The organism is Brevundimonas sp. FV2ps16 (assembly GCF_058681075.1).
Map to the genome: position 1 here is coordinate 792,655 of NZ_CM178728.1, position 55,752 is coordinate 848,406.

General features: G+C 67.6%; 54 protein-coding genes and 1 tRNA gene (2 of these 55 cut by a window edge). 24 read left to right on the forward strand and 31 right to left on the reverse strand.

Going from position 1 to position 55,752, the window contains the following annotated elements; genetic code table 11:
- The 10 genes from ACW170_RS03725 to ACW170_RS03770 form a co-directional block, all read right to left on the reverse strand.
- On the reverse strand, positions 1-75 hold the beginning of the coding sequence (locus ACW170_RS03725) for a helix-turn-helix domain-containing protein (protein WP_492088346.1). It extends 735 nt beyond the left edge of the window; 75 of the gene's 810 nt are visible here — the first part of the coding sequence; the start codon lies at positions 73-75; the stop codon falls past the left edge of the window.
- Between the two features lie 119 nt (positions 76-194).
- Positions 195-3,254: a translation initiation factor IF-2 gene (gene infB / locus ACW170_RS03730; RefSeq protein ID WP_492088347.1), complete on the reverse strand. Its 3,060-nt coding sequence runs from the start codon at positions 3,252-3,254 to the stop codon at positions 195-197.
- Between the two features lie 105 nt (positions 3,255-3,359).
- Positions 3,360-4,034, reverse strand: a complete 675-nt coding sequence (locus tag ACW170_RS03735; RefSeq protein WP_492088348.1) for an RNA-binding protein — start codon at positions 4,032-4,034, stop codon at positions 3,360-3,362.
- Between the two features lie 18 nt (positions 4,035-4,052).
- A complete protein-coding gene (nusA, locus tag ACW170_RS03740; protein WP_492088349.1) occupies positions 4,053-5,816 on the reverse strand; it encodes a transcription termination factor NusA in 1,764 nt (587 codons plus the stop codon).
- Entirely contained in the window at positions 5,816-6,415 is a 600-nt protein-coding gene (rimP, locus tag ACW170_RS03745) for a ribosome maturation factor RimP (RefSeq protein WP_492088350.1), read from the reverse strand. Before rimP ends, nusA begins: the two co-directional genes overlap by 1 nt.
- A gap of 151 nt (positions 6,416-6,566) precedes the next feature.
- On the reverse strand, positions 6,567-7,070 hold the full coding sequence (locus tag ACW170_RS03750) for a DUF1993 domain-containing protein (protein ID WP_492088351.1): 504 nt from the start codon (positions 7,068-7,070) through the stop codon (positions 6,567-6,569).
- Positions 7,071-7,152: 82 nt separating this feature from the next.
- A complete protein-coding gene (locus ACW170_RS03755; RefSeq protein WP_492088352.1) occupies positions 7,153-9,156 on the reverse strand; it encodes a methyl-accepting chemotaxis protein in 2,004 nt (667 codons plus the stop codon).
- A gap of 227 nt (positions 9,157-9,383) precedes the next feature.
- Positions 9,384-11,348 (reverse strand): methyl-accepting chemotaxis protein, encoded by a 1,965-nt coding sequence (locus tag ACW170_RS03760; protein ID WP_492088353.1) that lies wholly within the window; start codon positions 11,346-11,348, stop codon positions 9,384-9,386.
- 96 nt (positions 11,349-11,444) lie between these two features.
- On the reverse strand, positions 11,445-12,146 hold the full coding sequence (trmB, locus tag ACW170_RS03765) for a tRNA (guanosine(46)-N7)-methyltransferase TrmB (RefSeq protein WP_492088354.1): 702 nt from the start codon (positions 12,144-12,146) through the stop codon (positions 11,445-11,447).
- Positions 12,147-12,260: 114 nt separating this feature from the next.
- Positions 12,261-12,623 (reverse strand): endonuclease domain-containing protein, encoded by a 363-nt coding sequence (locus tag ACW170_RS03770; RefSeq protein ID WP_492088355.1) that lies wholly within the window; start codon positions 12,621-12,623, stop codon positions 12,261-12,263.
- 183 nt (positions 12,624-12,806) lie between these two features.
- Between ACW170_RS03770 and ACW170_RS03775 the strand changes: the two genes are divergently transcribed.
- Together ACW170_RS03775 and ACW170_RS03780 are read left to right on the forward strand one after the other, a co-directional pair.
- The gene (locus ACW170_RS03775) at positions 12,807-14,294 is read left to right on the forward strand and encodes an amidohydrolase (RefSeq protein WP_492088356.1); all 1,488 of its coding nucleotides are present in this window, start codon (positions 12,807-12,809) and stop codon (positions 14,292-14,294) included.
- Positions 14,294-15,649, forward strand: a complete 1,356-nt coding sequence (locus ACW170_RS03780) for an amidohydrolase family protein (RefSeq protein ID WP_492088357.1) — start codon at positions 14,294-14,296, stop codon at positions 15,647-15,649. The genes ACW170_RS03775 and ACW170_RS03780 overlap by 1 nt, the downstream gene beginning before the upstream one ends.
- A gap of 62 nt (positions 15,650-15,711) precedes the next feature.
- On the opposite strand, the gene ACW170_RS03785 is transcribed toward ACW170_RS03780, so the two are convergent.
- Entirely contained in the window at positions 15,712-17,121 is a 1,410-nt protein-coding gene (locus ACW170_RS03785; RefSeq protein WP_492088358.1) for a coniferyl aldehyde dehydrogenase, read from the reverse strand.
- A gap of 224 nt (positions 17,122-17,345) precedes the next feature.
- On the opposite strand from ACW170_RS03785, the gene ACW170_RS03790 reads away from it, so the two are divergent.
- From ACW170_RS03790 to arfB, 5 genes are all read left to right on the forward strand, one after another.
- Complete coding sequence (locus tag ACW170_RS03790) at positions 17,346-17,531, forward strand: hypothetical protein (protein WP_492088359.1); 186 nt, start codon at positions 17,346-17,348, stop codon at positions 17,529-17,531.
- A gap of 31 nt (positions 17,532-17,562) precedes the next feature.
- Positions 17,563-18,051, forward strand: a complete 489-nt coding sequence (locus tag ACW170_RS03795) for a hypothetical protein (RefSeq protein ID WP_492088360.1) — start codon at positions 17,563-17,565, stop codon at positions 18,049-18,051.
- A 289-nt stretch (positions 18,052-18,340) separates the two neighbouring features.
- Complete coding sequence (locus ACW170_RS03800) at positions 18,341-18,838, forward strand: hypothetical protein (protein ID WP_492088361.1); 498 nt, start codon at positions 18,341-18,343, stop codon at positions 18,836-18,838.
- A gap of 80 nt (positions 18,839-18,918) precedes the next feature.
- Entirely contained in the window at positions 18,919-19,377 is a 459-nt protein-coding gene (locus tag ACW170_RS03805) for a YaiI/YqxD family protein (protein ID WP_492088362.1), read from the forward strand.
- Entirely contained in the window at positions 19,374-19,775 is a 402-nt protein-coding gene (gene arfB, locus ACW170_RS03810) for an alternative ribosome rescue aminoacyl-tRNA hydrolase ArfB (protein WP_492088363.1), read from the forward strand. Before ACW170_RS03805 ends, arfB begins: the two co-directional genes overlap by 4 nt.
- 13 nt (positions 19,776-19,788) lie before the next feature.
- Here arfB and ACW170_RS03815 read toward each other — a convergent pair whose 3' ends face one another.
- The 4 genes from ACW170_RS03815 to ACW170_RS03830 are packed head-to-tail and all read right to left on the reverse strand — an operon-like array spanning position 19,789 to position 23,386.
- On the reverse strand, positions 19,789-20,238 hold the full coding sequence (locus ACW170_RS03815; protein ID WP_492088364.1) for a hypothetical protein: 450 nt from the start codon (positions 20,236-20,238) through the stop codon (positions 19,789-19,791).
- Positions 20,239-20,251: 13 nt separating this feature from the next.
- The gene (gene ubiB / locus ACW170_RS03820; RefSeq protein WP_492088365.1) at positions 20,252-21,829 is read right to left on the reverse strand and encodes a 2-polyprenylphenol 6-hydroxylase; all 1,578 of its coding nucleotides are present in this window, start codon (positions 21,827-21,829) and stop codon (positions 20,252-20,254) included.
- A complete protein-coding gene (locus ACW170_RS03825) occupies positions 21,817-22,605 on the reverse strand; it encodes a class I SAM-dependent methyltransferase (protein ID WP_492088366.1) in 789 nt (262 codons plus the stop codon). Before ACW170_RS03825 ends, ubiB begins: the two co-directional genes overlap by 13 nt.
- Positions 22,606-22,645: 40 nt before the next feature.
- Complete coding sequence (locus ACW170_RS03830; RefSeq protein ID WP_492088367.1) at positions 22,646-23,386, reverse strand: Crp/Fnr family transcriptional regulator; 741 nt, start codon at positions 23,384-23,386, stop codon at positions 22,646-22,648.
- A gap of 165 nt (positions 23,387-23,551) precedes the next feature.
- Between ACW170_RS03830 and ACW170_RS03835 the strand changes: the two genes are divergently transcribed.
- From ACW170_RS03835 to ACW170_RS03845, 3 genes are all read left to right on the forward strand, one after another.
- Positions 23,552-23,857: a 4a-hydroxytetrahydrobiopterin dehydratase gene (locus ACW170_RS03835; RefSeq protein ID WP_492088368.1), complete on the forward strand. Its 306-nt coding sequence runs from the start codon at positions 23,552-23,554 to the stop codon at positions 23,855-23,857.
- Positions 23,854-24,654: an SDR family oxidoreductase gene (locus ACW170_RS03840; protein WP_492088369.1), complete on the forward strand. Its 801-nt coding sequence runs from the start codon at positions 23,854-23,856 to the stop codon at positions 24,652-24,654. Before ACW170_RS03835 ends, ACW170_RS03840 begins: the two co-directional genes overlap by 4 nt.
- A 171-nt stretch (positions 24,655-24,825) precedes the next feature.
- Positions 24,826-24,902, forward strand: a tRNA-Arg gene (locus tag ACW170_RS03845).
- A gap of 17 nt (positions 24,903-24,919) precedes the next feature.
- On the opposite strand, the gene ACW170_RS03850 is transcribed toward ACW170_RS03845, so the two are convergent.
- The 4 genes from ACW170_RS03850 to ACW170_RS03865 form a co-directional block, all read right to left on the reverse strand.
- Positions 24,920-26,107, reverse strand: coding sequence for an alkaline phosphatase (locus tag ACW170_RS03850; RefSeq protein ID WP_492088370.1), 1,188 nt, complete (start codon positions 26,105-26,107; stop codon positions 24,920-24,922).
- 110 nt (positions 26,108-26,217) lie between these two features.
- Positions 26,218-26,511 (reverse strand): DUF167 domain-containing protein, encoded by a 294-nt coding sequence (locus ACW170_RS03855; protein ID WP_492088371.1) that lies wholly within the window; start codon positions 26,509-26,511, stop codon positions 26,218-26,220.
- A gap of 88 nt (positions 26,512-26,599) precedes the next feature.
- Entirely contained in the window at positions 26,600-27,529 is a 930-nt protein-coding gene (locus ACW170_RS03860) for an electron transfer flavoprotein subunit alpha/FixB family protein (protein ID WP_492088372.1), read from the reverse strand.
- 1 nt (position 27,530) lies between these two features.
- Positions 27,531-28,295, reverse strand: coding sequence for an electron transfer flavoprotein subunit beta/FixA family protein (locus ACW170_RS03865; protein ID WP_492088373.1), 765 nt, complete (start codon positions 28,293-28,295; stop codon positions 27,531-27,533).
- 115 nt (positions 28,296-28,410) lie between these two features.
- On the opposite strand from ACW170_RS03865, the gene ACW170_RS03870 reads away from it, so the two are divergent.
- Positions 28,411-28,755: a hypothetical protein gene (locus ACW170_RS03870; RefSeq protein WP_492088374.1), complete on the forward strand. Its 345-nt coding sequence runs from the start codon at positions 28,411-28,413 to the stop codon at positions 28,753-28,755.
- A 1,046-nt stretch (positions 28,756-29,801) separates the two neighbouring features.
- Here the strand turns inward: ACW170_RS03870 and ACW170_RS03875 are convergent.
- Both ACW170_RS03875 and ACW170_RS03880 read right to left on the reverse strand, forming a co-directional pair.
- Positions 29,802-30,374, reverse strand: a complete 573-nt coding sequence (locus ACW170_RS03875; protein ID WP_426025678.1) for a cob(I)yrinic acid a,c-diamide adenosyltransferase — start codon at positions 30,372-30,374, stop codon at positions 29,802-29,804.
- Between the two features lie 2 nt (positions 30,375-30,376).
- Positions 30,377-30,580, reverse strand: coding sequence for a twin transmembrane helix small protein (locus ACW170_RS03880; RefSeq protein WP_492088375.1), 204 nt, complete (start codon positions 30,578-30,580; stop codon positions 30,377-30,379).
- A gap of 145 nt (positions 30,581-30,725) precedes the next feature.
- Between ACW170_RS03880 and ACW170_RS03885 the strand changes: the two genes are divergently transcribed.
- The 3 genes from ACW170_RS03885 to ACW170_RS03895 all read left to right on the forward strand — a co-directional run bounded on the left by ACW170_RS03885 (position 30,726) and on the right by ACW170_RS03895 (position 34,140).
- Positions 30,726-31,973, forward strand: a complete 1,248-nt coding sequence (locus ACW170_RS03885; protein WP_492088376.1) for a TonB-dependent receptor plug domain-containing protein — start codon at positions 30,726-30,728, stop codon at positions 31,971-31,973.
- Positions 31,945-32,895 carry a TonB-dependent receptor domain-containing protein gene (locus ACW170_RS03890; protein WP_492089133.1) on the forward strand — a complete coding sequence of 317 codons (951 nt, stop codon included), beginning with the start codon at positions 31,945-31,947 and terminating at the stop codon, positions 32,893-32,895. Before ACW170_RS03885 ends, ACW170_RS03890 begins: the two co-directional genes overlap by 29 nt.
- Before the next feature lie 90 nt (positions 32,896-32,985).
- Complete coding sequence (locus tag ACW170_RS03895; protein WP_492088377.1) at positions 32,986-34,140, forward strand: hypothetical protein; 1,155 nt, start codon at positions 32,986-32,988, stop codon at positions 34,138-34,140.
- A 1-nt stretch (position 34,141) separates the two neighbouring features.
- On the opposite strand, the gene ACW170_RS03900 is transcribed toward ACW170_RS03895, so the two are convergent.
- From ACW170_RS03900 to ACW170_RS03925, 6 genes are all read right to left on the reverse strand, one after another.
- Positions 34,142-36,280, reverse strand: coding sequence for a phage terminase large subunit family protein (locus ACW170_RS03900; protein ID WP_492088378.1), 2,139 nt, complete (start codon positions 36,278-36,280; stop codon positions 34,142-34,144).
- Positions 36,281-36,746: 466 nt separating this feature from the next.
- Positions 36,747-38,207: a P-loop ATPase, Sll1717 family gene (locus ACW170_RS03905; protein ID WP_492088379.1), complete on the reverse strand. Its 1,461-nt coding sequence runs from the start codon at positions 38,205-38,207 to the stop codon at positions 36,747-36,749.
- A 276-nt stretch (positions 38,208-38,483) separates the two neighbouring features.
- Entirely contained in the window at positions 38,484-41,399 is a 2,916-nt protein-coding gene (gene polA, locus ACW170_RS03910; protein ID WP_492088380.1) for a DNA polymerase I, read from the reverse strand.
- A gap of 38 nt (positions 41,400-41,437) precedes the next feature.
- The gene (locus ACW170_RS03915; RefSeq protein ID WP_492088381.1) at positions 41,438-42,073 is read right to left on the reverse strand and encodes a DUF6655 family protein; all 636 of its coding nucleotides are present in this window, start codon (positions 42,071-42,073) and stop codon (positions 41,438-41,440) included.
- Positions 42,073-42,513, reverse strand: a complete 441-nt coding sequence (locus tag ACW170_RS03920) for a VOC family protein (RefSeq protein WP_492088382.1) — start codon at positions 42,511-42,513, stop codon at positions 42,073-42,075. The genes ACW170_RS03915 and ACW170_RS03920 overlap by 1 nt, the downstream gene beginning before the upstream one ends.
- A gap of 87 nt (positions 42,514-42,600) precedes the next feature.
- Complete coding sequence (locus ACW170_RS03925; RefSeq protein ID WP_271164909.1) at positions 42,601-42,840, reverse strand: zinc-finger domain-containing protein; 240 nt, start codon at positions 42,838-42,840, stop codon at positions 42,601-42,603.
- A 107-nt stretch (positions 42,841-42,947) separates the two neighbouring features.
- On the opposite strand from ACW170_RS03925, the gene ACW170_RS03930 reads away from it, so the two are divergent.
- Entirely contained in the window at positions 42,948-43,922 is a 975-nt protein-coding gene (locus ACW170_RS03930) for an ABC transporter ATP-binding protein (RefSeq protein WP_492088383.1), read from the forward strand.
- Here the strand turns inward: ACW170_RS03930 and ACW170_RS03935 are convergent.
- The 3 genes from ACW170_RS03935 to ACW170_RS03945 form a co-directional block, all read right to left on the reverse strand.
- Positions 43,919-44,800, reverse strand: coding sequence for an alpha/beta fold hydrolase (locus ACW170_RS03935; protein ID WP_492088384.1), 882 nt, complete (start codon positions 44,798-44,800; stop codon positions 43,919-43,921). The two genes, ACW170_RS03930 and ACW170_RS03935, sit on opposite strands and share 4 nt — an antisense overlap.
- A gap of 62 nt (positions 44,801-44,862) precedes the next feature.
- The gene (locus ACW170_RS03940; protein ID WP_492088385.1) at positions 44,863-45,372 is read right to left on the reverse strand and encodes a D-glycero-alpha-D-manno-heptose-1,7-bisphosphate 7-phosphatase; all 510 of its coding nucleotides are present in this window, start codon (positions 45,370-45,372) and stop codon (positions 44,863-44,865) included.
- Positions 45,369-46,457 carry an AGE family epimerase/isomerase gene (locus ACW170_RS03945; RefSeq protein ID WP_492088386.1) on the reverse strand — a complete coding sequence of 363 codons (1,089 nt, stop codon included), beginning with the start codon at positions 46,455-46,457 and terminating at the stop codon, positions 45,369-45,371. Before ACW170_RS03945 ends, ACW170_RS03940 begins: the two co-directional genes overlap by 4 nt.
- 200 nt (positions 46,458-46,657) lie before the next feature.
- Between ACW170_RS03945 and ACW170_RS03950 the strand changes: the two genes are divergently transcribed.
- The 8 genes from ACW170_RS03950 to pnp all read left to right on the forward strand — a co-directional run bounded on the left by ACW170_RS03950 (position 46,658) and on the right by pnp (position 54,395).
- Positions 46,658-47,821, forward strand: a complete 1,164-nt coding sequence (locus tag ACW170_RS03950; protein WP_492088387.1) for a DegT/DnrJ/EryC1/StrS family aminotransferase — start codon at positions 46,658-46,660, stop codon at positions 47,819-47,821.
- 4 nt (positions 47,822-47,825) lie between these two features.
- Positions 47,826-48,758, forward strand: a complete 933-nt coding sequence (locus ACW170_RS03955) for a Gfo/Idh/MocA family protein (RefSeq protein WP_492088388.1) — start codon at positions 47,826-47,828, stop codon at positions 48,756-48,758.
- 47 nt (positions 48,759-48,805) lie between these two features.
- Entirely contained in the window at positions 48,806-49,330 is a 525-nt protein-coding gene (locus tag ACW170_RS03960) for a hypothetical protein (protein WP_492088389.1), read from the forward strand.
- 58 nt (positions 49,331-49,388) lie between these two features.
- On the forward strand, positions 49,389-50,066 hold the full coding sequence (locus ACW170_RS03965; RefSeq protein WP_492088390.1) for a DUF2459 domain-containing protein: 678 nt from the start codon (positions 49,389-49,391) through the stop codon (positions 50,064-50,066).
- A gap of 65 nt (positions 50,067-50,131) precedes the next feature.
- The gene (rbfA, locus tag ACW170_RS03970; RefSeq protein ID WP_492088391.1) at positions 50,132-50,590 is read left to right on the forward strand and encodes a 30S ribosome-binding factor RbfA; all 459 of its coding nucleotides are present in this window, start codon (positions 50,132-50,134) and stop codon (positions 50,588-50,590) included.
- A gap of 43 nt (positions 50,591-50,633) precedes the next feature.
- On the forward strand, positions 50,634-51,566 hold the full coding sequence (gene truB, locus ACW170_RS03975) for a tRNA pseudouridine(55) synthase TruB (protein ID WP_492088392.1): 933 nt from the start codon (positions 50,634-50,636) through the stop codon (positions 51,564-51,566).
- A gap of 73 nt (positions 51,567-51,639) precedes the next feature.
- Entirely contained in the window at positions 51,640-51,909 is a 270-nt protein-coding gene (rpsO, locus tag ACW170_RS03980) for a 30S ribosomal protein S15 (protein ID WP_492088393.1), read from the forward strand.
- Positions 51,910-52,157: 248 nt separating this feature from the next.
- On the forward strand, positions 52,158-54,395 hold the full coding sequence (pnp, locus tag ACW170_RS03985; RefSeq protein ID WP_492088394.1) for a polyribonucleotide nucleotidyltransferase: 2,238 nt from the start codon (positions 52,158-52,160) through the stop codon (positions 54,393-54,395).
- A gap of 94 nt (positions 54,396-54,489) precedes the next feature.
- On the opposite strand, the gene ACW170_RS03990 is transcribed toward pnp, so the two are convergent.
- Positions 54,490-54,891 carry a Tat pathway signal protein gene (locus ACW170_RS03990; protein ID WP_492088395.1) on the reverse strand — a complete coding sequence of 134 codons (402 nt, stop codon included), beginning with the start codon at positions 54,889-54,891 and terminating at the stop codon, positions 54,490-54,492.
- 146 nt (positions 54,892-55,037) lie between these two features.
- Between ACW170_RS03990 and ahcY the strand changes: the two genes are divergently transcribed.
- Positions 55,038-55,752, forward strand: the 5' portion of a protein-coding gene (gene ahcY, locus ACW170_RS03995; RefSeq protein ID WP_492088396.1) for an adenosylhomocysteinase. It continues 677 nt past the right edge of the window; only the first 715 of its 1,392 coding nucleotides appear in the window; its start codon is at positions 55,038-55,040; its stop codon lies off the right edge, out of view.

A 55,752-nucleotide genomic window follows, 5' to 3' on the forward strand; every position in this document is an offset into this window, starting at 1 on the left:
GCGAAACCCGCCGGCCTCGACCGTCCGCGAGGCGGCGCCGAAGAAGTCGCCGGACGACAGATGCGGTCTGGCCATGAAGCGATCCCCGCGCGGCGTCTCCCGCCACGCTTGGCATCATGCGCGGGACGAACGCAAAGAAAAAGGCCCGGAACCTGGGTTCCGGGCCTGTCTCTGTCGGTGCTGACGACCCCGGACTAGTCCAGGGTGCGCTTGATCTCTTCGACCGTGAAGCACTCGATGTAGTCGCCTTCCTTGATGTCCTGGAAGCCCTGGAACTGCATGCCGCATTCCTGGCCGGCCGTGACTTCGTTGACCTCGTCCTTGAAGCGTTTGAGCGTGTTGAGCGTGCCCAGTTCGAGCACGACCACGTCGTCGCGGACGATACGGACGCGGGCGCCCTTGCGGACCACGCCTTCCGACACCCGGCAACCGGCGATCTTGCCGATCTTGGAGATGTCGAACACCTGCAGCACGGCGGCGTTGCCCAGGAAGGTTTCCCGTTGCAGCGGCGCCAGCATGCCGGACAGCACGCCCTTAATATCATCGAGCAGGTCGTAGATGATCGAATAGTAGCGGATCTCGACGCCCTCGCGCTCGGCCAGGTCGCGCGCCTGTTTCGAGGCGCGGACGTTGAAGCCGAGGATCGGGGCCCCGGCCGACTTGGCCAGGTTGACGTCGCTCTCGGTGATGCCGCCGGCGCCGGAATAGACCGTGCGGGCGCGCACCTCGTCGGTGCTCATCTTGTCCAGCGAACCCATGATGGCTTCGGCGGAGCCCTGGACGTCGGCCTTGATGATGACCGGCAGTTCCGAGGCCTTCTTGGAGCCGAGCTTGGCCATCATGTCGACCAGCGAGACCGAGCCGCCCGAGACCTGGGCCTTTTCGCGCTTCACCCGCTGACGATATTCGGTCAGCTCGCGGGCGCGGGCTTCGGATTCCACCACGGCGAAGACGTCGCCCGGAGACGGGGCCTCGTCCAGACCCAGGATCTCGACCGGGACGGACGGACCGGCTTCGGTCAGCTGCTCGTTGCGTTCGTTCAGCAGGGCGCGAACCTTGCCCCACGATCCGCCGGCCACGACGATGTCGCCGCGCTTCAGCGTGCCGCGCTTGACCAGGACGGTGCCGACCGGGCCGCGACCCTTGTCCAGCTTGGCCTCGATGACCACGCCCTCGGCCGAGCGATCGGCGTTGGCGCGCAGGTCCATGACCTCGGCCTGGACCAGGATGGCTTCCAGCAGGCCGTCGAGGTTCATCCGCTCCTTGGCCGAGACCTCGATGATCTGGGTCTCGCCGCCCAGGTTTTCGGCGATGACTTCGTGCTGCAGCAGCTCGTTGACGACCTTCTGAGACGTCGCCCCCGGCTTGTCCATCTTGTTGACCGCGACGATCAGGGGCGCCCCGGCCGCCTTGGCGTGCTGGATGGCCTCGATGGTCTGGGGCATGACGCCGTCATCGGCGGCCACGACCAGAACCACGATGTCGGTCACATTGGCGCCGCGCGCCCGCATGGCCGAGAAGGCGGCGTGGCCCGGGGTGTCCAGGAAGGTGACCTTCTGGTCGTTGTCCAGGCGCACCTGATAGGCGCCGATATGCTGGGTGATGCCGCCGGCTTCGCCGCCGGCGACGTCGGTGGTGCGCAGGGCGTCCAGCAGCGAGGTCTTGCCGTGGTCGACGTGGCCCATGATGGCCACGACGGGGGCGCGGACTTCGGCCGCTTCGGCGTCGTCGGCGTCGCCCAGGAAGCCGAACTCGATGTCGGATTCAGAGACGCGCTTCACCGCCATGCCGAACTCCTCGGCCACCAGTTCGGCGGTGTCGGAATCGATCACGTCGTTGATCTTCATCATCAGGCCCTGTTTCATCAGGAACTTGATGATGTCGACGCCGCGCACGGCCATCCGGTTGGACAGCTCCTGCACGGTGATGACGTCAGGGATGACCACTTCGCGCGGACGGTTGGGCGCGTCGGTCGAGCCGCCCTTGCGCTTTTCCTTCTCGCGTTCGCGGGCGCGGCGGACCGAGGCCAGCGAGCGCATGCGCTCGGCGGCGTCGCCGTCGCCGACCACGGACTGGATGGTCATCCGGCCTTCGCGGCGCTTCGGCTCGCCGCGCGTGCGGCTGACCGCCTTGCCGGCGTCGGAGAAACGCTTCTCGCGATCGTCGTCGCGACCGACCGGACGGCCGAAGCCGGCGCCGGGCGCACGGGCCGGACGCAGAACATTGGCCTCGGCCGGCGGTGCGTTCGGGGTCGGACGGCCGCCAGGGCCGTTGCGCGGACCGCCGGGACGAGCGGCGCCGGGGGCCGGACGCGGGTTCAGGGCCGAGTAACGGACGGGTTCAGCAGGCTTGGCGCCTTGCGGACGGCCGGCGCCGCCGGGGCCCGGACGGGCGCCCTGCGGACGGTCGGCTTGCGGACGATCCGTCTGCGGACGATCCGTATAGGACCGTTCGCCGCCGCCCATGGCCTGTTCACGGGCCGAACGGCCGCCGAAGGCGGGACGCTCGGGCGCCGCGCGTTGCGGATTGCCGGGCTTGGGCACGCGCTGGCCGAAGTTGACGACCGGACGGGCCGGAGCCGCCGGACGGGCCGGAGCGGCGGGCGCCGCGGGCGTCGGGGCCGGCGTGGGGGCGACCGGAGCCGGAGCCGGCGTCGGCGCGGCGGCGACGGGCGCGGCCGGCTTGGGCGCGGGCTTGGCCGGAGCGGCGGGCGCGGCGGCGGTCAGCTTGGCGGCCTCGGCGCGGGCGGCCTCGGCGGCGGCCTTGGCGGCGGCGGCCTCGTCGCGCGCAGCCTGGGCGGCGCGTTCGGTGGCGGCGGCCTGTTCGCGCGCAGCGGCTTCAGCCGCAGCCTTGGCGGCGGCGGCGGCGTCAGCCTTGGCGGCGTTGGCCTGGGTGGCCATGGCGATGGCGCGGCGACGCGCTTCCTGCTCTTCGGCCGACAGGGCCCCGCCGGCCGGTTGCGACGACCGCTGTCCCTGCGGACGGTTCTGCGACGACGACTGCTGCGGACGCGCGACGTCGAAGCCCTGCGGCCGCTGGGGTCCGCCGGCGCCGGGTCGGCGCTTGGTCTCGACCACCACCGTCTTGGACCGCCCGTGGCTGAAGCTCTGCTTCACGGTTCCGGTCGGGACCGATCCCACAACGCGCGGCTTCAGGCTCAGCGGCGCGCGCGGCCCCGTCTGGGACGGCGTGCCGCCCGGAGTGCCCTGGCCCGAACCCTGGCCTTGGTTGGTCTTGTCGTTTTCGTCGCTCATACGGTCGCTTTAATAGGGCGGAAAATCCCGCCGTCGTCTCAATGCACATGAACGACCGTGAGCCCGTCTCCGCCCTTGGAGACAGGCCCTCGGCCGCCAAAATCCTTAGCTCGCCCCACCTTTATCAAGGTCAGTCGGGGTTGCTCCCGCCGATCCGCCTTCGACACCGGAAATCTCCCAGTGAGGAGGGCGAAGCGGCCGAAATCCAGCCAATCGTTCGACCTCCATGGTCCACCGATCGGCCCGTCCGCCCGCAAGCAGGACGGCGTGTATCGCATTTTCCAGCCCAAGGGCCAAACTCAAATCGTCCACAGTGAACGCGCCGCAGATTTTCGCGGTCTGATGGCGGGCCAGGGCGAGGATTTTGCCACGCCCGTCGGCCGAGCCGTCGGCGGCCTCGATCACCCAGGCGACCTTGCCGGCACGCAGATTGGCGGCGGATTTTTCGAAGCCAGAGATAAGCACGCCTTCGCGCCGGGCAAGACCCAGCTGGTCGAGACAGCGCCGGAACAGCAGCCGTTCGACGACATCGGCCAGGTCGGCCGGGGCGGTCAGCTTCATCTTGGCGGCGCGGGTGAAGCCGTTCTTCTTGACCGCCGTCTCGATCGACGTGCGGCTGGCTTCGACCCACAGGCCGCGTCCGGGCAGTTTCCTGCCCAGGTCGGGAACCACCTGGCCATCGGGCCCGGCGACGAAACGGATCAGGCGAGATTCGTCCATGACCTCGTGAGAGACGAGGTCCCGGCGTTCCCGATCAATCGTTGCGTCGCGCAAGCTCATATGTGGCCAGGTCTCCCATCACGCGTTCGACGGTTCGGAGTCGTCCTCGGCGAGGACCTCCGTATCGTCGGAAGCATCGTCGGAACCGTCGGCGTCGGCTTCGGTTTCAGCCGGCGCGTCGCCGAACACCTGGTCCGGGTCGTATTCGCCGTCGGCGAAGTCTTCCTCGGCCTCTTCCGGCGCAGGCTGCGGCAGTTCCGAGGCGTCGATCCAGCCGGCGGCCACACGGGCCTGGAGGATCAGCATTTCGGCGTCTTCCTGGGCCAGGTTGAAGCTTTCCAGCACGCCCGGGACCTTGACCCGTTCGCCGTTCTTCACTTCGTAGCCGCCGCGGATTTCGTCGGTGGCCAGGTCGGCCAGGTCCTCGACGGTCTTGACCCCGCCCTGCCCCAGGGCGACGGCCATGGCCAGGGTCACGCCCGGCACCTGCAGCACGCCGTCCTCGACGCCCAGTTCGACGCGCTTGGCGTCCAGCTCGGCGGCCTTGCGGTCCAGGAAGTCGCGGGCGCGGGCCTGCAGCTCCTCGGCGGTCTCTTCGTCGAAGCCTTCGATTTCCGAGACTTCATACGGATCGACATAGGCCAGGTCTTCCACCGTGGCGAAGCCTTCGGTGACCAGCAGCTGGGCGATGACCTCGTCCACGTCCAGGGCTTCCTGGAACAGGCCGGTGCGCTCGCTGAACTCGCGCTGGCGACGCTCAGAATCCTGGGACTCGGTGATGATGTCGATCTGCCAGCCGGTCAGCTGGCTGGCCAGGCGCACGTTCTGGCCGCGACGGCCGATGGCCAGCGACAGCTGTTCGTCGGGCACGACCACTTCGACGCGGCCGGCTTCTTCGTCGAGCACGACCTTGGAGACTTCGGCGGGGGCCAGGGCGTTGACGATGAAGGTGGGCTCGTCCGGGTTCCACTGGATGATGTCGATCTTCTCGCCTTGCAGTTCGGCGACGACCGCCTGAACGCGCGAGCCGCGCATGCCGACGCAGGCGCCGACGGGGTCGATGGAGCTGTCGTTCGACAGGACGGCCATCTTGGCGCGCGAGCCCGAGTCACGGGCGGCGGCGCGGATCTCGATCACGCCGTCATAGACTTCCGGCACTTCCTGAGCGAACAGCTTGGCCATGAAGCCCGGATGGGCGCGCGACAGCATGACCTGCGGGCCCTTGGCCTCGGGCCGGACGTCGTAGATGTAGGTGCGGATCCGGTCGCCGATGTTGAACACTTCGCGCGGGATGGACTGGTCGCGGCGCATGACGCCCTCGCCCCGGCCCAGGTCGACGATGGTGTTGCCGTATTCGACGCGCTTGACCGTGCCGTTGACGATCTCGCCGACGCGATCCTTGAACTCTTCGTACTGGTTGGCGCGCTCGGCCTCGCGGACCTTACCGGTCACGACCTGGCGGGCCATCTGGGTCTGGACGCGGCCGAACTCGAACGGCGGCAGGGTCTCGACATATTCCTTGCCGACCTCGGCCTCAGGATCGCGCTTCAGGGCGTCCTTCAGGCGCACCATGGCGCTGTCGTTGAACTCTTCCAGCTCGTCTTCCGGCTGCCAGTCGTCCTCGACGATGGTGACGTGACGGGTCAGGGCCAGTTCGCCGGTCTTGTGGTCGATCTTGGCGCGGATGTCGTGATGGGCGCCGTAACGCGACTTGGCGCCCTTCTGGATCGCCTCCTCGATCGCCTCGATGACGACTTCGCGCTCGATGTTCTTTTCGCGGGCCACGGCCTCGGCGATCTGCAGCAGTTCGAGGCGGTTGGCGGAAATACCGGTGACGGCCATCAGGCGTTGTCCTCAGAAGGGGTCGTGGTGTCGGTTGTCAAATCAGCAGCCTCGCCTTCCGGCAGGCCATCGTCTTCAGGTTCGCCGCGCGCGGCGCGAATGGCGGCGCCCCGTTTCATCAGGGCGTCGGTCAGGACCAGTTTCGCATCGCTCAACCAGTCGAAGGGGATCAGGGCGGTTTCGTCCTCGCCGTCCAGGTCGACCAGGACATTGCCGTCCTCATAGCCGGCCAGAACGCCCTTGAACCGCTTCCTGCCCTCGATCATCCGGTCCGTCTCCAGCCGCGCCTCTTCGCCCTCGAACAGGTCGAAGTCGATGGGACGGGTCAGGGGTCGGTCGATGCCGGGCGACGAGACTTCCAGCATATATTCGCCGGCGATGGGGTCGGCGGCGTCGAACACCTCCGACACCGCGCGGCTCAGCTTGGCGCACTGTTCGACCGAGATGTCGCGGTCGGACGGGCGTTCGGCCATGATCTGCAGACGCTGGCGCTTGGAGCCGGTCATCAGGCGGACGCGCACGACCTCGAGACCGAGCGACTCCGCTATGGGGTCGATCAGCTCGAGCAGTTGGCGGTCCTGGGCGGTTCTTGCGCGCAAGCGGCGATTATCCAAAACAAAAGCGGCGGTCCGTCCGGGCCGCCGCTTGGAACGACGCCGTTGGACGCCGGTCTAACGATGTGGAGGGCCATATAGGCGTTTCACATTCGCTTGTCAGCCCTCTTTGTTTCGGGGGCGGTGGGCGTCCGCCTCAGATCAGCGCCAGCCGCCCCAGATAATCCATCTTGCTCAACGGCACGCCTTCCTTGCGCAGGATGGCGTAGGCGGTCGTGACGTGGAAATGGAAGTTCGGCAGGACGAAGCTGGTCAGATAGCCCAGGCCGTCGAAATTCATCTCACGGCTGGGCGTCTTCAGCGTTATCGGCCGGGTCTCGGCCCCGGCGAAGGCGGCGGGGTCCACGCCCTCGATGAAGGCGAGGGTGCGGGCGATCCGGTCCTTCAATTCCGCGAAACTCGTCTCGTCATCGGCCATGGCCGGATTGTCGACGCCGGCCAGCCGCGCCACGGCGCCCTTGGCCGAGTCCGACGCCAGCTGAACCTGGGCGGCCAGGGGCCGCATGTCTTCATGGAGCCGGGCCTGGATCAGGACGGCTTCGTCAAACCCCTCCGCCAAGGCCTTGTCCAGAAAACCGGACAGATTGGTCAGGCCGCGCACGAGAACGGGCGATGCGACGTCGTAGATCGAGAGGGTCATTCCAGGGTTCCAGCCAAGGCTTCGGTAAGGAGGCCATAGCTGGGCGGTTGATCGCCGCCACGCCAGTCCCGTCACGCCGAATCTAGAATTCTTCCCAACCGTCGGCCGCGGGTCCGGGCTGAACGGCAGCCTGGGACACAGGCGCGACGCCGCCGCGACCGATGGTCTTCAGGGCGGCGGCCATATGGGCCGAGCGCGCGGGCGCCTTAGCCGAGGACCTGGACGCGACGCGGGCGGCTGCAGCCGAAGTCTCAGCGGAAGATTGGGGGCGAGCCTGAGGGGGAGCCTGGGGGGCAGCCTGGGCGGGCGCCGCGTCGCCGACCTTGAACTGGGCCACCGAGGCCTGAAGCGATTGGGCGTCCTGGGCCAGGGCGTGGCTGGCGGCGGTGGACTGTTCGACCATGGCAGCATTTTGTTGCGTCACCTGATCCATCTGGCTGACGGCGGTATTGACCTGGGCCAGGCCGACGGCCTGGTCCTGGGCCGAGGCGGCGATGTCGGCGACCAAGCCGTCGATCTCGGCGACCCGATCCACGATCCTTTGCAGGGCCTCGCCGGTCTGGCCGACCAGTTTGACGCCGGAATCGACCTGGGCCGTCGAGGTGGAGATCAGCGTCTTGATCTCCTTGGCCGCTTCCGCCGAACGCTGGGCCAGGGCCCGCACTTCCGACGCGACGACCGCAAAGCCACGACCGGCCTCGCCCGCACGGGCGGCTTCAACCCCGGCGTTCAGAGCCAGCAGATTGGTCTGGAAGGCGATCTCGTCGATCACGCCGATGATCTGGCTGATCTGAGACGACGAACCTTCAATGGCCTGCATGGCCTCGACCGCATCCCGCACGATCACGCCCGAGGTCTCGGCGTCGCCCTTGGCCGCCTGAACCACGTCCGAGGCCTGGCGCGCGCCCGAGGCGGTCTTGTTGATGTTGACCGTAATCTCGTCCAGCGCCGCCGCCGTCTCTTCCAGCGACGCGGCCTGTTGTTCGGTGCGCCGCGCCAGATCGTCCGAGGCCTGGGTGATTTCCCCCGCGCCCGAACGAAGGCCGGCCACATTGCCCAGCACCACGCCGATGGCTTTTTGCAACTGGTCCATGGCCCGGTTGAAGTCGTCGCGCAGCTGGGCGTACTCCGGCGGCAGGTCGCAACGGATGCGATAGGTCAGCTCTCCGTCCGCCAGCTTGGACAGGCCCACGCCGAAGGACCGAACCACCAGCGCCTGCTGTTCCCGCTCGACCACCTCGCCGGCGGCCTGACGTTCCCGTTCCGCTGCGGCCCGCGCGTCGACCAGATCGGCGTCGGCCTTGCGCTTGGCCTCCGCGGCGTCGCGGAAGACCACGAGGGCGGCGGCCATCTCGCCCAGTTCGTCGCGGCGGCCTGCGCCGGGAATCTCGATCTGTTGCTCGCCTGCGGCCAGGCGGCGCATGGTGCGCGTCATCGCCTCCAGCGGACCCGTGACGCCTGTCAGCACGAAACGGGTCGCCGAAATCAGGGTCAGGATCGCCATCAGACTGATCACCCCCATGGCGACCAGCGACAGACGGAAAGCGTGCTGGGCCGCCGCCGCCTCCTCACGCGCGACCCGGGCCTCCAGGTCGACCAGGGCGCCGATCGCGGCGGTCAGGGGATCGATGGCCGGGTAAAGCGTATGGTCGGCGAAATACGCCAGGGCGACCCGGTCGCCCGACGCCAATATGGCCTCGAGCTGAGCCGTCGCGGCGTCGGCGCCCGGCAGACTGGCGTTGGCGGCGTCGATCAGGGCCTGCTCTTCCGGGGAGACGCTGTCACGGGCGTTGAAGTCGGCCCAGTTGGTCTGGATCAGGCTCTTGGCCTGACGGACGCTGTCGATCGCCTGTTGCTGGGTGAAGGCGCCGGACCGGGCCTTGTGCACCGTATCGACGATGTTCACCGCGTACATGTCGCTGACCACCTTCAGCGCCTGCATGGGCGCGACCCGGTCGACGATGATGGTCTGGATACGGCCGCCGGCCGCCGTGGCGGACAACCAGCTGACCCCCGCGATCAGGCACAGCGCCACGCCCATGGCGGCGAGGCCGGCCAGCAGACGGTTCCTGACAGTGATCTTCATCCGGCGGCCCCAATGATTAGGAGCCTCAGGCGTCACGCCCCCGTCTGCACGAGGCGCCCCTTCGCCCCGCCCAAAAGGCGTCGCTCAAAAGCGGGGCGAGGGGATTCCACGGCGCGAACAGGCGACGCCTGAAGCTGGGGCCAATTTATGGTTTCCAAATCGCGACGAAGCGTAAACCCTAACCTAGGGCAAATTACATATCATCGTTCTTTAGCCCTCTGGGAAGATCAGAACTCTTCCCAGCCTTCCGCGGACGGGGCGGCTTCATATGCGGCCTGGGGCGCGGGCGCAGCGCCGCCGCGACCGAGGGTCTTCAACGCGGCGGCCATATGGCTCGAACGGGCCGGCGCCTTGGCGGCGGGGCGCGGTTCGGCGCGGTGCGAGGCCGCCGGCGCAGCCGCGCGGGCTGTGTCCCCGACCTTGAACTGGGCGACCGAGGCCTGAAGCGACTCGGCTTCCTGCGACAGCGAATGGCTGGCGGCAGTGGATTGCTCGACCATGGCGGCGTTTTGCTGGGTGACCTGGTCCATCTGGTTCACCGCGGTGTTGACCTCGGCCAGGCCGACGGCCTGCTCCTGGGCCGAGGCGGCGATTTCCGAGACCAGACCGTCGATCTCGGCGACCCGATCCACGATCCGTTGCAGGGCCTCGCCGGTCTGGCCGACCAGTTTCACGCCCGAACCGACCTGGGTGGTCGAGGTCGAGATCAGCGTCTTGATCTCTTTCGCGGCTTCCGCCGAACGCTGGGCCAGGGCCCGAACCTCCGACGCCACGACCGCGAAGCCGCGACCGGCTTCGCCGGCGCGAGCGGCCTCGACCCCCGCGTTCAGGGCCAGAAGATTGGTCTGGAAGGCGATCTCGTCGATCACGCCGATGATCTGGCTGATCTGATCCGAAGAGCCCTCGATCGCCTGCATGGCCTGGACCGCATCCCGGACGATCACGCCCGAGGTCTCGGCGTCGCCCTTGGCCGCCTGAACCACTTCGGAGGCCTGGCGAGCGCCCGAGGCGGTCTTGTTGACCGTGGCGGTGATCTCATCCAGCGCGGCCGCCGTCTCTTCCAGGCCCGCCGCCTGCTGTTCGGTGCGGCGCGACAGGTCGTCGGCGGCCTGCGAGATCTCGCAGGCGCCGGATCGAATGCCGGCGATATTGGCCACCACCACGGCGACGGCCTGCTGCAGCTGGGCGATGGCGGCGTTGAAGTCGGTCTTCAGCTGCGCCGCCTTGGGCGCGAACTCGGCCTCGATCCGATAGGTCAGATCGCCGTCGGCCATGGCCGACAGGCCCTGGCCCAGGGCCTCGATGGTGACCCGGTCGGCCTCAGCCTCTCGCGCCTTCTCGGTCTCGCGCGCGGCCCGTTCCTGTTCGCTCATTGAGCGTTGCGACAGGGTCTCGGCCTCCAGCCGGTCCTTTTCGATGGCGGCGTCGCGGAAGATCGCCAGGGCGGCGGCCATCTTGCCGATCTCGTCGCCGCGTTTGACGCCGGGAATCTCGGAGGTCTTGTCGCCCTCGGCCAGGCCGCGCATCCGCCGCTCCAGCGCCACCACAGGGGCCGACACCGAACGGCCGATGAACCAGCCCGTCGCCCCGACCGCCAGCAGCACCAGCAGGGCCATTGAGCCCAGGGCCAGAGCCGCCTTGCCCACGGCCGCCGCGATCTGGTCGGTATAGACGCCCGAACCGATCACCCAACCCCAGGGCGCGAAACCCTTCACATACGAGATCTTGGGCGCGGCCCCGTCCTGGTTCGGCTTGGCCCACTGATAGTTGACGAAGCCCTCGCCGTCCTTCTGAACCACGGCGACGAATTCCTTGAACATCAGCACGCCGTCGGCGTCCTTGTTCTCGCTCAGATCCTTGCCGTTCAGCGCCGGCTTCATCGGGTGCATCACCATGGTGGGATGCATGTCGTTGATCCAGAAATAGTCGTCGGCGCCATAGCGCATGGCGCCCACGGCGGCCTTGGCGGCGGTCTGGGCCTGGTCTTGCGTCAACCGGCCGGCCGCCTGTTCGCCCTGATAATAGGCGACCACGCTGTGGGCGATCTCGACGGACTTCTTGGTGCGGTCAGCGATGTCTTCGCGCATCACGGCGTCCAGCCGCATCAGGGACAGGCCGGTGATCACCAGCAGACCCGCCATGGTCACAAGGGCCAGCAGATTGATCCTGCCGCCGATCGTCAACGCCTTCATGGTTCGTCCCCGTTATTTTACTTAGGGACCATTACTAATGAAGATCGTTAATCACCCGTCTATGCTCAAAATACGTATAATTACTTATTCATTGCGTCAGGATTTGCGGCGGTATTCCAGGAAGATCGGCGCCGTGTCGCCCAGCTTCTTCTCCTCATAGCGGGTGACCACATGGTCCGCCGGGGGCAGGAACCAGTCCTGGTCCGCCGCCCCGATCCGCTCCAGCCCCGGCGTGCGCTCCAGCCGCTCCAGCGTCCATTCGGCATAGTCGCGCCAGTCGGTGACGAACCGCAGCGTCCCGCCCGGCTTCAGGATGCGGGCGAAGGCCTGGGCCGTCTCGTCCTGCAACAGGCGGCGCTTGTTGTGCCGGGCCTTGTGCCAGGGATCGGGGAACAGGATCAGCACCCGGTCCACCGAGGCGTCGGGCAGGGCGTCGACCAGGTCGCGCGCGTCGTCGGCGTGGATGCGGACATTCTTCAGCCCGCCCTCGTCGACATGGCGCAGGGCCGAGGCCACCCCGTTCAGAAAGGGCTCGCAGCCGATCACCAGGGCGTCGGGCCGCGTCGCCGCCTGGGCCGCCATATGCTCCCCGCCGCCGAACCCGATCTCCAGCCACACCTCGACCGCCTCGGGCATCATCGCCTTCGGGTCCAGCGGACCGGCCTTGGGATCGGGCACGGCGATGGTCGGCAGCAGGCTGTCCATCAGCGCCGCCTGCCGCGGCTTGATCGGCCGCGCCTTGATCCGGCCGAACGACCGCAGCGGCCGGTCGAGATGGGGGTTTTCATCGTCGTTCATGCGCGTGCCGTTACCGGTCCCAGGCCGGAGCGTCCAGAGCGTCTCACCTCCCCGTTCGCGAAGGCGAATGGGGAGGACAGGTCGCGCCAGCGACCAGGAGGGGGCGACTCCGCCCTATCCCGCGTCTCGTCGCGCGCGCACCACCGTCAGAATGAAGCCAAGTACCCCCTCGAGTTCGTCTTTCACATGGATCGCTCGCACGCGGACAACCTTCACGCCGCGCTCGCCCAGCCACGCCGTCCGTCGCTGGTCGTGAGCGACCTGTTCCGGCTGATCATGAACCGCGCCGTCCACCTCGACCGCCAGCTTCGCCTCGGCGCAGTAGAAATCGAGAATATACGGACCGATCAGATGCTGCCGACGGAACTTGCAGCCGTTCAGGCGTCCAGCCCGTAGCGCAGTCCAAAGCCGGGCTTCCGGCGGAGTCATTAAACGGCGAAAAGCCTTCGCCCGTGTGAAGCTCAGACCGTCAGCCACCGTCTCGCCCCCTCCTGACCGCTGCGCGGTCTGTCCTCCCCATTCGCCTTCGCGAACGGGGAGGTGATGACCGTATCCCACTCCCAAAGAACATCGAAATCTTTTGACGCCTCCGCCAGATGCCCCTCCTATGACGATCGCAAGACACGTCGGGCTGGCGTGTCGTCGGGAAGAGGGGATCTGATGATCGGACATCATCTGCGGGGCGTCAGCCTCGCGGCCATAGGCTTTGCTGTGCTCGGCCTGCCTATGCTGAGCTTGGCGGCCTGCGCCACCACAGGCGCGGAATCGGAGGCCGCCGCGCCGTCCAAGGACAAGACCCTGGCCGCGGGCCTGGATCCGGCGACCACCCTGAACCCCTATCCGTCCACCTATCAACCCTTGCCGCGCGAGAATTTCGCCGTGGTCGGCGCGACCGTCCTGACCGGTACGGACCGCAAGATCGACAATGGCGTGGTCGTGGTCACGGACGGCAAGATCGCCGCCGTCGGCGACGCCTCGACCCCCGTCCCCGCCGGCTATCGCGTGATCGAGGCGCGCGGCCGCTATGTCACCCCCGGCGTCATCGACGTCCACAGCCACCTGGGCGTCTATCCGTCGCCCGGCGTACAGGGCATGAGCGACGGCAACGAGGCGACCAGCCCGAACACCGCCCAGGTCTGGGCCGAACATTCGCTGTGGCCCCAGGACCCGGGCTTCAACACCGCCCGCGCCGGCGGCGTCACCACGCTTCACATCCTGCCCGGCTCGGCCAATCTGTTCGGCGGCCGCGGCGTGACCATCCGCAACACGCCCTCGATCACCATGCAGGGCATGAAGTTCCCGGACGCCCCCTATACGATCAAGATGGCCTGCGGCGAGAACCCCTCGCGGGTCTATGGCTCGCGCAACCAGAGCCCGGCCACCGGCATGGGCAATATGGCCGGCTACCGCGCCGCCTTCATCGCCGCGCGCGACTACAAGGCCAAGTGGGACAAGTGGCGCGAGACCGGCGAGGGCGCGGCCCCGACCCGCAACCTGCAGAACGAGACCCTGGTCGGGGTGCTGGACGGGTCCATCCTGATCCAGAACCACTGCTACCGCGCCGACGAGATGGCCATGATGATCGATATGGCCAAGGAGTTCGGCTACCGGATCACCACCTTCCACCACGCCACCGAGGCCTACAAGCTGGCCCCGCAACTGGCCGCCAACGGCATCTGCGCCGCCATGTGGACCGGCTGGTGGGGCTTCAAGATGGAGGCGCTGGACGCCATCGAGGAGAACGCCGCCCTGGTGGATGCGCAACAGGGCTCGTGCGCCGTCATCCACTCCGACGACGCCGAACTGACTCAACGGTTGAATCAGGAAGCCGCCGCCGCCCTGTCGGCCGGTCGCCGCGCCGGACTGAACATCTCGGAAGAACACGCCATCGGCTGGATCACCTCCAACGCCGCCAAGGCCATCGGCATCGCCGACCAGACCGGCTCGCTGGAGCCCGGCAAGCGCGCCGATGTGGTGATCTGGAGCGCCGATCCCTTCTCCATCTACGCCCGCGCCGACCAGGTCTTCATCGACGGCGCCCTGACGTTTGACCGGACCAACCCCGCCTATCAGCCGACCAGCGACTTCGAGCTGGGCCAGCCGGGCTATGGCCTGACCGCCGCCAACGTCGCCGAAGGAGCCCGCTGATGCGTCTGTCCCACATCCTCGCGGGCGCCGTTGCGGCCCTCGCCTTCGCCGTCCCTGCGGCGGCTCAGGACACCACAGCCATCGTCGGCGGCCGCGTCCTGACCGGAACCTCGGTCATAGAGGGCGGCACAGTCGTGATCCGTGACGGCAAGATCGTCTCGGTCGGCGCCGGCGCCGCCCCGTCCGGCGCCCGCGTCATCGACGCGACCGGCAAGGTCATCGCCCCCGGCTTCGTCGCCGTCGATTCCGGTCTCGCCGGGACCGAGGTCGGCGCCGTCAGCGGCACCAACGAACTGCGCAACAGCGCCAACACCCTCAGCGCCGCCTTCGACATCTCCTACGGCCTGGACCCCTGGTCCTTCACCCTGCCGGTGGCGCGCCTGGGCGGCATCACCCGCGCCGTGGTCGTGCCCCAGCACCCCGGCTCGTCCGGCGGCCATGTGCATGAGAACGAGACGGCCGGCGCCGGCGACGGCGGCTATCAGACCCCGGGACTGTTCGCGGGCCAGGCGGCGATCATCGACCTGGGCCCAGACTTGATAAACGGCGACGCCAACATCCTGGTCAAGCCGCGTGTGGCCATGGTCGCCCCGTTCGGCGAGGCCGGGGCCGACATCGCCGGCGGCGCCCGCGGCGCCCAGTTCGTCCTGTTCAAGGAGACCCTGGCCGAGGTCCGCCTCTACGCCCGCAACAAGTCCGCCTATGAGCGGGCGGGCCTGCGCGACCTCAGCCTGTCGCGCGCGGACCTGGAGGCCCTGATCCCGGTCGCCAACGGCTCCATGCCCCTGATCGTCAGCGTCCACCGGGCGTCGGACATCCAGCAGGTGCTGCGTCTGGCGCGCGAGGAAGGGATCAGGCTGATCCTGGACGGCGCCGAGGAAGGCTGGCTGGTCGCCGGCGAGATCGCTTCGGCCGGCGTGCCGGTCCTGCTGAACCCCATCTCCAACCTGCCCGCCGACTTCGAGATGCGGGCGGCGCGGATGGAGAATGCGGCGGCCCTGAACGCGGCCGGGGTGGTCATCGCCATCAAGGGCAATGAGGGGTCGACCCACCGCGCCCGCGAGGCCCGCTACAACGCCGGCAACGCCGTCTCGCACGGCCTGCCCTATAGCGCCGCCATCGCCGCCCTGACGGTCAACCCGGCCAAGATCTTCGGCATGGGCGGCCAGTTCGGCCAGATCGCGCCGGGCGCCGCCGCCGACGTCGTGGTCTGGTCCGGCGACCCGCTGGAGCCGCTCAGCCAGCCCTCGGCCGTCTTCATCGACGGCGTCGAACAACCGTTGACCAGCCGCGCCCTGCTGCTGCGCGACCGCTATCGTCAACAGACGCCGATGCCGCCGGCCTATCGCAACTGACGGCCTTTCAGGTCTGAAGGAAAAGGGCGGGACCGCAGGGTTCCGCCCTTTTTCGTCTCCGCCTACCGGGCCAGAAACCGCAGGGCCGTGCGCGCCAGCCGGCCCGCCGCCCCGTCCCAAGGCGGCCCCAGCCGCTCAAAGGCGTTCACCGGCCCCACGTCATAGACCGCCCGCGCATGGCTGAAGCGTTTGAAGCCCTCAGGCCCGTGATAGGCGCCCAGGCCGCTGGGGCCGACGCCGCCGAACGGCAGGTCGTTCTGGGCGATATGGAGCATGGTCCCGTTCAGGGTCACGCCGCCCGACAGGCCGGACCCCAGGATCCGGTCCCGCGTCCGCGCCTGGTTGGTGAAGCCGTAAAGGGCCAGGGGCCGGGGCCGGGCGGCCACGAAGGCCAGGGCTTCATCCAGGCTGTCATAGCCGACCACCGGCAGGACCGGGCCGAAGATCTCCTCCTGCATCAACAGGCCGTCGGTCGGCGGGTTCAGCACCAGGGTCGGGGCGATCTTGCCGTTGTCCCCCTCGCCCGCATCCGGATGTTCCAGCACCACGGCCCCCGCCGCCTTCGCCGCCGCCACCGCCTCGCGCAGCCGCACCCGGTGGCGTTCGCTGATCACCCCGCTGTAGTCGGGATTGTCCTGAAGGGTCGGATAGGCCCGCCGCGCCTGACCCATCACGGCCTCGGCGAAGGCCCGGACCTGCCCGGCCGGGACCAGGGCGTAGTCGGGGGCGATACAGGTCTGACCCGCGTTCAGGAACTTGCCGAAGGCGATCGACCGCGCCGCCTTCTCAAGCGGATAGTCGGGCGCCACCACGGCCGGCGACTTGCCCCCCAGCTCCAGCGTCACCGGCGTCAGGTTTTCCGCCGCCGCCCGCATCACCTCGCGCCCCACCCGCGTCGATCCGGTGAAGACCAGATGGTCGAAGGCCAGACGCGAAAAGGCCTGGGCCGTGTCCACCCCGCCGTTGACCACCGTCAGCACCGCCGGATCGAACCGCTCGGCCACGGCGGCCTCCAGCAGGGCCCCGAAGGCGGGCGTCAACTCGGACGGCTTGATCATCACCCGATTGCCCGCCGCCAGGGCGTCCACCGTCGGCCCCAGGGCCAGCAGCAGCGGATAGTTCCACGGCGCGATCACCCCGACCACGCCCAGGGGCTCATGCCGGATCCAGGCCCGCGACGGCTGGAACATCAGGTCCGCCGGACGCCGCTCGTCGCGCATCCACCGCCCCAGATGGGCGCGCGCATGGTCCAGGCTGCGGATCAGGGGCGTGACCTCCAGCAGCCCCGTCTCCATCGCCGACCGCGCCCCGAAATCCGCATCTATGGCCCGCGCAAAGGCCTCGCGCCGCTCCAGCACCAGGGCCTTCAGCCCCTCCAGCCGCCCGCGCCGCGCCTGCGCCGACGCCGCCCCCTCCGCCCGCGACGCCGCATGCTGAAGCCCGAACCGGTCCGAGAGCCCGTCGTGTGTCATCGCATCCAGACCCTTCGCCGCGCCGGCCGCAATCGCCCGACCGCCCCACTTCTCAAACCCGCCCCGGCCGGGGTCAAGCCCTGTCTCCTCCCCCTCTGGGGGAGGGGGCGCGGCGCGTCTTCCGCGCCGTGACGGAGGGGGTGCGTCCGCAACACCGGCACCCTCTTGCGGACCGCTGCGATGCGGGTCCAAATGGGTCGCTGACGACTGCGGGAGGGCAGACGATGTCGAAACTGAAGATTGCCTTATGGGCAGCCGTCGCCGCCTTCGTTCACGGGACTTTCCGAACCAGTTTTCCGCCTGAATGGGGCGGACAGCTCGGCCTGTTCGCCCTGGTCGTCGTGGCCATCCCGACGCTCGGCTGGACCATCGAATATGTTCGTCGGCGGCAGGTCGAGAGGCATGCCTAGGCGATAGACGCCAGAGCCAGACCGGCCACGCATGCGACTATTCCGAAACCCCTGGCTACAGGCCGTACTCCTGGGCGCAGGCCTGTTCGCCCTCTCCCTGCTCATCCGAGCGGCGGCCAATATGGTCGTCGGCAGTTTCACCGCCGGCCCCGGCGCGCCGGACGCCATGGTCGCCGCCCAGGATACGGTCTCGCGGTTCGCCTATGGGTTTCTCCTGGCCGTGTTTCTGCCTGCGGTCATCGAGACGCCGCTGGTCGTCTGGGCGGTCCGGCGCGCCCGCGACGACGCCCCCAGCCTCGGGCTGGCCTTCATCATCGCGATCATTGCGGCGCTCGCCTGGCTGTTGCACGGCATGAGCCCCGGCTCGCTCGGCCAGGCGGCCGCCTTCGCCGTGATGGCCTACGCCGCCTGGGGTTGGTCGCGACGGCTGGGACGGCTTCGCGCCTACGCCCTGCCGACCCTGTCGCACGCCGTCTGGAACAGCATCGGCCTAGCCCTCTTCATGGCCAACCCAAGCTGAGCCCAGCCCCCGACCTGCCGCCCCCACACCCGACACCTCCCCCTCTGGGGGACGCAGCGCGGCGCGTCTTCCGCGCCGTGACGGAGGGGGTGTGTCCGCAAGACCGGCGCCTCTGCGGCGTCCAGAGCCCCTCCACCGCTTCGCGGTCCCCCTCCCCGCGAAGCGAGGAGGAGACAAGAATATCCGCCCAGGTCTGCTTTCCGATCAGACGCCGACTTCGCCAATCGACTCGTAACGGATCGTCGCTTCTCGACATTGCACCGGACAGCCGCCCGGGCCAAACTACGGTATGAAACTACAAACCCGCCGTACAATTTTGAGGGCGTCGCCTTTGAAGTTTTGGGGCTTATATGGCGTCGTGTGGTTGGCCATCGGGTTAGTCTGGATCGAGCCTTTTTGGACCGCAGGCTCCATCAGCGAGTTCCTCGCTTCGGGCAGCAAGTCAGCACATCGATGGCCTATCGCCGCGCTTGCGGCCTTGGTGGCGGCGCCAATTTCGATTTTAGCTTTCGCCAAGATTTTGCGCCATCGAGGCGCATTATTGTCGATATCGGGGTCAATTCTCTCAAGCCCGTATTTTCGGAAGCCTTTGAATTTTGACTCGGCCCATTTTTGGCTCAGACGCAGCATCTACGGCGCTTCCGAGCTTGTCGTGCTCAGCGACGGAGTTGAGCATACAGTTCCACTCATTTTTGCCGCAGGCACGCCGCACATGAACCTGGAAAGAATCATTGAGATCAGCGGCTCAAATGAAACTGCCAAGCGACAACCGATTGCCCTCACCTAGCCCCCTTCGGCCCTGTTTCAGCTTCCTGTAAGCCCACCCCACCCTCGACGACCCGCCCCCGTCCGCGCTAGGTCAGGCCCATGCCGACCGCCCTCTACATCGACGCCGACGCCTGCCCGGTGAAGGAGGAGGTCTATCGCGTGGCGCGGCGCTATGGGCTGAAGACCTATGTGGTCTCCAACGGCTGGATGCAGGTCCCGCGCGAGGCCCTGATCGAACAGGTGGTGGTGGACGCCGGGCCGGACGTGGCCGACGACTGGATCGCCGAACGGGCGGGCCTGGGCGATGTGGTCATCACCGCCGACATCCCCCTGGCGGACCGCTGCCTGAAGGCGGGCGCCCAGGCGCTGAAGTCCAACGGACAGCCCTTCACCCCGGACTCGATCGGCTCGGCCCTGGCGGGGCGGATGGTGGGCGAGCATCTGCGCTCGATGGGGGTGGCGACGTCCGGCCCGCCGCCGTTTTCGGCCGCCGACCGGTCGCGGTTTCTTCAGGCCCTGGACCAGGCCGTGGTCAAGGCGCGCAGGGTCGCGACATGACGACCATCCCCGAGGACGAGCTGGAGTTCCACTTCTACCGCGCCGGCGGACCGGGCGGCCAGAACGTCAACAAGGTCTCGACCGCCGTCCAGATGCGGTTCGACGTCAAGAACTCCCCCAGCCTGACCGAACCAGTGAAGCAGCGGCTGATGAAGCTGGCCGGCAGCCGGCTGACGCTGGAGGGGGTGATCCTGATCACCGCCGTCCGCCACCGCACCCAGGAGCGCAACCGCGCCGACGCGATGGAACGGCTTCAGGCCATGGTGGACGAGGCCTCGATCCGCCCCGTCTTCCGCGTCCCGACCCGCCCGACCAAGGCCTCCAAGGAACGCCGGCTGAAGGCCAAGACCAGCCGCGCCTCGATCAAGTCGGGACGCGGCCGCCCGACCCTAGATTAGGTCAGGCCTCGCCCTAGCCTTCGACGGGTCGGAACCGCAGCCCGGCGATCCGGTCCTCGGGATCGAACAGGATCATCCACTCGGTCACCTTGTTGTCGAAGGTGACGCGGAACAGCTGGGCCTCGCCCTCGGCCTTCTGGAACTCGACCGTGCGGACGGCGCCGAAGCTCTTGATCAGGGGGCTGATCTCGGGCGACAGCTGGCGCATCCGGGTCGCCAGATCGGGGGTGAAGACCGAATAGTCGAAGCCCGCGCCCTGAACCGCCGCGATCACCCCGCGCAGGGCCGCCTCGGCCCGGGCGATGTCCGGCGCCTGGCCCTCGACGGGAGCCGGAGCGGGCGCAGCGGCAGGCGCCGCATCGAAAGCGTTGGGCACCGAACCAGCAGCCGCCTGGGCCAGCGCGGGCGCCGGGGCGGCAAACAGGGCTGCGGCGAGAACCGTCTTGATCAGGTTGGTCTTCATGCGAAGGCTCCGGTCAGTGCAGATAGGGCCAAACAGAGAGCCCCAGGGCCGTCAGGGCCGCGACTGTCGCGACCGTGATTGAAGCCGTCACCCAAGCGGGAGTTCCCGACTTTTCGATGACCACCGCCGCCGGACGCGGCGGGTCCTGCACCAGGCGCGAGATGGCCCGCGCCGCCGCAATCATCTCGTTCAGGGCGTCGCGCGCCTGGGCCTGGGGCCCCAGCTCGCGGCGGATCCAGCGTTCGACCACCGGCTGGGCGGCCTTCCACAGGTCGTGGTCGGGCTGAAGCCGGCGCGCCACCCCCTCGACCGAGACCATGGTCTTCTGCAGCAGGATCAGTTCGGGCCTCAGCCGCATGTCGAACAGGGCGGTGATCTCGAACAACTGGCCCAGCAGCCGGCCCATCGACACCTGGCTGGCGGCGCGTCCGATCACCGGCTCGCCCACCGCGCGCAGGGCCTGGGCAAAGGTCTCGACCGAGTGATGCGGCGGCACATAGCCGGCCTCGAAATGGACCCGGGCGATCCGGTCGTAGTCGCGGCTGATGAAGCCCCACAGGATCTCGGCCAGATAGCGCCGCTCGGCCGGGCCCAGCCGCCCGACGATACCGAAGTCGATGGCGGTCAGGTGCGCCGGCGCGCTGGCGAACAGATTGCCCTCGTGCAGATCGGCGTGGAACACCCCGTGGTCCAGGGCCTGAACCAGGAAGGCCCGCACCACATTGTCGGCCAGCAGATCGGTGTCGAGCCCCGGCAGGTCCGCCAGGGCCGGATCGGTCATGGGCACGCCCTTGGCCCATTCCAGCGTCAGCACCCGCTTGCCCACCCCGTCCCAGACGACGGCGGGGGCGGACATATAGCCGTCCTTGGCCAGGACATCGGCCATCTCGCTGGCGGCGGCCGCCTCCAGCCGCATGTCCAGCTCCAGATCCATGGAGTTGGCGATGGTCTCGACGAAGGCCTGGGGCTCCAGCCGGCGCGACAGGGGCGCCAGCCGGTACACCAGGGCGGCGCCCAGCCGCATGGCGTCCAGACCGTCGGCGACCCGGCGCTCGACCCCCGGCCGCAGCACCTTGACCGCCACCGCACGCCCATCCGCCAGGGTCGCCCGGTGCGCCTGGGCCAGGGAGGCGGCGGCGACCGGCGGGCTCAGGTCGATGAACAGGCTCTCGACCGGCCGACCCAGCGATTTCTCGATCTCGCGCCGCGCCTCTTCGATCGAAAAGGGCGGCAGGGCGTCCTTCAGCCGGCCCAGGTCGCGCGCGAATTGCAGGCCGAAGATGTCGGCGCGGGTGGCCAGGACCTGGCCCAGCTTGATCGCCACCGGCCCCAGGTGCTCGAACGCCTTGCCCAGCCTCTGGCCCGGCCGGCCCTGGCGTCCGTCGCGGCCGGACAGCATCTGCACCGCGCGGGCGAAGGGTCGGGCCCAGACGGGCAGCAGGGGGTTGGCCTCGCGCGGGATCAGGGCGTCATGGCGCGCCAGAACCCACAGCCAGCCCAGCAGGCGCAGAAAGGCCCCCACCGGGTTCTGCACCGCGACCGTGGCGGGCGGCGGCGGGGCCGTGCGATAGATCCGGGTCAGATCGCCCACCCGTGGTGAATGGCGGCGATCCCGCCCGACAGATTGGTCACCGAGACGCGCTTGAAGCCGGCGTCCTCGATCAGGCCCTTGAAAGCCGTCTGGTCGGGGAAGCGGCGGATGCTCTCGACCAGATACTGATAACTGTCGCGATCCTTGGCCACCCAGCCGCCGATGCGCGGAATGGCGTGGAAGGACCAGGCGTCATACAGTTTGCGCACCGGCCCGGTCGTGGGCCGCGAGAACTCCAGGCACAGGAACCGGCCGCCCGGCTTCAGCACGCGCCGCGCCTCGGCCAGGGCCTTGTCGATATGGGCCACGTTGCGGATGCCGAAACTGATCGAATAGGCGTCGACCGAGGCGTCCGGCAGCGGCAGGTTCATCGCATCCCCGACCGACCAGCTCATCTCCGGCTCGCCGCCCTTGTGCACCCCGGCCAGGATCATCTCGGCGTTATAGTCCAGCACGATGACATTGGCGTCTTCGCCCCCGCGCCGTTCCTGGGCCGCGCGGGCCATCTTCGAATAGCGGCGGGCCATGTCGCCGGTGCCGCCGGCCACGTCCAGTATGGTCTCGCCGGGCCGGGGATTCAGCTTGGCGGCGGCGATGTCCTTCCAGACGCGGTGGACGCCGACGCTCATCAGGTCGTTCATGACGTCGTAGCTGGAGGCGACGGAATCAAAGACCCCGCGCACCATCTTCACCTTCTCGCGCGCATCGACGTCGCGGAAGCCGAAGGAGGAACGGTCGCCCGACGAATGCGGGCCATGGGAGGAGGCGTCGGTCATGATCCGGGGTCTAGCGCGTCACGCGTCGCCCGTCACGCGATCAGGCGGCTTCCGATCCGGCTTCCGATCCCGCTTCCGGGCCGGCTTCAGGCTGGGGCAGCTCCAGATCCTTCATCACCTCGCGCATCAGGCCGTAACAGCCGCACGAGGCGGCCTCCAGCCCGTCGCGGTCCAGCACCCGAACCCAGCCCCGGCCGCGCTGGATCAGCCTCTTGCCCTCCAGCAGGGTGCCGACCTCGGACACGGTGGCGCGGCGCACCCCCAGCATGCCGGCGATGTCGGCCTGGGTCAGATCGACCCGGTCGTCCTCGGCCCGGTCGTGCAGCATCAGCAGCCAGCGCGCCAGCCGCTCGTCCAGCCTGTGCTGGGCGTTGCAGGCGGCGGCCTGCTGCACCTGGGCCATCAGGCCTTCGGTAAAGCGCGACAAGGCCGAACGCAGGCTTTCGCTCTCGTCCAGCGCCGCGCCGAACGCCTCGGCCGAACAGACGGCGGCGACCCCGTCGCCCTGGGATATGGCGCGGCTGGCGGCCCGGGCGTTGAACGGGCCGCAGGTCACCCCGACCAGGCCCTCGCGGCCGATGGCGGCGGTCTCGACCATCTTGTCGTCAGGCAGGACGGTCATCAGCGAGACCACCCCCTTGATCGGGAACCAGACCTGATCGACCGCCTCGCCGGCGTCGTACAGCATCTGCCCGCGCGTCACCTCGCGTTCCTCCAGATGGGGTTCGATCCGCTCGCGGTCCGCCGGATCGAGGGCGGCGATCCACAGATTGTCCATCATCCTCTTTCCTCCACATCCAACGTCCGCAGCAACGCTTTACGTCGCCGATCAACGCCCAAGCTTCGCTCCGCGTTCCGCGACCATTTCTGGGTCATATCGGGGCGTCGTCTGGACGCTTGCCGCGCCCGCACGAACGCCCTACGCCTTGGAAAAAAGAGGAAGCCCATGACCGACGTCCGCATCGAGGTTGCGAAAGCGCTCGAAACCCTGCCCGCCTGGCGCGCCGACGACGGCGACCGCCCGGCGATCGCGCGTTCGCTCAAGTTCGCCGATTTCAACGCCGCCTTCGGCTTCATGACCCGCGTCGCCCTGATGGCCGACAAGATGGATCATCACCCCGAATGGTCGAACGTCTACAATCGCGTCGAGGTGCTGCTGACCACCCATGACGCCGACGGCGTCACCAACAAGGATGTGACCCTGGCCCGGTTCATCGACCGCGCCGCCGCCGAAATGGGGGCGATGTCGTGAGCGTCGCCGCCCCCCGCACCGGCCGCGTCGCCGGCAAGACCGCCCTGATCACCGGCGCCGCCGGCGGTCTGGGCGAAGCCATGGCCTTCATGATGGCCCGCGAGGGCGCCCGCCTGGCCCTGACCGACATCGACGGCGACCGCGCCGCCGCCCTGGCCGCCCGGATCAACGCCGAAATCCCCGGCGCCGCCTTCGCCTACGCCCACGACGTCGCCAGCGAAGCCCAGTGGGAACAGGTGATCGCCGCCGCCGTCGCCGACCTTGGCGGCCTGTCGGTCCTGGTCAACAACGCCGGCGTCGGCGGCCCCCTGGCCTTCGTCGAACAGGACACAGTCGACAACTGGCAGCGTCAGTACGAGATCAATCTGCGTTCGATCATGCTGGGCGCCAAATACGCCATGCCGCACCTGCGCGCCGCCGCCCCGGCCTCGATCATCAACATCTCGTCCATCGCCGGCCTGGTCGCCGCCCCCGGCATGGGCGCCTATAACGCCACCAAGGCCGCCGTCTGGATGTACACCAAGACCCTGGCGCTCGAAGCGGCCAAGGCCGACTGGAACGTGCGCTGCAACTCGGTCCACCCGGTCTTCATCAAGACCCCGATCCTCGACCCCTTCATCGCCATGGCCGGCGGCGACGAGGCCAAGGCCCACGAACGACTGACCCGCGGCATACCGCTGAAACGGATCGGCGAACCGGACGACGTGGCCTACTGCGTCCTCTACCTCGCCTCCGACGAATCCAAATTCGTCACGGGGTCCGAGTTCAAGATCGACGGCGGCATGACCGCGCAATAGGGCGTGAACGCCCTATTGCTTTCTTAGGGGGCCTACCGCGCTTCGCGCTGCTTGAGGCCGGGGTGTTCGCGGGTCGATGTTCAGGGCGGTTGATGACGCTCATCCGCTTATTCGGGATTGAGACCGCCCGCCGCTTGCTGTAAGCGGCCTCTTCGGCGTCTCGCCGACCACGCACCCGTAGCTCAGCTGGATAGAGTACTGCCCTCCGAAGGCAGGGGTCACAGGTTCGAATCCTGTCGGGTGCGCCACTTTCTCTCTTGAAGTCTCAGTCGCCGGACGACGGGGTCCAGCCGAAGGCCTTCATCATCACATCGAACAGATGGGTGTTGGGGAAATAACCCCGCACCCGTTCGGCGCCGACGCCGATGGCCAGGGCCGGGACTTCCTCGGCCGTATGGGTGCGGTTGACCATGACGTTCTCCAATCGGACCACGCGGTCGTCGCCGTCCCGCGCCGCCCAGGCCTCATAGCCTTCCAGCAGGGCTTGGCCGCGACGCCCGCCGTCGACCTGCAGGCCGAAGGAGTGATCGGCGGTGAAGATCATCAGGGTGTCGTCCAGATCGACGCGCGACTGCACCTCGGCGATCAGCCGATCCAGATCGGCGATGTTCTGCAGCCCCTCGCGCGGATCGTCGGTATGGGCGTCCCATTCCACCACCAGCAGATAGCCCTTGTCCCCCGCCTGCAGCAGGTCCAGCGCTCTCAGGGTCGCCGCCCGCACGTCGATCTCATCGGCCACGACCACGGGCCGCCGGTTCCCCGCCGGCGCTGCGTCCAGCGTCGCATAGATCGGCCGGTCGTGCGCCCGGGCCAGGCTGTCATAGCTGACGCCGTTCGCCTTCATCTGTTCGGCGATCTTCGCCCGGCCCGCGCCCATCAGCACATCCACCCCGTCGCCGAAGCGCGGCGAAAAGGCCTGGGGGAAGATCTCGCCCCATTTGGCGCGGTCGTTCGAATGGGCGTAGGTCGCCGCCGGGGTCGCGTCGGTGATCGGACGGTCGGTCACCACCCCGGTCAGCAGGCCGTGCTCCTCGGCGTATTCCAGCACCGTCTTGGTCGGCGTCCCGTCGCGCCGGCCGCGTTCGCCGTCAGGCCCCTGGCTGATCACGCCGTTATGGGTCTTCACCCCGGTGACGATGGCGCTCATGCCGTTGGCCGAATCCGAGACGAAGGCGTCGACCGGCGAGGTCTCGCTGAGCCCCAGGTTCGGCCATTGCTGGATATGGAGCTTCAGCGGCTCGCCATAGGCCATCACGCTGGCCGCATGGACCGAAGCCACGCCGCCGGCGTCCGCCAGGAACAGGATCACATTCTTCGCCCGGCCCTGGCCCTGGCTCTGTTCGACGGGCGGACGGGCCGCCGTCTGGGCCGAGGCCCCAGAGGCGCCCCCAGAGACGCAAACACCGATCGCAAGCGCAAGCGCGGAAGCCAGGCGGAGGGAGACAGGGGTCATGGGCGTCGGTCCAGCAAATCAGACAAGACCACCCGCGTCCCCCGATCCGCCCCGGCCTGTCTACCGCGAACCTGTGACAATTCCCGTCCGCCGGCGCGGTTGCGGGCGGTTCAGCCCGCCTCGCCGACGACCGCGTCGATCCGCGCCTTCAACTCGACCTCGTCGAGCCCCTCGACCTCGATCATCTTCAGCCGCGACTGACCGCCGCGCGCCAGATCGACCGAGGATTTCGACACGCCCAGCGCCTTGGCGAGGAACTTGACCAGGGCGGCGTTGGCCTCGCCGTCCACCGGCCGGGCGCGCAGCCGCACCTTCAGCACGCTGCGGCCCTCGGGATCCAGATCCCAGCCGTCGATCCGGTCGCTGGAGGCGCCGGGCTGTAGCTTGATGGGCAGTCGGGCCATTCGGTCCTGCGCAAACGCGAAAGGGCGCGACGTCCGGCGTCGCGCCCTTCCCTTATCGGATAATCCCGCCGAGCCTCAGCCCAAAGCCTCAACCCAGGGCGGTCATCAGTTCCGGCACGATGGTCTTGTAGTCGCCGACCAGACCGTAGTCCGCGACCTGGAAGATCGGGGCGTCTGGGTCCTTGTTGATGGCGACGATGATCTTGGAGTCCTTCATCCCGGCCAGGTGCTGGATGGCGCCCGAAATGCCGATGGCGATGTACAGGGCCGGAGCCACCACCTTGCCGGTCTGGCCGACCTGATAGTCGTTCGGCGCATAGCCGGCGTCCACCGCCGCGCGCGAGGCGCCGATGGCGGCGCCCAGCTTGTCGGCCAGGGGCTCCATCACGGCATGGAACTCCTCCGCCGAGCCCAGGGCGCGACCGCCCGAGACCACGATCTTGGCGGCGCCCAGTTCCGGACGGTCCGACTTGACCATTTCCTCGGCGACGAACGTCGTCTTGGGCGCATCGGCGCCGGCGACGCTCTCGACCGGGGCGGAACCGCCCTCGGCCGCGGCGGCGAAGGCCGTCGGGCGCACGGTGATCACCTTCTTGGCGTCGCCCGACTGGATCGTCTCCAGGGCGTTGCCGGCGTAGATCGGACGCACGAAGGTATCGGCCGACACCACCTCGATGATGTCCGAGATCGGAGCCACATCCAGCTTGGCGGCGATCCGGGGCGCGAAATTCTTCCCGTCGGTCGAGGCGGGCGTCAGGATGGCGTCGTAGCCGGCGGCCAGCGGGACCACGGTGGCCTCGACGGCCTCGGCCAGCACCTTGCCCAGGCCGGCGCTCTCGGCCAGCAGCACCTTGCGGACGCCGGTGATCTTGGCGGCGCTGTCGGCGGCGGCCTGAGCCCCCTGCCCGACCACCAGAACGTCCACCTCGGACGACAGGGCCAGGGCGGCGGTCACGGTCTTGTGGGTGGTGTCGCGAACGGCCGAGCCGTCGTGATCGGCGATGACGAGGACAGCCATATTACAGCACTCCCGCGGACTTGAGGGTTTCGACCAGTTGGGCGGCGCTGTCGATCTTGACGCCCGCGGCGCGCTTGGGCGGCTCGGTGACCTTCAGGACCTTCAGACGGTCGGCGACATCGACGCCGTAGTCGGCGACCGCCTTGACGGCGATCTCCTTCTTCTTGGCCTTCATGATGTTCGGCAGCGACGCATAGCGCGGCGTGTTCAGCCGCAGGTCCACCGTCACCACCGCCGGCAGTTCGGCGGCGATGGTCTGCAACCCGCCGTCAACCTCGCGCGTCACCGTAGCCTTGCCGCCTTCAACCACCAGCTTGCCGGCGAACGTCGCCTGGGGCCAATCCAGCAGGGCGGCCAGCATCTGACCCACAGCATTATTGTCGCCGTCGATCGACTGTTTGCCCATCAGCACCAGGTCGGGCTTTTCTTCCTCGACCACCGCCTTCAGCAGCTTGGCGACCGCCAGCGGCTCCAGGTCCGCATCCGACTGGATCAGCACGCCCCGGTCCGCGCCCATGGCCAGGGCGGTGCGGATGGTTTCCTGGGCCTGGGTCACGCCGATGGAGACCACGACGATCTCGGTCGCGGTGCCGGCGGCGTGATGTTCCTTGCCTTCCTTCAGACGAACCGCCTCTTCGACGGCGATTTCGTCGAAGGGATTCATGCTCATCTTGACGTTGGCCAGATCGACGCCGGACTGGTCAGCCTTGACGCGGGCCTTGACGTTATAGTCGATCACCCGTTTGACGGGGACGAGAACCTTCATGGGTCTATCCGTGAATTCGCCTGAATGTAGGGGCAGGACATGGAGCGGTCGCGAAGGCCTGTCAACGTAACGCGGGGTCAAGCTCCCGTGCAAAACCCGCCTAACGGATCCTGAGATGAAGCGTTTTCTGACCTTTCCCCGCCTGGCCATGATCTTCTTCGCCCTGTTCGGCGTCGCCGTGGCGGGGGTTTTCGCGGTCCAGGCCTATTGGGTCGCGCCGGGCGAACGCTGCGAGGCGGCGGGCAAATGGTACGACATGGAAAACCGCATCTGCGCCCAGCCCATCTCCATCGCCGAGATCACCGGCCGCCCCAACGGCGTCTCCCGCGCCCAGGCCTCGGACGAAAAGAACCGCGAACTGATCCGCATCGAAGACCAGCTCGCCGCCCAGGACCGCGCCCGCGCCGCCGAAATCACCCGCCAGAAGGCGGCCTTGGCTGCGGCCCGACCGGCGACCTGATCGGATAACGTCACCTCTCCACGCGCGAAGGCGCGTGGAACCAGACCCTCTCCCGCTTGCGGGAGAGGTGGCCCGGCGTTCGCGAAGCGAACCAGGGTCGGAGAGGGAAGTGTCTCTCAAAAGAAGACTTCCCCCATCGTCAGCCGTCTCGCTCCGCTCGACGAGCTGACACTTCCCCCGCAAGCGGGGGAAGATCTGTGACCACGATTCACCTCCCCGTCGGCGAAGGCCGACGGGGAGGACAGGCGGGAGCGTCAGCGAGCGCCAGGTGGGGGCGACTCGGTGTCAGACGCTGGCGTGGTCATCACCCCCGTCGGAGTCGCCCCCGCCTGGTCGCAAGCGCGACCGGTCCTCCCCACGCGCCTTCGCGCGCGGAGAGGTGACGCCGCCGTCTCCTCTTTCGTCATGTACGGACGGTGTAGCCCTACCGCACCGCTTCAGCTCGCACGCCTGGCGAGAGATCGTCTTGCCCGCTCCCTGACGCCCGCCTACTCTAGGAACCGGCCCCTCCACCCGGAGGTTGCGGCCAAAGGGGGTCTTCTATGCCGTCTGTGCGTCGCCTTGCGCTTGTCGCGGCGGGGGCCTTGGCCCGTGACGCCCCTCCATCGCTTTGACGGAGACATGAACGACACGGCGGCGCTTGAGTCCTGGGTGACGACGCTTCCGCACTGATGGGGGCGGCGACAAGGATGCGATGCGCGCGCGAAGGCGCGGGGAACCAGACCCTCTCCCGCTTGCGGGAGAGGTGGCCCGGCGTTCGCGAAGCGAACCAGGGTCGGAGAGGGAAGTCTTTTTTCAGCAAAGCAAAACGCCCCCCATCGTCAGGCGTGTCGCTGCGCGCCACGACCTGACACTTCCCCCGCAAGCGGGGGAAGATCTGCGAACGCTAGGTGGGGGCGACTCGGCGCCAGACGCTGGTCCGGTCATCCCCGCCGCCGGAGTCGCCCCCGCCTGGTCGCAAGCGCGACCTGTCCTCCCCCCGCGCCTTCGCGCGCTGAGAGGTGACGCCGCCCTCTCTTCTTTCGTCCTGTATGGACGTTACACCCCTACCGCGTCGCCCCCGGCTTCCACTTCACGTCGTTGGCCCCGTTCGCATTCGCCCGCCGCCCCGCCACGAACAGGTGATCCGACAGCCGGTTCAGATACCGCACCGCCGCGCCGTTGACCGCCTCGCCCGCCTCGACCAGCCGCACCGCCTCGCGCTCGGCGCGGCGGCACACGGTCCGGGCTACGTGCAGATGGGCCGACAGGGGCGAGCCGCCGGGCAGGATGAAACTGTCCAGCGGCTTCAGGCTTTCGTTCATCCAGTCGATTTCCTGCTCCAGCCGCTCGACCTGGCTGTCCAGGATGCGCAGCGCCTCCCAGGCCGGGGGCGGGTCCAGCGGGGTGGCCAGGTCGGCGCCCAGGTCGAACAGCTCGTTCTGGATCCGGGCCAGCATGGCGTCGATCCGGTCGTTCTGGCCGCTGTTCAGCCGGGCCACGCCCAGGACGGCGTTCAGTTCGTCCACCGCGCCGTAAGCCTCGACCCGGGGATCAGCCTTGGACACCGGCGCGCCCGAGGCCAGCCGCGTCTGCCCGTCGTCGCCGGTGCGGGTGTAGATCTTGTTCAGCGTCACCATGATCAGCCCCCTTGCGTTGCCTTCCACACCATGCCGCCGACCAGGATCACCACGGCCACGGCCTGAAGCCCGACCCGCCACCGCATCAGTTTGTTGGAATGGCTCCGGGCGTAGTCCCCGCCCCGAAACAGCGAATAGAGGCCCAGACCCAGCGTCACCGTGACGGCGGCGATGGCGGCGATGACCAGGATGTCGAACATCTGCATGGCCCTGTTCTAGTCCCGGCCCGCGTCAGGCGCCAGCGACCCCCCGCAGGTCGCCCCCTTGCGACCGATCGGCACACCCCCCTTGGCCCCCAACTGCGAATGATGTTGAGAGGCGCTCGCAATATTAACCGGGGCAGTACCTGTGATGAGACTTTCGACCCGCAATCGATTTCTGGCCGGCGCGGCCTGCGCGTTCAGTCTGACCTCGGGGCCCGCCCTGGCCCAGGCCTCGGGGCAAAAGGCTGATCCCGCCGCGACCCTGGACGACATCGTCGTCACCGCCGCCGGCTTCGAACAGCGGATCGAACAGGCCCCCGCCTCCATCAGCGTCCTGTCCCGGTCCGAGCTGGAGCGCGAACGCTATCAGAGCCTGGCCGAGGCCCTGGCCAATGTCGAAGGCGTCGATGTAGGCGCCACGGCGGGCAAGACCGGCGGCCTGAACATCTCCATTCGCGGCATGCCGTCCGACTACACCCTGGTCCTGATCGACGGCCGTCGCCAGAACGCCGCCGGCTCCATCACTCCCAACGGCTTCGGCGAGACCTCGACCAGCTTCATCCCGCCCATGTCGTCCATCGAACGGATCGAGGTGGTGCGCGGTCCGGTCTCGACCCTCTACGGCTCCGACGCCATGGGCGGGGTGGTCAATATCATCACCCGCAAGGTCGGGACGGTCTGGACCGGGGCGATCACCGCCGACGCCACGGTTCAGGGCGACGACCAGTTCGGCAATCTGTACGGCTCAAACCTCTATGCCTCGGGCCCGCTGATCCCCGGCCTGCTGGGCGGAGCCCTGCGCGGCCGCTACCAGACCCGCGAAGCCTCCGAACTGACCTACGAGACCGATGCCGGCGGCAATGCGGTCGTCAGCACGCGCGGCCCCAGCCCGGTCGAGAACGAGATCTGGTCGCTGGGCGGCCGTCTGGCCCTGACGCCCCACCCCGACCACGACCTGATGCTGGACGTGGACGTGACCCGCCAGTGGTACGACAACTCGGCCGGCCAGCTGGGGACCCTGGGCATCCAGGGCTACGCCCCGGACATGGAGTTCAACCAGGAGGAATATGTCCTGGCCCACAACTGGCGCCTGCCCTTCGGCGAACTCCAGTCCACCCTGTCGCGCGGCGAACGCGAGACCATCGGCCGTATCGTCCCGGCCGGGGTGCCGGGCGCCGGCGGTCCGCGCGAGCTGACGGCGACCAACACCATCTTCGACACCAAGCTGTTCTCGGCCTGGCGCAACCACAGCTTCACCGTCGGCGGCCAGTACTGGGACGCCGAAATGATCGACGGGGTCGCCGTCGCCCCCTACGAGCACCAGCAATGGGCTGTTCGCCGAGGACGAATGGCGGTTCACCGACACCCTGGCCCTGACCCTGGGCGCCCGTCATGACGACCACAGCCAGTTCGGCTCCCATTTCAGCCCGCGCGCCTATCTGGTGTGGAACGCCACGACCAACTGGACCCTGAAGGGCGGCGTCAGTCAGGGCTTCAAGACCCCGCGCCTGGACCAGATCGTCGACGGGATCACCGGCTTCACCGGCCAGGGCACGCGCCCGACCGTCGGCACCCCGAGCCTGAAGCCCGAGACCAGCACCAGTTCGGAACTGGCCGTCTTCTACGACAACCGCTCGAACTTCCGCGCCAATCTGACCGTCTTCAACAACGACTTCGAGGACAAGATCGCCACCGGCGTGCCGCTGAACAACTGTTCGTTCGGCCTGACCCAGGCCCAGTACGCCGCCGGCGAACAGGCCCTGCCCAACTGCGCCGACTACGGCTTCTGGCCCCTGGTCGAGACCTTCGGCCAGACGGTCAATATCGACGAGGCGGTGACGCGCGGGGTCGAGGCCGCCTTCCGCTGGGGCTTCGCCCCCGACTGGTCGCTGAGCGGCAACTACACCTACACCGACTCCGAGCAGAAGAGCGGGACCCAGGCGGGTCGGCCGCTCAGCGACACGCCCGAACACATGCTGAACGCCGCCGTCCGCTGGACCGTCACCGACCAGCTGAACCTGTGGCTGCGCGGCGAATATCGCAGCGAACGCTATCGCTCCGAGGATTCATCGACCAGCCGGGCCAAGGCCACCTGGGGCGACTACCGCGCCTATGAGGTCTTCCACCTGGGCGGGTCCTACGCCGTCAACGACCGCGTCACGATCAACGGCGCCGTCTACAACCTGCTGGACAAGGACTTCGTCAGCTACGGCTCCTACGTCAGCAATGTGAACACCGGCGCCGTCGCCTACACCAACCTCTACGCCAATAATCAGGAGCCCCGGCGCCTGTGGCTGTCGGTCACGGCCGCCTTCTGATCCTGATGAGCGGGGGGCGGTTCGCCGACCCCCGGTCTTTTTACGGCGAAGCTAAGCCATTGGTCACCATTGTTGGCGCAGTGTGCCGCCATGACTGATCGCGTCGTCCGCAATCTCGAGCATCTCAGAAGCTCGGCCTCCACCGCCCGGGTGCTGAACCTGCTGCGCGTGTGGGAGGAGAACGGCGACAGCCGGTCCGACGGCGCCGTGCGCAATCCCGACTGGGCCGCCCGGCCGATCTTCCGCACCTCCGCCCTGAACCGCAGCCTGATCATCAAGCACCGGCTGCGGCGCAACGAGATCGATCTCTTCCCCGGCCGCCGCCAGGTCGCCACCAAGATGGTCATCCCCATCGACGACGAGGATCTGAAGACCGGCGGCCGATACGCCTTCGTCAACCAGATCGGCTTCGAGCGGATGATGGCCGAGGCCTTCGGCCTCTCCGCCGGCCATCCCGACCTCGAGACCCTGCGCCTGATCGACCGGCTGCCGTCGCTGGACCCCTTCCTGCTGCGCGAGCAGCTGCGGCGCGGCGGGCTGGACCCGGCGCCCTGCTATTTCTCCATCAGCGACGGCGACCTGGCGCGAATGCAGAGCTTCGTCCACGCCGAGATCGAGCCCCTGGTCACCCTCAGTCTGGGCGACGACACCATCGCCGTCGCCTCGGACTCGGCGGCGCGGATGGCGGCCAAGATCCTGTCCAACAGCCCCGGCGACCAGCTGGAGGCCCTGCGCCTCACCCTGCGCCTGGCGCCGGAGCAGTATCAGGAGGGGGTCTTCTGCTGGAAGGGCTTCCTCTACTACAAATGGACCCTGTCCACCCTGCTGGGCGAGGTCGCGATGGTCGCCGAGGCCGTGCGCACCTTCAAGCCGACCGGCAAGGTCGACCGCGTCGCCCGCGAGCATCTGGACCGCAGCCGCGCCGTCCTGCGCGGTCGCATCATCCGCACCTGCGACGAGGTCAGCCGCACCCTGCGCATCTATGACGACGCCTACGCCCGCCTGACGCAAGAAGGCCGCCCCACCGCCTTCCGCGACTTCCTGCTGGACGCCCCCTCCATGTTCGCCAAGCTGGGCGACCAGCTGGGCGCCGTGCAACATATCGTCAGCTACTGGCGCTTCCGCTTCCGCCCCGCCGCCCATCCCCCCGGCGTCGAGGAGCTGATGGACATCTTCATGGACTTCGAGACCGGCCTGCTGGGCCGCGGCGAGCTGCCCGACGACATCGCCGTGATGGCGGCCTAGCCTACAGCGCCCGCACCCGCGGCCCCTCGCCCCGGCCGTCCAGCATCAGGTCGGTGACGGCCCAGACCAGGGCGTCGGCCCGGTCCCAGTGCCCCTCCCCCGATCCGGCAGCCTGCCCTTCTTCCTCGGCGCCCAGGTCCATCAGCTCCTCCTCCAGCGCCGCGAACGCGCCCGCATGCCGCACCCGTCCCTGTTCATACAGGGCCGCCACCGGCTCGGCCCGCGCCGCCTTGCCGCGCGAGGCCCGCACGGCGGTAAAGCCGATGTTCTCCCCATCCGCCCCGCACCCGGCCGCCTTCAGCACCGCCTCGACCATGTCCCCGCCCTGGTTGACCTCGCCGACGATGCGGACCGCGCCGAACAGCCGCGCCGTCTCCATGGCCCGCTCGGCCCATTTCTGCGGCGACAGCCCCCGCATCGAGCGGTCGGCCAGCACCCAGGCCGTATCCCCGCGCCGCCCCACCGCCACGATGCCGCAGGCGTCCCCGCCGCGCGAACAGGTCGGGTCCAGCCCCACCACCACCCGCTCATAGACCGGCCGCCCGTCAACAGAGACCGGCGCCTCCCCCCGCGCCGCCGCCATCATCTCGGCGGTGAACAGCCCGCCCTCGGGCTCGACCACCTGGCCCTCCAGCTCCTGCGCCGCCCGCCGCGTCCCGCCGTACAGCCGCTCCAGCCCCTCCAGAAACCCCGGCGCCAGATGATCCCCATTGTCCCGCGTCGTCGCATGGGTGAGCGCACATGACGCCTCGGCGCGGAGCGCCTTGAGCGCCCTTGTCGGGCGCGGCGTGGTCGTAACAACGAGCCGGGGGCTATCGCTCGGCTCGCGGAGCCTCGCTACTTTAGCCCCCACTCCCCCGTCTGACGCCGCGTGTGCATCGACGGCTGGGGAGTCCGGGTTGGGCAACCTCAACCTCAGCCCCATCCGCAGCAGGGCCAGCGTCTCCCCGCCGTTGCGCCAGGCGCAGAATTCGTCGGCCCAGGCGGCGGCGAACTGGGGGCCGCGCAGGCTGTCGGGGTCTTCGGCCGAGAAGACGAAGGCCTCGGCCCCGTTCGGAAACACCAGCCGCCGCCGCGACGGCTGATACTCCGGCCCCCGCCACTCCACCGCCCCATCCAATCCAACCCCCGTCCAGCGCGGCAGGCTCATCACCCCCGACGGCCCGGCGATCATCACCTCGCGCACATCGTGCAAAGTCGGCCCGATCAGCGCCAGCCGCCCGCCCGGCCCCAGCCGCTCGGCCATGTCCGCGATCCACGACGCCCCCGCCAGAGTCTTGCCCGCCCCCCGCCCGCCCAGAAACAACCAGGTCGACCACGCCCCCTCCGGCGGCCTCTGCGCCGGACGCAACACCAACCCGCCATTGCCCTGACCGTCCCCGTCGCCGCTTTCGAGCGAACCGGGGGTCTGGGGGCTCATGTAGCCCGCAGGGCGATAGCCCCCAGGCAAACCAGGGGTCTGGAGGCTCAAGCAGCCCGAAGGGCGGTAACCCCCAGGAAAAGAAGCGCCCGCAGGGCGCGTGCGCGTGCGCGTCCGCTTCAGCTCCTGTTCGATCACCCGCTCAAACTGTTCCTTGGCCAGGGCGATCCGCCCCATCACCCCGAACTGACCCTCGCGGCCCGCCTGCTGCATCCGCTCCCAGAACTCGGCCCGCGTCGCCTCCAGATCGGCCGGATCGATGGTCACGCCCCAGATCGCCGCCGCCGCCTCCGGCTCAGGCCGCCGGTTTCCGGGCGGCGGCTCGCCCGCAGCCCGCGCCCTCTGCCCCTTCTGGAACCCCAGTTTCCTCGCCATCTCCGCCACGGTCGAGCCCCGGATCGGAAACCGCGCCTCGATATCGGCATAGGTCGCCCCCCGCTCCAGCAGGGCGCAGACCTCGCGCCATTGCCCCGCCGTCAGGTTGCTTTTGGGATGCCGCCAGTCGTCCGGCCGCTCGAGGACCGAGATCGACCGCCGCGCCGGATGATGGGCCGGCAGGTCGCCGATCCGCATCCCCAGCCGTTTGGCGTTCGCCGTCCAGGTGTCGTGCGACACCCCGGCCTCGGCCCGCAACGCCTTCGCCGCCTCGCCCCCATGCCACCGCCCGAACCAGACCCGCCAGGCCGCGTCATCCATCCGACTGTTGAAATGCTTCCCCATGCGGAAAAGCCTAACCCCGCCCGCATCTCAGGCGCGCAAATCGCCCATCCCGGATTTCAACCCCCTGATTTCAAAAGGGTTCGCTTTCTGAATTGCGCGCTTTCCGCCCGTCCAGCGCCCGCAATTCCCATCCTTCCGGCGCCCCCGCCAAAAGGACCGACCGCGTCGAAAAGGGCCGCCCCGACCCACCGCCGTCCTTCCCCTGTCGTCATCCTCGGGCTTGTCCCGAGGATCCATACTCCCGGTCTCAACGACGGCGCACCCTGCGGACACACCGGGCTTATGGATCCTCGGGACAAGCCCGAGGATGACGGGTCTAGAGAGGCGAGGATGACGAACCTGGGGACCGCGCCCCAAGCCCCTACCGGCCGTCCGCCCCCTCGTCCGTCTTCACGTCGCCGGCGTCGCAACCGATACCGCTTTCAGTAGCGGTGTTTCAGTTCAGCGGTCGACGCCCTGGCGGCCATTATCCGGCGCGCTTCTCGCGAAGCTTTGCGTACTCTTTGAGTCCGGGGTGAACTTTGAACTTGTTGGCCCCACTATCCCATCCCGCCTCGGGATCCGTATACTGAAACGCCCACCCAGAACCACCATAACCGCTACGTCTAGAATAGCCAATAACTGAAAATCGATATAAAAGCGCCAGCGCTTCCTCAGCTGACACAGAGTTATCGGCGGTTTTTCTATTCAGATATTCTTTCTCAAACTCAGACCGCTCAAATGTAATCGTACTAATTGCCGACAGGGCTTGAAGAGCTTGGTCCCATTTTGGCCAATGGCTTCCTATTTCATCGTCGAGTTCCTGCTTCAAGTAGCGAGAATACTCATCACGAGAGGCGATAATATCCTTGTTAGTGATGTGGGTGGGCTCAGCACATCGCTTTTTGGCCTCAGATAGAATGATATTCAGAAACTGGATGACATCCCTAGGCCGGAGAAAAGTCCTCGCCAGAATGTGGTCCCATTTTTTCTGCGAGCCGCGCATCAGTTCCGGCTCTGCGATATCGTCCCAGCATACTTTGGGACCAAGCTTAGATTTCAGACGATTCTCAACGAGCTCCAGCAAGTTTGCGGAATTCCACGCAATATGAAGCGCAGTATGTTGACTAATCTTATTCTTGTCTGAAAATCTAAGCTCCTCCCATAGGTCGGTGCGAAGATAGACGATTGGCGAAATCGAAACCCCATTAGCGCTGTCCAAGCGGCGTACGTCACGGGCGGCCAAAACGAGACCGACGAACATTTGCGCACGTTTTTCATCGAGCTTCGCCATTCCTTGATCAAGCTCATCGAAGTGGAGCAGCAACTGCCGCTGCCCAGTATCTTTCGCAACTTCGACTACGGCGGTCATAATGGCCGTCGTCAGCGCGTTGAGTTCCAGACCCAGCCCGTGGTCTTTCGCCTTTCGGTCGAGCTCGATCCCTCCAAGCTGATTGCCCATCACGGCGGGCGAGAAAGAGAGTTTCGACAGCGAAATCCTAGGCGGCCTTAGAATTTCGGCTAGGCTTGGCGTCACGCCACCATAATTGTCATTCAGAAACTTGGTCAGAGTGGTGGAATGCATACTCTTCCACGCATCGGGATGCTCCAGCACCAAGGAGGCGAGCTCCACGGCTACGAGGTATCGCCATGACGCTACATAGGCTTCGATTTCGGAAGCACCATGGTCAATTCGAGCGGCGTGGACATTCCAGGGGTAGCCGCGCAGATTGAGCGGCCTAGAGCCTGACTCCCTCTGTCCACCCTCAGTGAAGTAGCGAACAAGCGCCGTCTTTCCCGTGCCTTTTCGGCCGAGCGCCATGTATGCTGAGCCGGTCTGAATTGTCTCAACAGCACGGGTTGCTAGGAAATAATCTAGAACCGCATCTTCCTCGGCTGCTACGCCTCCGAAAGTCTCGAATCCCGATAGTGAGTATGTCGATGGCATTGGTTCCTCCGTGTGCCCCGACGCTACATTGCGGACCACAACACAACCAGCAGCTTTTTATAAGCCGCCTCAATCCCTTCGTCTGGATTGGGATCACCGCTGTCGTCTTGAAGTAGACCGATTGCGTCGGATCGCCGAGATCAACCTTGAGGAAGCCAGGCAGGCGTAGGTCGAACCAGCTTTGCTCGCGAGCTGGATTTAGATTCCGTTCCTGACGCTAGCTTCGGTACCCCTAACCGCTGAGCCTCGGGTCAAACCCCCGCGGCGGGTTCGCCGCTAGTGCGCGGCGTCCCAGTTGGGGGCGGCGCGGGCGTCGACGACCAGGGGGACGGTCAGGGCCACCGCCGGGTCTGAGGCGGTTTCCATGACGCGTTTGATGACGGTGATGGCGCGGTCGGCTTCGGCCTCGGGGGTTTCGAAGACCAGTTCGTCGTGGACCTGCAGCAGCATGCGGGTTGTCAGCCCGGCCTCGGCCAGGGCTGTGGGCATGCGGATCATGGCGCGGCGGATGATGTCGGCGGCGGCGCCCTGGATCGGGGCGTTGATGGCGGCGCGCTCGCCGAACTGGCGTTCGGCGCCCGATTTCGAGTGGATGGCGGGGATGTGGATGCGGCGGCCGAAGACGGTGGAGACGAAGCCGGCCTGGCGGACCTCGGCCTTGGTCTTGTCCATATAGGTGCGGATGCCGGGGAAGCGGTCGAAATAGGTCTTGATGTATGCGCCGGCCTCGCCCTGATCGATGCCCAGCTGGGCGGCGAGACCGAAGGCGCTGATGCCGTAGACGATGCCGAAATTGATGGCCTTGGCGCGGCGGCGGGTTTCGGACGGCATGCCCTCGACGGGGACGCCGAACATCTCGCTGGCGGTGGCGGCGTGGATGTCGAGCCCGGCCTTGAAGGCGCGTTTCAGCTCGGGGATGTCGCCGATATGGGCCAAGAGGCGCAGTTCGATCTGGCTGTAGTCGGCGCTGATCAGCAGATGGCCGGGGGCGGCGATGAAGGCCTGGCGGATTTCGCGGCCGGTCTCGGTGCGGATCGGGATGTTCTGAAGGTTGGGATCGCTGGAGGCCAGGCGGCCGGTGGTGGCGGCGGCCAGCTGGTAGCTGGTGTGGACGCGGTCGGTGGCGGGGTCGGCGGCGGCGGTCAGGGCGTCGGTATAGGTGCCCTTCAGCTTGGACAGCTGGCGCCAGTCCAGCAGGACGCGAGGCAGGGCGTGTGTGGCGGCTAAGTCTTCCAGCACGCTGGCGTCGGTGCCCCATTGGCCCGAGGCGGTCTTCTTGCCGCCGGGCAGGTTCAGCTCGCCAAACAGGATTTCGCCGATCTGGCGGGGGGAGCCGATGTTGAAGGGGCGGCCGGCGATCTCGTGGGCCTGGGCCTCCAGCTCGGCCATGCGCAGGCCGAACTCGCTGGACAGGCGTTTGAGGCGGTCGGGGTCGACGCGGACGCCGGCGGTCTCCATCTCGGCCAGGACGGCGGGCAGGGGGCGTTCCAGGGTCTCATAGACGGTGGACAGGCTCTCGCGCGCCAGCCGGGGCTTGAGGATGCGCCACAGACGTAAGGTCACGTCGGCGTCTTCGGCGGCGTATTGGGTGGCGGGTTTCAGGGCGACGTGTTTGAACGACTTCTGGCTCTTGCCCGTTCCGGCCACGCTCTTGAACGGGACCGGGTCGTGCCCCAGATGCAACCGCGCCAGCTCGTCCATCCCGTGCCCGTGCAGCCCGCCCTCGAGCACGTATGAGATCAGCATGGTGTCGTCATAGGGCGCGACCCGGATCCCCCGCCGCGCCATGACCGCCAGATCGTATTTCGCGTTCTGCAAAACCTTCAGAACCGACGGATCTTCCAATAAAATCTTCAGCTTCGCCAAGGCCTTGGCCTTGTCCAGCTGCTGAAGCGGCTCCCGCGCCTCCCCCGGCTCCCCGAACAGCCCCCCTTCGCCCGCCTGCGGCTCATGCTCATGCGTCAGCGGGATGTAGCAGGCCTCATTCGGCCCCACCGCCAGCGACACCCCGCACAGCCCCGCATGCGTCGCCGACAACGCATCCGTCTCCGTATCGAAGCCGACAGTCCCCGCCTCGACCGCCCTAGCGATCCAGCGATCCAGCGCCTCTTCGGTCTGCACGCATTCGTAGGCCTCAAGGTCGAAGCTCTGGGCCTCAGCCGGGCCTTCCACCACCTGGCCGTAGCGGGGCGTGGCGACGGGGGCGCTCAGGTTCGGGGCGCGCTTGGGCGCAAAGGCCGAGGTTTCGCTGGGCCCCGCCTTGCCGTCGCCGACGCGCCGTTGCAGCGACCGGAACTCCATCTTGTCCAGAAAGGCCGACAAGGTCTCCGGATCGGGATCGCGCACGGCAAAATCGTCGATCAACTCGGGCGCAGGGACGTCACAGGTCAGGCGGACCAGTTCGCGCGACAGGCGGATCTGGTCGGCGAAATTGATCAGGGTTTCGCGGCGCTTGGGCTGTTTGATCTCGCCGGCGCGGGCCAGCAGGGTGTCGAGATCGCCGTATTCGTCCAACAGTTGGGCCGCCGTCTTGGGGCCGATGCCGGGGGCGCCGGGCACATTGTCGACGCTGTCGCCGATCAGGGCCTGAAGATCGACCATCTTCTCGGGGCCGACGCCGAACTTCTCGAAAACCTCGGGCTCGGCCAGACGCCGGTCCTTCATCGGGTCCCACATGACGACGCCGCCGCCGATCAGCTGCATCAGATCCTTGTCGGAACTGACGATCACCGCCTCGCCGCCGGCGTCGCGGGCTTTGCAGGCATAGGTGGCGATCAGGTCGTCGGCCTCGTAGCCGGCCAGTTCGACGCAGTGCACGCCGAAGGCCGCCGTAGCCTCGCGCACCAGCGGGAACTGCGGAACCAGGTCCTCGGGAGCCGGCGGGCGATGCGCCTTGTACTGGTCGTACAGGGTGTTGCGGAACGTCTTTTCAGAATGGTCGAAGATGGCGACCAGATGGGTGGGGCCGTCGGCGCCCTTCATGTCCTTCAGCAGCTTCCACAACATGTTGCAGTAGCCCTGGACCGCGCCGACCGGCAGGCCGTCGGACTTTCGCGTCAGCGGCGGCAGGGCGTGATAGGCGCGGAAGATGTAGGCCGAGGCGTCGATCATCCACAGCCGAATGGCTGGGCCGTCCTGGGTGAGGGGGCGGTCGTGTTCGGGGGCGATCTCGGAAGCAGCGGCGTCGGTCATGGGCGGAACATAGGCGGCCGAGCCCGCCGCGTCAGCCGTTAGAATTCGGTCCAGCTGGATCCAGGATTAAGCTGGCCCGGTTGCGCCTGTTGCTGGCCCCAGGTGACGATCATGAGCAGCTTGTGGCTCCGGATCCGATACTGGCCGATCATCGGCAGAACGGCGCCCAAGGGGGCGCCGGTCTTCGCTTCGTAAAGAAAGCCGGAAAACTCGGCCACGCCCGCACGGTCGCGATTGCTGTAGACCGACAACTCCGGCAGCGAGACGACGTTCAAGTTCTCGTTGATCGGAATCCGCATTTCCGGAATGCCGACGACTCGCCGCATCTGCTCCAGCGACAGGGCCCCCGTGCGGACTTCAAACACGGCGTCGGCCTCATCTCTGGTGCGGGTCAACCGGTAGCCGGCGTCAGACAAGGCCGCCCGGATCGCGCTGATGGCGTAACGGGAATTATCGGCCTGGAAATAGGTTTCGTCGACGAAGATCGTCGTGCCCGTCGGCAGGGGCAGGGACAGGCCTTCAACGGCCTTGTCCGCCGCCCGTGTGAGCAGAAGCTGCTCGGTTGCGGTCCGGCCGATGTTCGATTCCGTGGTGGAGGCGCAGGCCGACGCGAGCAGAACCGCCGTCAAAAGGGCCACGGCTGAACCGAAACGCGTCGCGTCGCTCCTCCTCATCACCAGCTTCCCGTGTTGGGCATGGAGGCCCAAGGCTCGGCCGGCGCCAGGGGCTCGCCGTCCTGCAGCAGTTCGATCGAGATGCCGTCCGGCGACCGGACGAAGGCCATATTGCCGTCGCGCGGCGGGCGATTGATCACGACACCGCCATCCATCAACCTCTGGCAGGCGTCGTAGATGTCATCGACCTTATAGGCCAGGTGGCCGAAGTTGCGGCCGCCCTGATATTCTTCGGGATCCCAGTTGAAGGTCAGTTCGACCTCGGGGCAGCGTTCCGCCGCCGACTGTTCCAAGTTTTTGGGCGCAGCGAGGAAGACCAGGGTGAACCGCCCGGCCTCGTTGTCCACCCGGCGGACCTCTTGCAGGCCCAGCAGGTCGCAATAGAAGTGCAGCGAGGCGTCGAGGTCCTGAACCCGGACCATGGTGTGCAGATAGCGCAAGAGTGTCTGTCTCCGTCCGGGGAGTGGCGGGTCAGCGCCTTCTATAATCGCCCAACGTCCAAACCGCGACTCGGCTTGGGCGCAGGTTCAGTGAGCCTCAGGCGCGCGGGCGGCCGGGCTGAGATATTCACTCTCATCGTGCGGATGAGCCGACAGGACGAAGCGACGGTCGCAATAGCCGCACTCGATAAAGTCGTCCTCGCCCATATCCATATAGACCAGCGGATGGCCCAGAGCGCCGCCGCCGCCGTCGCAGGCGACGCGTTTGGTCGAGACAATGACCTCTTCGGGCGGAGGAATGATCGCGTCGGGATGGCGGGGCGGCATTGTTCAACTCGTGGACTTGGCGAGGAGGCGTCGGGCGCATACCTATGCGGCCCGTCCGGCGGCGTCAAACCGCCGCACGACCCGATGTCTCGACCAAAGCGCCCCAAATGACTGATGCAACGATCCTGCCTGACAACGCCATCGAGGTGCACGGGCTGAAGAAGACCTATGCGGGCTCCAAGAAGGCCGCGCCCAAGACGGCGCTGCGCGGGGTCGATCTGGTCATTCCGCGCGGTTCGGTGTTCGGGCTCCTGGGCCCCAACGGCGCAGGAAAATCGACCCTGATCAACATCTTGGCAGGCGTGGTCAAGAAGTCGGAGGGTACGGTGACCATCTGGGGTCGCGACATCGACAAGGAGCCGCGCGACGCCGCCGCCGCCCTCGGCGTCGTGCCTCAGGAGATCGTCGCCGACGTCTTTTTCACCCCTCGCGAGTCGCTGGAGGTTCAGGCCGGCTTTTATGGCGTTCCGAAGAATGAGCGCCGCTCGGACGAGCTGCTGGCGGCGCTCGGTCTTTCGGACAAGGCCAACGCCTATGTCCGCGCCCTGTCCGGCGGCATGAAACGCCGCCTGATGGTGGCCAAGGCCCTGGTTCACAATCCGCCCATCCTGATCCTGGACGAGCCGACCGCCGGGGTGGACGTCGAACTGCGCCGCCAGCTTTGGGCCTATGTCCGCCAGATCAATGCGGAGGGCGTGACCATCGTCCTGACCACCCACTATCTGGAAGAAGCGCAGGAGCTCTGCGACACCATCGCCATCGTCAACCGGGGCCAGGTGGTGGCCTGCGAGCCGACGCCGCAACTGCTGCGCCGCCTGGACAGCCGCAATGTGGTCGTCACGCCTGATGTCCCGCTGGACACGGCACCCGCCCTGCCCGGCTTCGTCGTCACCGCCCGCCCGAACGGCGCCTTCGCGGTGGCCTACAAGAAGGGGCAGTCGTCGGTGGAACAGGTCATCGCCGCCGTACGCAAGGCCGGGATCACCATCGCTGACATCACCACCGAGGACCCGGACCTGGAGGACGTCTTCCTGGCCCTGACCTACGGGGACGCGAGCCAGGTCGATCCGACCAAGGACTAGCCGATCTCCGCCAGGAACTCGAAGATCGCGGCCTTCGCCTCAGCCTCGTCCAGCATAGGGGCGTGCCCCACGCCGGGAACCTCGACATAGGCCATGGCCGGCGCGGCCTTGCGCATCTTCTCGGCGATGGCGGCGCTCAACAGGTCGGACGCTCCGCCACGCACCAGCAGGGTCGGTTTGGTCTTCGCCAGCCGCCGGAACATGGGCCACAGGTTGGGAACCAGGGCCTTTGCCCCCGCCGCCCGGATCGGCACGGAAATATCGGGATCATAGTCCAGCCCGATCTCGCCGTCCGGCTGTTGGCGGAAGATGCGGCGGGCGAAGGCGTCCCAGTCCGCCTCCGAATAATGGGGGAAGGCGACGGCGTTGATCCGTTTCGCATAGGCCGCCGCGTCGGCCCAGGAGCCGATCTCGACCGGCTGACCGCTGTAGGCCGCGATACGCGCCAGACCTTCCGGCGCCACCTCGGGCCCGATGTCGTTCAGGATGGCGGCCACAACGGCCTTAGGCCGCAGCGCCGTCAATGCCATGGTGATCAGCCCCCCCATCGAGGTGCCGACGAAGACAGCCCGGTCGATGGCCGCCTGCTCCATCAAGGCCAGAACATCCGCCGCATAGATGTCGGGTCGATAGGTCATCGGATCGGGCGCCCGATCCGACAAGCCGCGCCCGCGCACATCGACCGCCAGCACGCGCCGACCGCTCTGGGCCAGAAGCGGCGCCAGGGCCCCGAAGTCGGCGCTGTTACGGGTCAGGCCATGAATGGCGATGATCGGGGGGCGGGCGACGCCGGGCCCCGGCGCATAGTCGCGCGCGAACAGGTCCAGGCCGTCCGATGATTTCCAGCGACGTTCGGCATAGGCGGCGACGGGGTTCACGGGGGCGCTCCTTCAACCAGGAAGGAACAGCGTAATTCACCGCGCAAGGAATTGCGATGGCGTCAGGCGCCGATCAATTCGCGCACGAAGACATCCAGATTGCCGCCCTGGAACAGAAAACCCGACACCCCAGCCCGTTTGGCCGCCTCGATATCGCGCGGCTGGTCGCCGATCATGAAGGACCGGGCCGGGTCGATGTCGTGATCCGCGATGGCCCGTAAAAGCATGCCCGGATTGGGCTTGCGGTCAGGATGATCAGGATGGCGATAGCGGTCGTCCTGAGCCTCTGGATGGAAGGGGCAGGCGTAGACCGCATTGACCACCGCCCCCTCCTGCGCCAGGCGTTTGACCAGCAGGCTGTTGAAGGCGTGCATCTGATCCTCGCCGAACATGCCGCGCGCCACGCCCGACTGATTGGTGACGATCACCGTCAGATAGCCCAGCAGATTCAACCGCCGTACCGCCGCGCCCACACCGGGCAGCAGCTTCAGATGTTCAGGGAGGTGCGGATAGCCGGAATCCTCGATCAGGACCCCGTCGCGGTCCAGGAAAACGGCGGGCAGGCCGGTCATGCGTCGCGTCTCAGCAGCTCGGTGAAGGCCGTCATAAGATGGTAGAGGCTCGAAGCGGGCACAGCCTTGTCGGGCGAAACGCCGTCGGCGTCATAGGAATCCACCCACAGGCCGGGAACGGCGGTGGCCAGATGGGTGTCGAAGGTCGCGGCGATCAGGTCGACGGCTTGACGGTCGCCGAACACCAGAGCCGAACGGATCGCCTCCGTCTGGCACCACAGGCGGCGTCCGGCGTCGACCGGCGCGCCCTGCGCATCGACTTCGCGGATCATGAAGCCGTTCTTCAGTCCCTCGGCGGCGCCGCGACGGTGCAGGGCCTCGGCGGCTTCGGCGGAATCCAGACCCGCAGCCTTGGCCTGAAGCAGCAGCCACGACCACTCCTCCAGATGGCCCGGCTCGACGATATGGCCGGTCTGCGGATCGGGGACCCAGTCCTCGGTGAAATACTCACGAATGGCGCCGTCGATCAGGAAATGGGTCCGGCACAGGTCCAGCGACACCCGCGCCGCCGCCTCGAATGCCGGGTCAGCCGCCGTCCCCTGCCAGGCCAGCATGGCCTCGAGCAGGTGCATATGCGGGTTCTGGCGTCGCGGCAGGCGGGGCGGCAGGGCCTCGTGCCAGCCGCCGTGCGGCGCGGTCATTCGCGCATTGATTTGGGCCAGGGTCTCCAGCGCCAGCGGTCGGGCGCGTTCGTCGCCCAGCACACGGTGCGCCGCCGCCAGGGAAAACATGACGAAGGCCAGGTCATAAAGGTCCGGCGTCTCATCCAGCACGCCGCCGGCGTCATCGGTGGCCGCGACCCACAGGCCGTCGTCACGGCGGCAGGTGGCGATCATGCCGTCCAGACCGGCCCGCGCAATCGCCCGGCCCGCGTCCCAGCCCAGGTCGGCGGCTTCGCAGAAGACATAGATCTGGCGCGCCTGAACCCGCGTGCGGCGGCGCGCGCCCGTCACGGGCTGTCCGTCGAAATCCAGCAGCTCGAAGAAGCGCCCGTCGGCGTCCACCCCGCGCGCGGCCCACAAGGGAAGGGCGTGATCGAACAGCCAGGTCGAGACCCGGTTCTTTGCATCTGAGAGCGTCATCATGGCGGTGGCTTAAGGCGCATCCGGCGCGGCGCCAAGCGGCCACGGTTGCAAAGGGCAACGCGAAGTGACGCCGCTCCGTTTGGCCCCCGCGCCTGATCTTGCTAGGAGGGCGGCCAGCCTCGCGGCCTGACCCGTCGGTCCGCCGCCCCCGAATCGCCGCCCCGCCTCGCCGCACCGCCTCGCCATGGAGAGCGCCTCTCATGATCCCCTTCATCGACCTTCAGGCCCAGCGCCTGCGTCTCGCCGGCAAGATCGAGGCCGCCGTTCAGGAGGCCGTCGTCGGCGGCGCCTGGGTCATGGGGCCTCAGGTCCGTCAGTTTGAGGCCGACCTGGCCGCCTTCGGTCAGGCCAAGCACGCCCTGGGCTGCGCCAACGGCACCGACGCCCTGATCCTGCCGCTGATCGCCTGGGGAATCCGCACAGGCGACGCCGTCTTCTGCCCCAGCTTCACCTTCACCGCGACGGCCGAGGTCGTGCCCTGGCTGGGCGCCTCGCCGGTGTTCGTGGACGTGGACGCGCGCACCTACAACATGGACCCCGTCCGCCTGGAGGCCGCCATCGAGGCGGTCAAGGCCGAGGGTCGCCTGACGCCCAAGGTGGTCATCGCCGTCGATCTGTTCGGCCAGCCTGCCGACTATCCCGCCATCCGGGCCATCTGCGACCGCCACGGGCTGAAGCTGATCTCGGATTCGGCGCAAGGCTTCGGCTGCACCCTGAACGGCCAGCATCCGCTGAACTGGGCCGATGTCACGACGACCAGCTTCTTCCCGGCCAAGCCGCTGGGCTGCTACGGCGACGGCGGCGCGGTGCTGACGAACGACGAGGACCTGGCGCAAGAGATGGATTCCCTGCGCGTCCACGGGAAGGTGGTGGCCAAGGATCTTCAGGCCGGCGCGGCCGCCTTCACCCATGATCCGAAATACCTGGCCATGCGCATCGGCATGAACAGCCGGCTGGACACCATCCAGGCCGCCATCCTGATCGAGAAGCTGAAGGTGTTCGGCCAAGAGATCGAATGGCGCAACCGAATCGCCGCCCGCTACAATGAACATCTGGCGCCCCATGTGGCGGCCGTGCCCCACGTCATCGACGGCGGCGTGTCCATCTGGGCCCAGTACACGATCGAGCACGCGGACCGCGACGGCCTGATCGCCCACCTCAAGGACCAGGGCGTGCCCACCGCCGTCTATTATCCCGTGCCCATGCACCTGCAACCGGCCTATGGGCGTTTCCCGCACGGCGCCGGCGGCCTGCCCGTCACCGAGCGGCTGAAGGACGTGGTCCTCAGCCTGCCGATGCACGCCGACCTGGACGAGGCGACCCAGGACAAGGTCATCGCCGCCGTCGCCAGCTACAAGGGCTAACACCATGCCGAACACCCCCGTCCTCAAGTTCGGCGTCGCCGGCGTCGGCGTCATGGGCCGCAACCATGCGCGCGTCGCCTCGGAAATGCGCGAGTTCGACCTGACCACCGTCTTCGACCCCGACACGGTCGTCGCCGACGGCGTCGCCGCCGCCTACGAGACGGCCCCGGTCACGACGGCCCAGGCCTTTATCGACGCCGGGCTCGACGCCGCGGTCGTGGCGACGCCGAACCGCTTCCACGCCGACATCGGCGTCGCCCTGCTGGAAAGGGGCGTCCACGTCCTGGTCGAGAAGCCGATCGCCGCCACGGTCGCCGACGCCCAGCGGATGATCGACGCCGCCAAGGCCAATGACCGCGTCCTGATGGTCGGCCAGGTCGAGCGGTTCAATCCGGCGGTCGAGACCGTCAAGCGCGCCGTCGCCGACGACGAGATCATCTCCATTCAAGTCACCCGCGTCGGCCCCTTCCCGCCCCGCATGGGCGACGTGGGCGTGGTGATCGACCTGGCGGTCCATGACATCGACATCATCCGCCACCTGACCGGATCCGAGATCGTCGAGGTCCAGCCGCAACTGGCCCGCACCCGCGCCGAACGCGAGGATACGGCCCTGCTGCAGTTCCGGCTCGACAATGGGGTGATCGCCCACATCACCACCAACTGGGTGACGCCCTACAAGACCCGTACCCTGCAGGTCGCCACCAAGACCAAATTCATCGTGGCCGACCTGATCACCCGCCAGGTCACCGAATATTTCGGCCAGCAGCCCGACGGCTCCTACTCCACCCGGATGCTGAACAGCTGGCCGGCCGAACCTCTGAGGAAGGAGCTGGAAGCCTTCGCCCGCGCGATCCACACCGGCGAGACCCCGGCGGTGACGGGCGAAGACGGTCTGCGGAACCTCGAGGTCGCCTTGCGCTGCCTGGGAGAACACTGATCGGGGCAAGGCCTAAAGTCGCCGCAATGGTTGGGAAAGGAAGAGACATGCGCTCGCCCCTCGCCCCGCTTCTCGTCGTCTCTGGCCTCGTCGCCCTGCTGACCGTGTCGGCGGCCGCGCCCGCGCACGCCGACACTCGCTATTTCTCGTATAACGCGACGGACCGGATCACCCAGGCCCTGACCAAGGGGATCACGCTTCAGGTCCGACGCGGCCTGTTCGGGGCGGTCAACGTCGAGCGGCTGTTCTCGACCACTGCGCGCGGCTCGGCCGATTTCACGCGCGGCGGCCCGGACGCCGCGCGGCGGGTCCTGCCCGAGGGCGCCAACGAGACCGACCTCTACGCCATTGAACAGACCGGCGACGGACGCGGCCTGGCCCGCGCCCTCTGCCCCGGCGCGGACGAGGTCTGGCTGGTGATGAGCCGCATCCGCGCGCCCAGGCCCCTGACCATGCAGGCCGTGGGTCGCTGGAGCGACGGTGCCTATCGCCACTGCGTGACCCTGAGCTACGAATGGCGCGGCGAATGGCAGACCGCGCCGGCGTCGCCGTTCGACGATACCGCCTCCTAGCGCCTGTCACGCTTGATCGTTTATCCTCGCGGCTGAAGAGGCGCTGGGAGAGACGGCGATGCGTTGGGCCCTGCCCCTGGCGGTTCTGATCGGCGTAATCGCCGCCCTGCTGACCTGGACCCGGCCGGGCGGGCCTATCCCGCCGGACGCCAACACACCGGTCGCCGTCTATCTGCTGGATAACGGCTTCCACACAGATCTGGCTGTGCCTCGCGCCGCGCTAGAACGACGCGGCGGGCCGTTGGGACAGGCCGTAGCGACCCTGGCGCCGGGCGACTGGATCCTGATCGGCTGGGGCGACGCGACCTTCTACGTCGATCAAAGCCCGATCTCGGACCGGCTGCCCGACGGCGCGCGCGCCTTCTTCAGGCCCGGCAATCCGTCCGTCCTGATGCTGGACCCGGAGCGCCACGATCCGCGCGACCGCTACGCCGCAGATCGCCGCGCCGCCCTGCGACTGTCGCCCGTCGCCTTCGACCGGATGGCGGGGCGGATCGAGGCCTCGCTGGATCTGTCGGGGGGCGACCCACGCCTCGCGGTCGCCCGTCCCGGCGACGACGCCCGTTTCTTCGCCGGCCGAGAAACCTTCTCGATCCTGCACCTTTGCAACCACTGGACAGCCGGGGTGCTGAACGCGGGCGGGGTGACGATCCGTCCCGCCCGGTCAGTCTTCTCAGCCGAAGTGATGCGGTCTGTCAGAGCGGCGGAACTGGACAGGGCGGCTCCACGCGCCTAGACCGCCCGACTTTCGCTTATCCGGCCGGGTCCGAGCCCCGGCGGGCGAACAAGAAGGAGCGGCCGATGGCCCACAAACAGCATACCCGCAATTCCTCCGGCCCGGCCGGCCCCAGCCAACGCCAGCTGCGCGCCGGCGAACTGATCCGTCACGCTCTGGTCGACATCCTGCGCGAGGAGGACATCCACGACGAGGCGCTGGCCGGCGTCTCCATCACCGTGACCGAGGTGCGCCTGTCGCCGGACCTGAAACACGCCACCTGTTTCGTCGAACCCCTGGGCGCCGGCGTCGAGGCCGCCGCGACCACGGGCCATGAGAGCGAGATCATCAAGGCGCTGAACGTCCACGCCAAATTTCTTCGCGGCCAGTTGGGCCGCCGGCTGGACATGAAATTCACCCCCGACCTGCGCTTCCGCCACGACGAAAGCTTCGACGCCGCCAGCCATATCGACCGCCTGTTCGAAGACCCCCGCGTCCGCGCCGACCTCGAACGCCGCGACGACGAGAGCGAGGGCGACGCCTAATGACCCGGCCTCAAGCAGCGCGAAGCGCGATAGGTCCGGCATAATGGCCCGCAAGAAGAAGGGCGACGTGGTCGACGGCTGGGTCTGCCTGGACAAGCCGTTCGAGATGGGCTCGACCGAGGCGGTCAGCCGCATCCGCCGCCTGTTCAACGCCCAGAAGGCCGGTCACGCCGGAACCCTGGACCCGCTGGCCAGCGGCATCCTGCCCATCGCCCTGGGCGAAGCGACCAAGACGGTGCCGATGATGATGGAGGCGCAGAAGGTCTATCGCTTCACCATCAACTGGGGCGTCTCGACCGACAGCGTGGACCGCGAGGGCGAGATCATCGGCCGCTCGGACGTTCGTCCCTCGGTCGAGGCGGTGAAGGCCGCCCTGCCCGCCTTCGTCGGCGAGATCGACCAGACCCCGCCCCGCTTCTCGGCCATCAAGGTGGACGGCGCCCGCGCCTATGACCTGGCCCGCGACGGCGTCGAGTTCGAGCTTCAGGCGCGCCGCGTCACCATCTATTCGGCAGAAGTCACCGACGCGCCGGACGCCGATCACGTCGAACTGACCATCCGCACCGGCAAGGGCGTCTATGTCCGGTCGCTGGCGCGCGATCTGGCGGCCGTCCTGGGCGCCGAGGGGCATGTTTCGGCCCTGCGGCGCGAGCGGGTGGGACCGTTTCATACCGAAAACGCCGTGACGCTGGATTTTCTCGAGGATTTGGTGCATAGGGGCGCCGCCTCGGAAGGCTTGCTTCCCGTTGCGACCGCCCTGGACGACATCCCGGAGCTGGCCGTGACGGATCAGGACGCCTTCTCGCTTCGGCAGGGACGCCCGATCGTTCTGCTCCCCCGTCAGGTGGAAACCCTCAAGGATCGCCTTTCCGGCGGTTCGCGAACGGTTTCAGCCTTTCAGGGCCAGACCCTCGTCGCCCTCTGTCAGTTGCGGGCCGGCCGGTTAGAACCCGACCGCGTTTTCAATCTTTCCTGATCGCCTGATCAGGGGACTCCAACCCGGCCTCAAGTCGCGCGAAAGCGCGGTAGGCCACCAAGGGAGACTTACGATGTCGGTTACTGCTGAACGCAAGCACGAGATCATCGCCGATAACGCCCGCACCGCTGGCGACACCGGCTCGGCCGAGGTTCAGGTCGCGATCCTGTCGGAACGCATCTCCAACCTGACCGAACACTTCAAGACCCACAAGAAGGACAACCACTCGCGTCGTGGCCTTCTGAAGATGGTGTCGCAACGTCGCCGCCTGCTCGACCACCTGAACAAGGTCGACGCCGGTCGCTACCAGGCGCTCATCTCCAAGCTGGGCCTGCGCCGCTAAGGCGTCGGATCAGTGTAAGACTGTATTTCGAGGCGCGGGCGGTCACGTCCGCGCCTCGTTGTGCGATTAGAACCGACCTGCGCGCCGCAGGAATTGACGGCGCAGACGCGAGGGCCATGCCGGTCCTCAACCGGGTCTTTCGCGATGGCGCGGCGACCCCTGGATCGAAGGACTGAACGCCCGACGCATCCGCCCCCAATGATGGGACCCCGCACGGAATACGCCGTCCGGGATACGAAAGACGAAATATGTTCGATATCAAACGCAAGACGATCGAGTGGGCCGGACGCCCGCTGACCCTGGAAACGGGCCGCATCGCCCGCCAGGCCGACGGCGCCGTGCTGGCGACCTACGGCGAGACCGTGGTTCTGGCCACCGTCGTCTATGGCCGCTCGCCCAAGCCGGGTCTGGATTTCTTCCCCCTGACCGTCAACTACCAGGAAAAGACCTTCGCCGCCGGCAAGATCCCGGGCGGCTACTTCAAGCGTGAAGGCCGTCCCAGCGAGAAGGAAACCCTGGTTTCCCGCCTGATCGACCGTCCGATCCGCCCCCTGTTCGTCAAGGGCTTCAAGAACGAGACCCAGGTCGTCATCACCGTGCTGCAGCACGACATGGAAAACGATCCGGACGTCCTGGGCATGGTCGCCGCCTCGGCCGCCCTGACCATCTCGGGCGTGCCCTTCATGGGCCCCATCGGCGCCGCGCGCGTCGGCCTGATCGACGGCGAGCTGGTTCTGAACCCGACCGTCGACCAGATCCCGGGCTCTGACCTGGACCTGGTGGTCGCCGGTACGCAAGACGCCCTGATGATGGTCGAATCCGAAGCCAAGGAGCTGTCGGAAGAGAAGATGCTCGAGGCGCTGATGTTCGCGCACGCCGGCATGCAGCCGGTGATCGACGCCATCATCGATCTGGCCGAACACGCCGCCAAGGAGCCCTTCGACTTCCAGGCCGAAGACCACTCCGACGTCGTCGCCTCGATCAAGAAGCTGGTCGGCGAGGACATCAAGTCCGCCTACACCCACCCCGGCAAGTATGACCGTCGCTCGGGCGTCGATGCGGCCAAGAAGACCGCCGCCGCCGCCCTGGTGAAGACCGACGAAAACCCCGAGGGCGTCGACAGCTCCAAGTTCGCGGCCGCCTTCAAGGAATGCGAAGCCGACGTCCTGCGTCGCGACATCATCGAGAACGCCCACCGCGTCGACGGCCGCGCTCTCGACAAGGTCCGCGCCATCGTGTCGGAAGTCGGCGTCCTACCGCGCACCCACGGTTCGGCCCTGTTCACGCGTGGGGAAACCCAGGCCCTGGTCGTCGCCACCCTGGGCACCGGCGAGGACGAGCAGTACATCGACAGCCTGCAAGGCACCTACAAAGAGTCCTTCCTGCTGCACTACAACTTCCCCCCCTATTCGGTGGGTGAAGCGGGCCGCATGGGTTCGCCCGGCCGTCGCGAAATCGGTCACGGCAAGCTGGCCTGGCGCGCGATCCGTCCGATGCTGCCGTCGAAGGAAGACTTCCCCTACACCATCCGCCTGGTCTCCGAGATCACCGAGTCGAACGGCTCGTCCTCGATGGCCACGGTCTGCGGTTCGTCGCTGGCCCTGATGGACGCCGGCGTGCCGCTGATCCGTCCGGTCTCGGGCATCGCCATGGGCCTGATCCTGGAGCCGTCGGGCGAGTTCGCCATCCTGTCGGACATCCTGGGTGACGAAGATCACCTGGGCGACATGGACTTCAAGGTCGCCGGCACTTCGGAAGGCATCACCAGCCTTCAGATGGACATCAAGGTCGCCGGCATCACCAAGGAGATCATGAAGCAGGCCCTGACCCAGGCCTCGGCCGGTCGCCTCCACATCCTGGACGAGATGTCCAAGGCCATGGATGCGCCGCGCGCCGAACTGGGCGAGCATGCGCCGAAGATCGAAACCATCAAGATCGCGGTCGACAAGATCCGTGAAGTGATCGGTTCGGGCGGCAAGGTGATCCGCGAGATCGTCGAGAAGACCGGCGCCAAGATCGACATCGGCGATGACGGCACCATCAAGGTCGCCGCCAACGACCAGGAGAAGATCGACGCCGCCAAGGCCTGGATCCAGTCCATCGCCTCGGAACCGGAAGTCGGAACCATCTACTCCGGCAAGGTCGTCAAGGTCGTCGATTTCGGCGCCTTCGTGAACTTCTTCGGCGCCAAGGACGGTCTGGTCCACGTGTCCCAGATCGCCCTGGAACGCGTCGCCAACCCGGCCGACGTCCTGTCGGAAGGCCAAGAGGTCAAGGTCAAGTTCCTGGGCTTCGACGATCGCGGCAAGACCAAGCTGTCGATGAAGGTCGTCGATCAGACCACGGGTGAAGACCTGACCGACAAGATCAACGCCGAACGCGCCGAGCGGGGCGAAGAGCCCCTGTCGGACGACACCGGCGGCCGTCCGAAGCGCGAAGGCGGCGGTGATCGCGGTGGAGATCGCGGTCGTCGTCGTCGCGACTAAGCCTTAAGGCTCGTCCGAAAAGAGAAAGGCCCCGCCGGCAACGGCGGGGCCTTTTTCATTCCTCTGCCGCAAAAAGCGGCGCGTCCGCTGGCGATCAGAGGGCCAGCACCGTCCCTAGCAGCACGCGGGCGCCCGCGCGGCCCAAGGTGGCGTTGGTGGCCGCCTGAAGCTCGGCCGTCAGTCGATCCAGATCGGGGACCGCGCCGGGGCGAAGTCCATTGGCGAACCTCTGGGCGGCGATGGCATATGCGGCGCGAAGCCGCGGCGCCGACTGCTGCGCACGGGTTCGAAGCGTCGCGTCCGGCACATCCACGCCGGTCTCGACCGAAAACACGCCACGCCCGCCATTGGCGCGCAGGATCGAGGCCGTGACGATCGGCAGTCGGAAATAGGTGTCCGCCGACGGGGCGGCGGCTCCGCCCGAAGAGGCGCGGGCGGGGGTCGAGGCGGCGGCCGTCGCGACGAGGGCGAGACCGAGAAGGGCGCGGCGTTCCATCCCTCTAGCCTAACCGATCGGGCTTAAGAAACTGCTGAGCCCGCCATCAGGCATAGCGCATATAAGGATATCCTTATGTGTTTATTGCTCCTTCATCGTCTGCGGGCTAGAAGGGCTGAAAATCCCCTGCGGCCAGGAGCCCTCCCATGACCGACTACATCATCCGCGACATTTCTCTGGCCGACTGGGGCAAGAAGGAAATCGACATCGCCGAAACGGAAATGCCGGGCCTGATGGCTCTGCGCGCCGAGTTCGGCGCCGACCAGCCGCTGAAGGGCGCCCGGATCGCCGGCAGCCTGCACATGACCATCCAGACGGCGGTTCTGATCCAGACGCTGGAAGCCCTGGGCGCCGAAGTGCGCTGGGCCTCGTGCAACATCTTCTCGACCCAGGATCACGCCGCGGCCGCCATCGCCGCCTCGGGCACCCCGGTCTTCGCCGTCAAGGGCGAGACGCTGGAGGAATACTGGGACTATGCGCACAAGATCTTCGAATGGGCCGACGGCGGCTATCCGAACCTGATCCTGGACGACGGCGGCGACGCCACCCTGCTGTGCGTGCTCGGCCCGAAGGCCGAGAAGGACATCTCGGTTCTGGCCAATCCCCAGAACGAGGAAGAAGAAGCCCTGTTCAAGGTGATGAAGCGCTACATCGCCGAGAAGCCCGGCTTCTATTCGGCCATTCGCGACGCCATCGGCGGCGTGTCGGAAGAAACGACCACCGGCGTCCACCGCCTGTACCAGATGTCGGAACGCGGCGAGCTGCCCTTCCCCGCCATCAACGTCAACGACAGCGTCACCAAGTCGAAGTTCGACAATCTGTACGGCTGCCGTGAATCCCTGGTCGACGCCATCCGTCGCG

Excerpts from the sequence above, each read along its gene's own strand:
- ACW170_RS03965 (WP_492088390.1), top strand. The coding sequence starts at position 49,389 with ATGCGTTGGGCCCTGCCCCTGGCGGTTCTGATCGGCGTAATCGCCGCC.
- ACW170_RS03945 (WP_492088386.1), bottom strand. The coding sequence starts at position 46,457 with ATGATGACGCTCTCAGATGCAAAGAACCGGGTCTCGACCTGGCTGTTC.
- ACW170_RS03750 (WP_492088351.1), bottom strand. The coding sequence starts at position 7,070 with ATGACCCTCTCGATCTACGACGTCGCATCGCCCGTTCTCGTGCGCGGC.
- arfB (WP_492088363.1), top strand. The coding sequence starts at position 19,374 with ATGACGACCATCCCCGAGGACGAGCTGGAGTTCCACTTCTACCGCGCC.
- ACW170_RS03760 (WP_492088353.1), bottom strand. The coding sequence starts at position 11,348 with ATGAAGGCGTTGACGATCGGCGGCAGGATCAATCTGCTGGCCCTTGTG.
- ACW170_RS03865 (WP_492088373.1), bottom strand. The coding sequence starts at position 28,295 with ATGAAGGTTCTCGTCCCCGTCAAACGGGTGATCGACTATAACGTCAAG.
- ACW170_RS03870 (WP_492088374.1), top strand. The coding sequence starts at position 28,411 with ATGAAGCGTTTTCTGACCTTTCCCCGCCTGGCCATGATCTTCTTCGCC.
- ACW170_RS03930 (WP_492088383.1), top strand. The coding sequence starts at position 42,948 with ATGACTGATGCAACGATCCTGCCTGACAACGCCATCGAGGTGCACGGG.
- ACW170_RS03795 (WP_492088360.1), top strand. The coding sequence starts at position 17,563 with ATGCGACTATTCCGAAACCCCTGGCTACAGGCCGTACTCCTGGGCGCA.
- rpsO (WP_492088393.1), top strand. The coding sequence starts at position 51,640 with ATGTCGGTTACTGCTGAACGCAAGCACGAGATCATCGCCGATAACGCC.
- infB (WP_492088347.1), bottom strand. The coding sequence starts at position 3,254 with ATGAGCGACGAAAACGACAAGACCAACCAAGGCCAGGGTTCGGGCCAG.
- ACW170_RS03885 (WP_492088376.1), top strand. The coding sequence starts at position 30,726 with ATGAGACTTTCGACCCGCAATCGATTTCTGGCCGGCGCGGCCTGCGCG.
- ACW170_RS03755 (WP_492088352.1), bottom strand. The coding sequence starts at position 9,156 with ATGAAGATCACTGTCAGGAACCGTCTGCTGGCCGGCCTCGCCGCCATG.
- nusA (WP_492088349.1), bottom strand. The coding sequence starts at position 5,816 with ATGGCCGTCACCGGTATTTCCGCCAACCGCCTCGAACTGCTGCAGATC.
- ACW170_RS03785 (WP_492088358.1), bottom strand. The coding sequence starts at position 17,121 with ATGACACACGACGGGCTCTCGGACCGGTTCGGGCTTCAGCATGCGGCG.
- ACW170_RS03830 (WP_492088367.1), bottom strand. The coding sequence starts at position 23,386 with ATGATGGACAATCTGTGGATCGCCGCCCTCGATCCGGCGGACCGCGAG.
- ACW170_RS03800 (WP_492088361.1), top strand. The coding sequence starts at position 18,341 with ATGAAACTACAAACCCGCCGTACAATTTTGAGGGCGTCGCCTTTGAAG.
- ACW170_RS03915 (WP_492088381.1), bottom strand. The coding sequence starts at position 42,073 with ATGAGGAGGAGCGACGCGACGCGTTTCGGTTCAGCCGTGGCCCTTTTG.
- ACW170_RS03835 (WP_492088368.1), top strand. The coding sequence starts at position 23,552 with ATGACCGACGTCCGCATCGAGGTTGCGAAAGCGCTCGAAACCCTGCCC.
- ACW170_RS03805 (WP_492088362.1), top strand. The coding sequence starts at position 18,919 with ATGCCGACCGCCCTCTACATCGACGCCGACGCCTGCCCGGTGAAGGAG.
- ACW170_RS03950 (WP_492088387.1), top strand. The coding sequence starts at position 46,658 with ATGATCCCCTTCATCGACCTTCAGGCCCAGCGCCTGCGTCTCGCCGGC.
- ACW170_RS03825 (WP_492088366.1), bottom strand. The coding sequence starts at position 22,605 with ATGACCGACGCCTCCTCCCATGGCCCGCATTCGTCGGGCGACCGTTCC.
- rbfA (WP_492088391.1), top strand. The coding sequence starts at position 50,132 with ATGGCCCACAAACAGCATACCCGCAATTCCTCCGGCCCGGCCGGCCCC.
- ACW170_RS03900 (WP_492088378.1), bottom strand. The coding sequence starts at position 36,280 with ATGGGGAAGCATTTCAACAGTCGGATGGATGACGCGGCCTGGCGGGTC.
- polA (WP_492088380.1), bottom strand. The coding sequence starts at position 41,399 with ATGACCGACGCCGCTGCTTCCGAGATCGCCCCCGAACACGACCGCCCC.
- ACW170_RS03955 (WP_492088388.1), top strand. The coding sequence starts at position 47,826 with ATGCCGAACACCCCCGTCCTCAAGTTCGGCGTCGCCGGCGTCGGCGTC.
- ACW170_RS03990 (WP_492088395.1), bottom strand. The coding sequence starts at position 54,891 with ATGGAACGCCGCGCCCTTCTCGGTCTCGCCCTCGTCGCGACGGCCGCC.
- ACW170_RS03925 (WP_271164909.1), bottom strand. The coding sequence starts at position 42,840 with ATGCCGCCCCGCCATCCCGACGCGATCATTCCTCCGCCCGAAGAGGTC.
- pnp (WP_492088394.1), top strand. The coding sequence starts at position 52,158 with ATGTTCGATATCAAACGCAAGACGATCGAGTGGGCCGGACGCCCGCTG.
- ACW170_RS03960 (WP_492088389.1), top strand. The coding sequence starts at position 48,806 with ATGCGCTCGCCCCTCGCCCCGCTTCTCGTCGTCTCTGGCCTCGTCGCC.
- ACW170_RS03855 (WP_492088371.1), bottom strand. The coding sequence starts at position 26,511 with ATGGCCCGACTGCCCATCAAGCTACAGCCCGGCGCCTCCAGCGACCGG.
- ACW170_RS03905 (WP_492088379.1), bottom strand. The coding sequence starts at position 38,207 with ATGCCATCGACATACTCACTATCGGGATTCGAGACTTTCGGAGGCGTA.
- ACW170_RS03880 (WP_492088375.1), bottom strand. The coding sequence starts at position 30,580 with ATGCAGATGTTCGACATCCTGGTCATCGCCGCCATCGCCGCCGTCACG.
- ACW170_RS03895 (WP_492088377.1), top strand. The coding sequence starts at position 32,986 with ATGACTGATCGCGTCGTCCGCAATCTCGAGCATCTCAGAAGCTCGGCC.
- truB (WP_492088392.1), top strand. The coding sequence starts at position 50,634 with ATGGCCCGCAAGAAGAAGGGCGACGTGGTCGACGGCTGGGTCTGCCTG.
- ACW170_RS03780 (WP_492088357.1), top strand. The coding sequence starts at position 14,294 with ATGCGTCTGTCCCACATCCTCGCGGGCGCCGTTGCGGCCCTCGCCTTC.
- ACW170_RS03815 (WP_492088364.1), bottom strand. The coding sequence starts at position 20,238 with ATGAAGACCAACCTGATCAAGACGGTTCTCGCCGCAGCCCTGTTTGCC.
- ACW170_RS03850 (WP_492088370.1), bottom strand. The coding sequence starts at position 26,107 with ATGACCCCTGTCTCCCTCCGCCTGGCTTCCGCGCTTGCGCTTGCGATC.
- ACW170_RS03735 (WP_492088348.1), bottom strand. The coding sequence starts at position 4,034 with ATGAGCTTGCGCGACGCAACGATTGATCGGGAACGCCGGGACCTCGTC.
- ACW170_RS03790 (WP_492088359.1), top strand. The coding sequence starts at position 17,346 with ATGTCGAAACTGAAGATTGCCTTATGGGCAGCCGTCGCCGCCTTCGTT.
- ACW170_RS03775 (WP_492088356.1), top strand. The coding sequence starts at position 12,807 with ATGATCGGACATCATCTGCGGGGCGTCAGCCTCGCGGCCATAGGCTTT.
- ACW170_RS03940 (WP_492088385.1), bottom strand. The coding sequence starts at position 45,372 with ATGACCGGCCTGCCCGCCGTTTTCCTGGACCGCGACGGGGTCCTGATC.
- trmB (WP_492088354.1), bottom strand. The coding sequence starts at position 12,146 with ATGAACGACGATGAAAACCCCCATCTCGACCGGCCGCTGCGGTCGTTC.
- ACW170_RS03875 (WP_426025678.1), bottom strand. The coding sequence starts at position 30,374 with ATGGTGACGCTGAACAAGATCTACACCCGCACCGGCGACGACGGGCAG.
- ACW170_RS03860 (WP_492088372.1), bottom strand. The coding sequence starts at position 27,529 with ATGGCTGTCCTCGTCATCGCCGATCACGACGGCTCGGCCGTTCGCGAC.